Below are 44,132 nucleotides of genomic sequence, written 5' to 3' on the forward strand. Positions count from 1 at the left end.
CCGGCGAGCAGGGTGCCGGCCTTCGTCATGCTCGGCGACGCGGTGCGCGACGCCCCGGACCCGAGGCTGAGGTGAGTCGCCGTGCTGCTCGAAGTGTGTGAAGTGCGCGTGGGGTGCGGGCCCGGGGTGGGGTGCGGGAGGTGTGTGCCGGCGGCCGCCCGCCCGTGGTCCTCCGGCGCCCCGGCGAGCAGGGTGCCGGCCTTCGTCATGCTCGGCGACGCGGTGCGCGACGCCCCGGACCCGAGGCTGAGGTGAGTCGCCGTGCTGCTCGAAGTGCGTGACCTGCATGTGGAGTTCCGGACCCGGGACGGGGTCGCCAAGGCCGTCAACGGTGTCAGCTACGGCGTGGACGCGGGTGAGACGCTCGCCGTGCTCGGCGAGTCCGGTTCCGGCAAGTCGGTCACCGCGCAGGCCGTCATGGGCATCCTCGACATGCCGCCCGGGCGGATCACCGAGGGCGAGATCCTCTTTCAGGGCAAGGACGTGCTGAAGCTGAAGGAGGAGGAGCGGCGGAGGATCCGGGGCGCCGGAATGGCGATGATCTTCCAGGACGCGCTGTCGGCGCTCAACCCCGTTCTGTCCGTGGGCGACCAGCTCGGCGAGATGTTCGTCGTGCACCGGGGGATGTCGAAGAAGGACGCGCGGGCCAAGGCCGTCGAACTGATGGACCGGGTGCGCATCCCGGCCGCCGAGGAGCGGATCAGGGACTACCCGCACCAGTTCTCCGGCGGTATGCGCCAGCGCATCATGATCGCGATGGCCCTCGCGCTGGAGCCGGCCCTCATCATCGCCGACGAGCCCACCACCGCCCTCGACGTCACCGTCCAGGCCCAGGTCATGGACCTGCTGGCGGAGTTGCAGCGCGAGTACCACATGGGCCTGATCCTGATCACGCACGACCTGGGCGTCGTCGCGGACGTGGCCGACCGGATCGCCGTGATGTACGCGGGGAAGATCGTCGAGTCGGCCCCCGTCCACGACATCTACAAGGCGCCCGCCCACCCCTACACCCGAGGCCTGCTGGACTCCATCCCGCGCCTGGACCAGAAGGGGCAGGAGCTGTACGCCATCAAGGGCCTGCCGCCGAACCTCATGAACATCCCGCCAGGCTGTGCCTTCCACCCCCGTTGCCCGATGGCCCAGGACGTCTGCCGCACCGACGTACCCCCGCTCTACGAGGTCTCCGAGGAGCGCGGCAGCGCCTGCCACTTCTGGAGGGAGTGCCTGCATGGCTGAGCCGATCCTGGAGGTCAGCGGCCTCGTCAAGCACTACCCGCTGACGCGGGGGATCCTGTTCAAGAAGCAGGTCGGCGCGGTGAAGGCGGTCGACGGCGTCGACTTCGCCCTCGTCAAGGGCGAGACCCTCGGCATCGTCGGGGAGTCGGGCTGCGGCAAGTCGACGGTGGCGAAGATGCTGTGCAGCCTGGAGCGGCCGACGGCGGGCTCGATCAGGTTCAAGGGCGAGGACATCACCCGGCTGTCCGGCCGGGCCCTGAAGGCGGTGCGCCGCAACATCCAGATGGTCTTCCAGGACCCGTACACCTCCCTCAACCCCCGGATGACGGTCGGGGACATCATCGGGGAGCCGTACGAGATCCACCCGGAAGCCGCCCCCAAGGGCGACCGGCGCCGCAGGGTGCAGGAGCTGCTGGACGTGGTCGGCCTCAACCCCGAGTACATCAACCGCTACCCGCACCAGTTCTCCGGCGGCCAGCGCCAACGCATCGGCATCGCGAGGGGGTTGGCCCTGCGCCCCGAGGTGATCGTCGCCGACGAGCCGGTCTCCGCCCTGGACGTCTCGGTCCAGGCCCAGGTGATCAACCTGCTGGACCGCCTCCAGTCGGAGTTCGACCTCTCCTACGTCTTCATCGCGCACGACCTGTCGATCGTCCGGCACATCTCGGACCGGGTCGGGGTCATGTACCTGGGCCGCATCGTGGAGATCGGCAGGGACGCCGAGATCTACGACCACCCCACCCACCCCTACACCCAGGCGCTTCTCTCCGCCGTCCCGGTTCCCGACCCCGAGGCCCGCGACCACCGTGAGCGGATCATCCTCGTCGGCGACGTCCCGTCCCCGACGAAGATCCCCTCGGGCTGCCGCTTCCGCACCCGCTGCTGGAAGGCCAGGGAACGCTGCACCCTGGAGGTCCCGCTCCTGGCGGTCCCCGAGGACTTCCGCCGCACACCCGGTCCCGCCGCCCACGACTCGGCCTGTCACTTCGCGGAGACGCTGTCGATCAGGCGCTCCGCGCCGGGGCAAGTGGTCCCGCCGGAGAAGCCCGGAGGGAACGGCAACGGGCCGGGGTGACATGGCGCATCCCCGGCCCGCTTACGGCACCCGCACGGCCGTACGCTGTTCAGACTCGCGCGTTCGTATATCGGTGCCGCTTCCGTGAAGTTGCCTGCGTGTAAACGCAGTTCATGCGTGTTTGCACGGTTGTGCCAGCGAACGCCTGAGGAAGTCCACCTGGAGCAGGAGCAGGTTTTCCGCGACCTGTTCCTGGGGGGTCATGTGCGTGACGCCGGACAGGGGGAGCACCTCGTGGGGGCGGCCCGCGGCGAGCAGGGCCGAGGAGAGCCGCAGGGTGTGCGCGGCCACCACGTTGTCGTCGGCCAGGCCGTGGATGATCATCAGGGGGCGGTGCGGCTCGGCGGCGGAGGAGAGGCCCTCGTCGGTGACCAGGGAGTTGCGCGTGTACGTCGCCGGGTCCTCGATAGGGTTGCCGAGGTAGCGCTCGGTGTAGTGGGTGTCGTAGAGGCGCCAGTCCGTGACCGGGGCGCCCGCGATGCCCGCGTGGATGACGTCGGGGCGGCGCAGGACTGCGAGGGCGGCCAGGTAGCCGCCGTAGGACCAGCCGCGGACGGCCACCCGGGAGAGGTCGAGGGGGTAGCGCCCGGCCAGGTCCTGGAGGGCCTCGATCTGGTCGTCCAGGGTGAGCGTGAAGTCGCGGTGGACCGCCTTCTCCCAGGCCGGCGAGCGGCCCGGCGTGCCCCGGCCGTCGGCGACGATCACCGCGAAGCCCTGGTCGGCGAACCACTGCGAGGTCAGATGCGCGTTGTGCGCGGCCACCACACGCGGGCCGTGCGGGCCACCGTAGGGGTCCAGGAGCACGGGCAGGGGCGTGTCACCGGGGTAGTCCGTAGGCATAAGCACGGCGCACGGAATTCTGCGTGCGCCCCCTTCGGTGAGGGTCACCCGCGGCGACAAACCGGGAACTTCGGCGCAGGACCGGACAGTCGCCGTTCGTTTTCCGTCACGCAGCACCTGGGCAAGGGTGCCCGGGCTGTCGAGCGTCGCGGAGGCCAGGACCGTCACGCCTCCGCCGCGCACCGCCGAGTGCACCCCGGGCTCCTGCGACACGCGCTCCACGCCGAGTTCGTTCACCCGGTAGACATGAACCTCGCCAGTCTCCGGGGACTCCGCCTCCTCGCCCGCCGACGCCGAAACCAGCACGTCGTCGGCCGTCACGTCGAGTACCGCACGGATGTGCAACTGCGGTCCGGTCAAAGGCCGTTCGCCCACCGTCAGCACCCGGGCGCCCCCCTCGTCCGCGATTCGGACAAGCTGCCCGGACGGGCTCCAGCAGGGCACTCCGGCGAAAAGTTCCAGCCATGTTGGATCTTCATCTGCGTGCACCATCCGGGTTGAACCCGAGTCCGGATCCACCGCCAGGAACACCTGGCTGCGCTGGTCCCGGGCCTGCACCAGGAGCAGCGGCGCACCCGCCTCTGACCAGTGCACACGGGCCAGATACGGATAACGCGCACGATCCCAGACGACCTCCGTGCGACTGCCGTCGAGGTCGATCACGAACAGACGTACGTTCGCGTTCTCCGTCCCGGCCGCAGGGTACGCGACGTGTTGTGGCTCACGCTCCGGGTGGGCCGGGTCGGCGATCCACCACCGCCGCACCGGCGTGTCGTCCACGCGTGCCACCAGCAGCCGGTCCGACTCCGGCGCCCACCAGAATCCGCGTGAACGTCCCATTTCCTCGGCCGCGATGAACTCGGCGAGTCCGTAGGTGACCTGATCGGCCTCCGGTTCGGCCAGTGCCCGGTCGTCCGCGCCCTCGGCTCCCGTCACCCGCAGCGCGCCCTGCGCCACGTACGCGATGTGCCGCCCGTCCGGCGCCGGACGCGGGTCGATCACCGGTGCGGGGACCCTGAGTTCACGCGCCGTACCGGCCCGCAGCTCGGCCATGAAAAGCCGCCCTGACAAGGCGAAAGTCGCCAACTCCACGGCCGCGTCGGTGACATAGCCGACGATGCCGGCCCCGCCCTCCCGACTGCGCTCCCGGCGCGCCCGCTCCTCGGGCGAGAGCTGTTCCGAGGCGCCCTCCAGGAGGGCGTGCGGATCGGCCGCCAGGCGCTCGGTGCCGTCCGTCGGATCGAGGATCCACAGGGAGTTGGCCCGGTCGGTGCCGGAGCGCGAACGCAGGAACGCGACACGCGAACCGTCGGGTGCCACGGTGAACGCACGCGGCGCGCCGAGCGTGAACCGCTGCGTGCGGGCGTGCCGACGGGGGAAGGAGTCAGCCTCGGTCGTCATACCCCGACCATATTGGCCATGCGCCCCCTTGTGCGGCCGTGCGCCGAGCGATGCGCGAGCACGGATAGTTATGATCACTACCGCTGAGTGGGTATGAACCTGCCGGCGTGTGCATGAAGTTGCTCTACTGATCTACGACCGAGTGACAACCCCCATAGTCCGAACCCCCCGCGTCCCTGGGATCTTTGGAGGTGAGCCGCCGTGGCACTCTCGATTTCGGCGGTGGTGCTGCTGGCGATCATCGTCTTCCTGCTGATCAAGAAGTCAGGACTGAAGGGTGGCCATGCGGTCGTCTGCATACTGCTCGGCTTCTACCTCGCCTCCTCGACCATCGCGCCCACGATCAGTGAGCTGACGACGAACGTCGCCAGCATGATCGGCAGCATCAAGTTCTGAGGCGGCCTCGCGTCCGGTTGGACAGTTCCACTGCCTTCCAGTCGTGGACCAGTTGATCGCGGGTGACCCGAGCCGTACGGGCCCGCACCCACTGATCGCCCGGTTGGGCGAGGACGGTATGGGTCCGGTCCACCTGGGGGCGTTCCGAGGCCGGGCGCACCGTACGTCCTGAAGGACCGCAGCTGCGTCGGCGGCTACCTCGCCCTGGCCCTGTCCGGCGTCGGTGTCGTCGGTCTCTTCGGCGCCCTGGCCACTACCTGGGGAGCGTCCAGGGCTACCCCCCTGATCAGGGTCGGCGGGGCGTTCATGTCCCTGGCCGCCGCGATCGTCATGGGGGCCCAGGTCTCTGCCCGCCTGCTGCACCGTGCCGCACCCCGCGTCCTGATCGCCTCGCGACCGACGCCGTGGCCCCGCAGCACTCCGGCGGGGCGTCGGCCGCCGTCACCGCGACCCGGCACCTGGGCGAGGCGATCGGCTCGGCGGTGGTCGCCGGTGTCCTCTTCGCTCGCCTCGGCGGGTCCGAATGGACCGGCGCGGCGATGCTGCGCGGCTGCACCGCCGCCTTCTGGTGGGCGGCCGGCTGCACCCTCCTCGCCGGCCTGCTGGTCACGGCGGGGCGCCCCGAGAGCGAGTGGCCGATGCCGAACTGGAAGGAGGTGGCCGAGGGAAGCGCCGCCGCCTCGTAGGGTGGTCCCATGACGGAACTGCCCTCCCCGACGCTCTTCGAGCAGGGGGGATCCCCATCCCGCTTCGCCCGGCGTCTGCTGCTGGTGCACGCACACCCGGACGACGAGTCGATCAACAACGGCGCGACCATGGCCAGGTATGCGGCCGAGGGTGCCCACGTGACCCTGGTCACCTGCACCCTGGGGGAGCGCGGCGAGGTCATGCCGCCCGAGCTGCGGCATCTCACCGGCGCCGCGCTGGGCGCACACCGGCGCGGCGAGCTGAGCGCCGCCCTGGGTGAGCTGGGCGTCGCGGACCTGCGGCTGCTCGGCGGCGCGGGCCGCTACGGCGACTCCGGCATGATGGGCATTCCCGACAACGAGGACCCCGCCTGCTTCTGGCAGGCCGACCTGGACGAGGCCGCCCGGTCGCTCGTCGAGGTGATCCTGGAGGTCCGCCCGCAGGTCCTCGTCGCGTACGACGACAACGGCGGGTACGGCCACCCGGACCACATCCAGGCCCACCGCGTGGCCATGCGGGCCGTCGAACTGGCGGCCGAACAGGGGCACCGGATCGAGAAGGTCTACTGGAACCGCGTCCCGCGCTCCGTCGCCGAGGCCGCCTTCGCCCGCCTCCAGGACGAGCTGCCGAGCCTCCCGTTCGCGAAGAGCGCCTCGCTGGCCGACGTACCCGGTGTGGTCGACGACGAGCGGATCACCACCGCGATCGACGGCAGCGCCCACGCCGCCGCCAAGGCCGCCGCGATGCGTGCCCACGCCACCCAGATCGATGTGGCCGAGCCGTACTTCGCGCTCTCCAACGAACTCGCCCAGCCGCTGTTCACCACCGAGTACTACGAGTTGGTGCATGGCCGGGCGCAGCCCGGGGAGACCGACCTGTTCGCCGGCATCGCCACCGGGGAGGCGTCATGAGCGGCGGCGGACGGGGCTCGATGCTGGCCCAGCCGATGCAGCGGCCCTCGGCCGGACGGATGGCCGCCTACCTCGGGCTGTTCCTGCTCGGCGCGATCGTCGGGCTCGCCGGAGCCCTGGTCCAGGCCGCCTGGTTCCCGGGCGGGCTGCTGCTCGCCCTCGCGGGCGCGGGCGGGCTGTTCTTCGGCGGGGCGTACGCGCTCGGCGGCCGGGCCGGGGCGGTCGCGCCGGTGGCCGGCTGGATCGTCGCCGTCGTCCTGCTCACCTACACCCGCAGCGAGGGCGACTTCCTGTTCGGCGCGGGAATTGGCTCCTACCTCTTCCTGCTCGGCGGCATGGCCCTCGCTGTGATCTGCGCCACCCTTGCCCCCGGACGGCAACCCGTCGACGGTCCTGCCCGACTTGGCAAGTGACGTACCACTTCGCCGTGCGGCGCACGTGCGAGTCCGGTGTGGGTTTCCTCAGCGGTCATGGGATGCGCGCCAGACGTGGCCAGTATGGTGGTGCGCGCCGCCGAGCTGCCCGCTGAGGTCGTAACGGGCGGCGGAGCCAACCGGGAGAACCTGCCTTGAGTCGTGAAACTGACACTCCGTCCTCCGGGCCCAACGGGTCCGGCGGAGCCGCATACCCCTCGGGGACGCCGCCGTACGGAACCCCCATGGCTTCCGACGCCGGCGCGGACGCGGGCCGTTCGGCCACCCAGCCCGAGGAACGCAAGACCGAGACCACGCTGACGACGCGGATCCGGATCAACATCCCCGGGTCCCGGCCCATCCCGCCGGTCGTCGTGCGCAAGCCCGTCGGCGACGGCGATGCCGGCGCGGACGACTCCGGCGCCGACACGCGGCCGGCTCCCGCCGCCGCGATGTCCGCCGGCACCGTCGCACCCCCCGTCGAGCCCGCCCCGCAGGCCGAGGAGAAGCCCAGCGACTGGTTTGCGCCCCGCAAGTCCGGCGCGCCCAAGGGCGGTCCGGGTGCCGGCGGCACGAACGGCGCCGGGACGCCCGGCGGTTCCGCCGCCGCGCCGAGCAAGCCGAGCGCCCAGCCGAGCGGTCCGAGCGCCTCGGGTGCCGGCGGCACTCGCACCGGCGGCGGCCGCCCCGGTGGTGTGGTCGGCTCCATGAGCGCGCCCGGCGGCCCTCGCCCCGGCGGTACGAACGGCTCGGGCCTGCCCAGCGCCACCGGCGGCCCCGTGGCCCCGGGGCACGGCGGCGGCACCGGCTCCTTCGACGTGACCGAGGTGCTGGCCGCGGGCTCGCGCGGCGGCTCCCGCCCCGGTGCGACCGGCGGCGGCGAACCGAGCCGCGACGACCTGCCGTACTTCGCGGAGAGCGGCGGCACGAGCGGAATCGGCGGCGGCACCCCCGGCGCGAGCGCGTCCGGCGGCCCCGGCGGTCCCAGTGGCTTCAACGGGCCGAACGGTCAGGGCGGCCGCGGCCCGCAGGGCCCCGCGGGCCCCACCGGCGGACCGGTCACCGGCGACGGACCGTTCGTCCCGCCGGCCGCTCCGCGGAGCTCGCTCAGTGATCTGGACCGGGACCTCGGCGAGTCCTTCGACTCTCCGGGCGGCTACGACACCGGCAGCCACCAGCTGCCCGGCGGCTACGACACCGGCAGCCACCAGCTGCCCGGCGGTTACGACACCGGCAGCCACCACCTCCCCGGCGGCGCGAACGGCCAGACCGGCCCGGGCGGTCCGGCCGCCACCGGCGCCTTCCCCGGCCCCGCCACGGCACCCGGCGGCGGCCTCAGCGACGACACCGCGATCCTCACCCCGCAGAAGCCGGCCCCCGAACCGGGCACGCCCGGCTACCGCGCCCCGGACAACGTCTCCGGACACACCGTCACCAGCGGCATCCCGGTCGTCCCGTCCGCCGGGAACGCCCCGTTCGGCGCCGGCGCGCACTCCGACGGCCCGGTGCCGCACACGGCGCCCAAGCTGCCCGACCCGGCCCCGCAGCCCAAGGCCCAGGCCAAGCCGAAGAAGAAGGGCCGCAGCAAGGTCGTGCTGCTCGGCGTCGGCGTGTTCGTCCTCGCGGGCGGTGCCTACGGCGCCGGCCTGCTGATGAACCACACCGACGTGCCCAAGGGCACCACCGTGCTCGGCGTCGACATCGGCGGCGGCACCCGCGACGACGCCGTAAAGAAGCTCGACGACGCCTTCGGCAGCCGGGTCGACAAGCCGCTGAAGCTCTCCGTGGGCGGCCGGACGGTGTCCCTGACGCCGGAGAACGCGGGCCTGCAGTTCGACTTCCAGAGCACCGTCAGCGAGGCCGCGAAGAGCGACTACAACCCGGTCTCCGTGATCGGCTCCCTCTTCGGTCAGAAGCGGGAGGTCGAGCCGGTCATGCCGGTCGACGACGAGAAGCTCCAGGCCGCGCTCGAGCAGGCCGGCGGCGGCTCGGGCTCCGGCGCGGTCGCCGACGGCACCATCACGTTCAAGGCCGGCAAGGCCGTGGCCGTCTACGGCAAGGCGGGCAAGGCCATCGACGCGGCCCGGTCGACCCAGGCGGTCGAACAGGCCTACCGCAAGCTGGTGGAGACGGGCACGGCGACCCCGGTGACCGTGCCGACGACCACCAAGCAGCCGACGGTCTCGAACGCCGAGGTCGACCGCGAGATGAAGGCCTTCGCCGAACCGGCGATGTCGGCCCGGGTCACGGTCCAGACGGACGCGGCGCACTCGGTCCCGATGAGCCCGCAGAACTCGCTGTGGAAGTTCCTCAGGGTGGAGGCCACTCCCGACGGCAAGCTGACCGACAAGCCCGACCTGGCAGCCCTGAAGCAGCTGTACGGCCAGGCCTTCGACGGCGTGCTCATCACCCGGGCCAACGGCAAGAAGACGGCCGTCACCCCGCAGGACGTCTACGTCGCCCTGCGCCAGGCGCTGATGAGCAAGACCAACCGGGTCGCGGTCATTCCCACGAACCCGAACTAGCGCGACCGACAGGGGGCGTCCGCCGGGCGCCCCCTGCGCGCGTGTCACCCGAATCGCATGACATCTGTCATCCGGCACTCGGGACCGCGGACACTGCCGCGTCCAGGGCCCCCACGGCCAGCATGGTGGGCATGACAACGACAGCGGCACCGGCCACCACCACCCCGGTGGTCGGGTTCGACCAGGTGACCAAGACGTACGGGAGCGTACGGGCCGTCGACGGGCTCTCGCTCCGGCTGTACCCGGGCGAGACCGTCGCCCTCCTCGGCCCGAACGGGGCCGGCAAGTCCACCACCCTGGACCTGCTCCTCGGCCTCAAGCAGGCCGACGGCGGCACGGTGAGCGTGTTCGGGACCAGCCCGCGCGAGGCGATCGTCGCCGGGCGGGTCGGGGCCATGCTGCAGAGCGGCGGGCTGATGGACGAGGTCACCGTCGCCGAGCTGGTGAAGCTGGCCTGCTCGCTGCACCCGAAGCCGTACAAGTCCGCAGACGTCCTCGCCCGCGCGAGCCTCACGCAGATCGCCGACCGCAAGGTCAACAAGCTCTCCGGCGGCCAGGCCCAGCGCGTCCGCTTCGCCCTCGCCACCGCGGGCGACAGCGATCTGATCGTCCTGGACGAGCCGACCACCGGTATGGACGTCTCCGCCCGCCAGGCCTTCTGGGCCACCATGCGGGAACAGGCCGACCAGGGCCGTACGGTCCTCTTCGCCACCCACTACCTCGAAGAGGCCGACGCCATCGCCGACCGCGTGCTCGTGCTGCACCGCGGCCGCCTCCTCGCCGACGGCACCGCCGCCGAGATCAAGGCCAAGGCGGGCGCCCGCCGGGTCTCCTTCGACCTGGAGGGGAACATCGACGAGGCGGCCCTGCGCGGCCTGCCCTTCCTCACCTCCGTCACTGTGTCCAACAGCGGCTCCGCCGCGGGCTCCGGTCAGACCGTCCGCATCCAGTCCTCCGACGCCGACGCGACCGTCCACGCCCTGTACGGCCTCGGCGTCTACCCCCGCAACCTCGAAGTCGCCGGCCTCGGCCTGGAGCAGGCGTTCGTCGCCATCACGGAGGCCGAGGAGGCCAAGCAGTCATGAGCAGCCTGATCAAGCTCGAACTCGCCCGCGCCCTGCGCAACCGCAAGTTCCTGTTCTTCTCGGTGATCTACCCCTCGGCCCTGTTCCTGCTCATCGCGGGCAACGCCGACTCCAAGACGAAGATCGACGGCTCGGGCCTCACCCTGCCGACCTACATGATGGTCTCCATGGCCTCCTTCGGCGCGCTGACCGCCGTCCTGATGGGCAACAGCGAGCGCATCGCCAAGGAGCGCGAGAGCGGCTGGGTACGGCAGCTCCGGCTGACCACCCTCCCGGGGCGCGGCTACGTCCTCGCCAAGACCGCCAGCGCGGCCGTCGTCAGCCTTCCGTCGATCGTCATCGTCTTCGTCGTCGCCGCGGCCGTGAAGGACGTACGACTCGACGCCTGGCAGTGGCTCGCTCTCACCGGCGCCATCTGGGCCGGCAGCCTCGTCTTCGCCGCGCTCGGCGTCGCCATCGGCTACCTCGCCAGCGGGGACGCGGTCCGCCCGATCACGATGATCACCTACTTCGGCATGTCGATGCTGGGCGGCCTGTGGATGCCGACCACCACCTTCCCGCAGTGGCTCCAGGACATCGCCAAGTGGCTCCCCACGCACGCGTACGCTGCTCTGGGGCGCGCGATCGAACAGAGCCAGGCCCCGGAAGCCCAGGACATCGCCATCCTCGTCGTCTCCTTCGTCCTCTTCGCGGGCGGCGCGGCCTGGCTGTACCGGAAGGACACGCTGAAGGCGTGAGCACGATGACGGAAGACCGGACGGCGGGGGACACGAAGCACGCACCCGTGGGCTGGCCGCCCCGCAACCGGCGCGAGCTGCTGGTCAAGGTGTTGTGGATCGGCGTCTGGCTGGTCTTCCTCAGCTCGCCGGTCGACGACCTGATCAACGGCGGACACACCACTGGCGCCAGGGTGGCCGGCTCGTTCGGCCTCGCGGCCTTCGTCGGGGTCTATCTGACGCTGGTCTTCCGCAACATCGGCCGGCCGTTTTCCCCGCGCCTCGTCCTCACCCTGGGCGCGATCCTCGGCGTTCTCGCCCCCGTGCTGGCCTACACCCTCGGTAGCGCCTGGCTCGGACTCTTCGTCTACCTCTCGGTGGCCTGCGGGGCGACCCTGCCGGTGCGGGCGGCCTACTGGGCGATCCCGGCGTCGGGCGCCGTGATGTACCTCATCGGCCTGCACTTCGACGAGAAGGAGGCCCGCGGCCTGCTCCTCCTGGTGATCCTCATCGGATTCGCGATGACCGGTGTCAGCCAACTGGTGCGGACCACCATCGAGTTGCGCAAGGCCCGGGCCACCGTCGCCCAGCTCGCCGCCAACGAGGAGCGACTGCGCCTCGCCCGCGACCTGCACGACCTGCTGGGCCACTCGCTCTCGCTGATCACGCTGAAGAGCGAGCTGGCCGGCCGGATGCTGCCCGACCACCCGGACAAGGCCGCCCAGCAGGTCGCCGACATCGAACAGGTCAGCCGCCAGGCCCTGGTCGACGTCCGCGAGGCCGTCACCGGCTACCGCCGCCCCCGCCTCGCCGCCGAACTCGCCGGTACCCAGGTCGCGCTGACCGCCGCCGGGGTGGTGGCCGAGGTGCCCGGGGAACCCGACCTCGACGGCATCCCGGAGGAGGCCGAGTCCGCCCTCGCCTGGGCGCTGCGCGAGGCGATCACCAACGTGGTCCGGCACAGCGGCGCCGACCGGTGCGTCGTACAGGTCCTGCGCCGCCAGACCCTGGACGGCCCGGTCCTCGAACTCTGCGTCGAGGACAACGGATCCGGCGGTTCCGGCACCGGCCCGGGCAACGGTCTGACCGGTCTGACCGAGCGTCTGGAGAAGGTCGGCGGCGCGCTGGAGGCGGGCCGGGTCAAGCAAGGGTTCCGGCTGGTCGCCCGGGTGCCTGCGGCCGCCTCGGCGGACGTAGGATCCGGGGCATGACGAGCACGATCAAGGTCCTCCTGGCCGAGGACCAGTCGATGGTCCGCGAGGCGCTGGCCGCACTTCTCGGCCTGGAGGACGACATCGAGGTCGTCGCCCAGGTCGCGCGCGGGGACGAGGTGGTGGCGGCCGTCGGCGCGCACGGCGTCGACGTGGCGCTGCTCGACATCGAGATGCCCGGCTGCACCGGCATCGAGGCGGCGGCCCGGGTGCACCGCGAGTACCCCGCGGTCAAGCTCGTCGTCCTCACCACCTTCGGCCGCCCCGGCTATCTGCGCAGCGCCATGGAGGCGGGCGCCGACGCGTTCCTCGTCAAGGACGCGCCGGCCGCCCAACTCGCCGACGCGGTCCGCAAGGTGCTGTCGGGGGAGCGGGTCATCGATCCGACCCTGGCCGCGGCCGCGCTGGCCGAGGGCGCCAACCCCCTCACCGACCGGGAGCGCGAGGTGCTCCGCGCCGCGGCCGACGGCTCCACCAACGCGGAGCTGGCCCAGGCCCTCCACCTCTCCCAGGGCACGGTCCGCAACTACCTCTCCACGGCCATCCAGAAGCTCGCGGTACGGAACCGGGCGGAGGCGGTGCGGATCGCCCGGGAGAAGGGCTGGCTCTGAGGGCTCAGTTGAGCATCGACCGGGCCGTGTGGGCCTGCTGCCGCACCTTCCGGGCAGCCGACTCGTCGACGACCTCGATCAGGTGGGCGTACGTGTCCAGCTCCTCGGCCCCCGCCGCGAACTCACCGCGCTGCACCAGCAGCTGACCCCGCTCGTAGCGCAACCGAGCCGGATGCGCGGGCAGCAGCAGGCTCAACTCCACGGCCCGCAGCGCGACGTCCGACCGCTCGGGCCGGGCCGAGGCCCACGCCCGGATGTTGTTCAGGATCCGCTGCACGACCTCCAGAGGCGTCGCGGGCACCAGCATCGACGGCTGCAGCGGCGCCCCCGTGGCCCCCACCACGAGCAGCTCGGCATCCGCCCCGGTCAGCACCTTCCCGCCGTCGAACGGATCGGCCAGCACCTGCTCCTCCGCCGCCCCGAACCCGACCACGAAGTGCCCCGGCAGCGCGACCCCGTACACCGGGGCGCCCGCCCGCCTCGCCACCTCCATCCACACCACCGACAGCAGGATCGGCAGCCCGCGCCGCCGCCGCAGCACCTCGTGCAGCAGCGAGCACTCCAGCCGCTGGTAGTCGGACGGGGTCCCGTGGAACTCGTAGCGCTCACCCAGCAGCCGGCACAGCGCCTGCGCCCAGGCAGGCGGTCCGCCCGGCCGGTACGGCAGCAGCCCGGCCAGCCGGTCCAGCTCCAGCTGGGCCGCGTCCATCCCGGCCTCGTCCAGCGTCCCGTCCGCCTCGGCACCGATCAGCAGACACAGCGCCGACAGATCCGGCCGCTCCGACCGCGCCTCCTCCCCGAACCGCCGCCGCACCTCGGCGGACCGCTCCGGCGGGGGCGGATACGGAGGCGGAAGGAAACGGTGCCGCATGCCTGGCTCATGCCCGTCCACAGCGATCCCTACGACCGTTCGACGCGAGTGTTCTTCGGACCGGGGTGAGGGCGCTCGTCCGCGCTCTCTTCCGGTGCCCGGTAGTGGTGGTACGCGTGGTGCGGGGCGAAGCCGAGGTCGGCGTACAGGGCGCGGGCCGCCTCGTTGTCGTCCTCCACCTGGAGCCAGGCCGCCGAGGCGCCCTCGTCCAGGGCGCGGCGGGCCAGCGCGGCCATCACCTCGGTGGCCAGCCCCTGCCGTCGCCGGGCGGGATCGACCTCGACGGCGGCGAAACCGGCCCAGCGTCCGTCCACCACACACCGCCCGATCGCCGCAGGCGGCTCCCCGGCCGCACCGGGCACGGTCGCGAACCACACCGACGGTCCGCTGTTCAGCACCCGCAGGGCCACCTCGCTCGCCCCCTTGCGCTGGTACCGCGCGAGCCACGCCTCGTCCGCCTCCCGGGACAGCTCCACCCCGGTGCCCTCGGCCCGGTCCGCGACCGGAGCCAGCGCCCCGATCCACAGCTCGGCGGTCACCTCCCGCACCCAGCCGCGCCGCTCGAGCTCCGCGCACAGCAGCTCCTGCGCGCCCTCGGCGCCGGTGGCGGTCTGCACGTAGGCGGGCAGGCCCCGCTCGCCGTACCAGCGTCGTACGGCCTCCAGCGCCGCGTCGAGCGGACGTCCCGGGTCACCGAGCGGCAGCACACTGTTGGCCCGCCGCGTGAAGCCCGCCCGTCGCCCGGCCACCACCCCCCACGGACGCCCTGCGGGCGGCACCTCCTGGACTGCGGCCCGCAGCTCCCACTCGCCGAGCGACTCGCTCTCCACCGGCCGCCACGCGCGCGCGGTGATCCGCGCCAGCTCCGGGTAGCTCGCGGCCGGACCCCGGCGGCGGGCCGGCGCGGCCGGGACCACCTTGCCCGCGACCAGCACGGACTCAGGGATCCGGACACTCCGTCCGTCCCGCCGTGTGATCATGAGCACTCCGTTGTCCCATGATGTGAGAACACCCACCGTGTCGGTGAACTTCTCCTCCGTCGCTCCAGGTTCGCTCAAGCGCCGTACGGAGACCCGTTTGCCCACGTCAGCAGTGGTGATACGGACCTCGAGGCGCCCTTTCGCCGAGATTTCCACTGGTCAGTTCACCCCTCCTGTATGGATCATGCCCCGGAACGGAGATACTAGGGGCGGGCATCGACGACGCCGCGCTCCCGCGCGCCAGGCGGCGGAGCCTATGGAGGCCCGCCAGCGCCCTATCGAGGAGGAACGACAGCGTGACCTACGTCATCGCGCAGCCTTGTGTCGACGTGAAGGACAAGGCGTGCATCGAGGAGTGCCCGGTCGACTGCATCTACGAGGGCTCACGGTCCTTGTACATCCACCCGGACGAATGCGTCGACTGTGGTGCCTGTGAGCCGGTCTGCCCGGTTGAGGCGATCTTCTACGAGGACGACACTCCGGAGGAGTGGAAGGACTACTACAAGGCGAACGTCGAGTTCTTCGACGAGCTGGGCTCTCCCGGTGGTGCCAGCAAGCTGGGTCTGATCGAGCGCGACCATCCCTTCATCGCCGCGCTGCCGCCGCAGGCCTAGTGACCGTTTGAGCGGCCAAGCGGCCCACCACCCTCCCCCGAGCTCTCGGCTTCGCCCGAGCAGGGGGGAACCCATCGCCTCGGCCCGCACGGCCCGATCGCCCAGATCGCGCCGTACGGGACCGAGGCGTTTGCCGTACCGACGAAAGCGAGCAAGATCCCGTGTCCGCAGTCTCCGACCGTCTTCCGACGTTCCCCTGGGACAAGCTTGAGCCGTACAAGAAGACGGCCGCCGCGCACCCGGACGGCATCGTCGACCTGTCCGTCGGCACCCCGGTCGACCCGGTCCCCGAACTGATCCAGAAGGCCCTGGTCGACGCGGCCGACTCGCCCGGCTACCCGACGGTCTGGGGCACCCCCGCGCTGCGTGACGCGATCACCGGCTGGCTGGAGCGCCGCCTGGGCGCCCGTGGGGTCACCCACCGCCACGTCCTGCCGATCGTCGGCTCCAAGGAACTGGTCGCCTGGCTGCCGACCCAGCTGGGCCTCGGCCCCGGCGACAAGGTGGCCTACCCGCGCCTGGCGTACCCGACGTACGAGGTCGGCGCCCGCCTGGCCCGCGCCGCGTACGAGGTCTACGACGACCCGCGCGAACTGGACCCGGCGAACCTGAAGCTCCTCTGGCTGAACTCGCCCTCCAACCCCACCGGCAAGGTCCTCTCCAAGGACGAGCTGACCGGCATGGTCGCCTGGGCCCGCGAGCACGGCGTCCTGCTCGTCTCCGACGAGTGCTACCTGGAGCTGGGCTGGGAGGCCGACCCGGTCTCGGTCCTGCACCCCGACGTGAACGGCGGCTCCTACGACGGCATCCTCGCCGTCCACTCCCTCTCCAAGCGGTCCAACCTGGCCGGCTACCGCGCCGCCTTCGTGGCCGGCGACCCGGCGGTCCTGGGGCCCCTCCTGGAGATCCGCAAGCACGGCGGCATGATGACCTCGGCGCCGACACAGGCGGCGGTGGTGGCGGCCCTGGGCGACGACGAGCACGTCCACGTGCAGCGCGAGCGCTACGCGGCCCGCCGCGCCCTCCTGCGCGAAGCCCTCCTGAACCACGGCTTCCGCATCGAACACAGCGAGGCCAGCCTCTACCTCTGGGCGACCCGGGACGAGTCCTGCTGGACCACGGTGTCCCACCTGGCCGACCTCGGCATCCTGGTGGCCCCCGGCGACTTCTACGGCGAGGCGGGCGAGAACTTCGTACGCGTGGCCTTCACGGCGACGGACGAGAGGGTCCGCGCAGCGGTAGCCCGCCTGACGACGTAACCGTCCCTGAAGCCGCTGCCGCAGCTCCCGCCACCGCTGCCGCAGCTCCCGCCACCGCTGGCGCAGCCCCCGCCACGGCAGTGGCTGCCGCCGAAACCGCTCTCCCGGCCGCCGCCCGCCCGGCTGCCGTGGGCAGTCGTTCCGCAGGGCGGAACGGGTGGGCACGGCCTGCAGTGCCGGGCACGGCTCGAGCGCTGCCCGGCCCCTGCCGACGCAGGCAAAAGGCGACGGGGCCCAGGGAAGTCCCTGGGCCCCGTCGCCGTGACCGGGCCTCAGCCGCCCAGCGGCAGACCCTTCGTCGGCAGGGACGACGTCGGCAGGGACGACGTGGGCAGCCCACCCTTGGTGAGAGACTCCGTCGGCAGCCCACCCTTCGTCACGCCGGACGCGGTGTCCCCGAGGGCACCCCCCGCGGTCGCGGTCGCGTCCCCCGCGGCCTTCTGCACCGCAGGCGTCGTCTTCTTCACGGCACCACCGCCGGTCCTGCCCGCGGCCGGCACCGCCTGCTTGACCGCCTTGCTGCCCGCGTTACCCGCCAGATCGGTGACGTTCTGCGCCGCACCGTCGACGGTGTTGCCGACGTGCGCCCCGTCCAGGGCGGTCACGCCGCCGAGGTTCGCGGGCGCCGCCGGCAGGTTCGTGGCCGCGCCGGCAGAGCCGGCCGCACCGACCCCGGCGGCCGCTCCCGCTGCGACGAGCAGCGCGGCACGGGCGATCCGGCGGGTCAGGGGGAGGGACATGATGCTCCATTCGACGGGTGGAGAACGGTGACTGTGTCCGTACTCGGACGCCGTGACTACCGACTCGAAGCCGACGAAGGTTGCGGAGGCCAAAGGTAAAGAATGGATAACGCATCGCATTATCGTTTGTGGATAAAAACGGGCAAAGAGCGCCACCGTGCGATCCCGCAGAATCCTTACAGCCCTTGGTTTCCAAGGGGTCCCGAATCCACGCCGAAATCCGCGGGAAAACACGCCCACCCCGAAGCCGTACAACCCGGCCGAGTGAGCCCCCGTACTACTGTCCGGTGATGATCCGGACCGCCCCCGCGGACTTCTCCGCCCCCGCGGCCCCCTGCGTGCCGGCCGTGCGCCACTGACCGCCGTTGCTCCCGGCGGTCCACTCCCGCCCCGCGTACGCCACCCGCTGGATGTGCAGCGACGAGGAGTTGGCCACGGCCCACTGCGCCAGCTGCCAGCCCCGCTCCCGCTCGTCGCGCTCGTCGCCGTCCGTCCTGCGGCCCTCGGACACCGGTACGGTCACGGTCCGCCCGTGCGCCGTCGCGGTCACGCTCGGGGAGGGCGACGGCGACGGAACCTCCGTACCGCCCACCTCCGCCCCGGTCTCCTGCAGCGCGTCCCGCCCGAAGTCCCGCACCAGCGCGGCCCGTACCGCGTCGGGCCCGGTCGCCTCGGCAGTACGCTCCGGGCGCCCGTCGCAGGTCAGCGTGGCCGCCGCGTGCCCGGTCAGCGCGGCCGCCAGCAGCGTGGCGTCCGGCTCGTGCTTGGCGTACGCCTCCGGATAGCCGCTGCGCTGCACCCGCTGCGCGGCCACCGTCAGCGGCAGGTCGGTGTAGTCGGGCACCCGGGCCAGGTGCGCGTAGAAGATGCCCGCCGCGTACGCCGGGTCCATGACCTGCTGCTCGGTGCCCCAGCCCTGCGAGGGCCGCTGCTGGAACAGGCCCAGGGAATCCCGGTCACCGTGCTGGATGTTGCGCAGCCCCGACTCCTGGATGGCGGTCGCCAGCGCGATGGTCACCGCCCGCTCGGGCATGCCCCGCCCGGTGCCGACCGCCGCGATCGTCGCCGCGTTCACCGCCTGCTCGGGCGTGAACTCGTACGCCGCCCCGTCACCCGTGCCGGAGACCACCCTGCAGCCTCTCGCGCCCGGGCCTCCGGTGACGTACTGCACCACGAGATAGGCGGCGACGCCGGACAGGACCAACAGGGCCGCACCGATTCGAACGAGGCGGCCGCGGCGCTTGGGGCGAGTGGGGGACGGCTCTGGCACGCGTACAAGGTACTGGAGGCCTCCCCGCCCCTCACGCCGGGTCCACCGGGCGCAGCGCAGTCCCGAGCCCGGCGTGCGTGCGCGCTAGGGTCGGGACCATGGCCGACACCTCGCTTGACCTCACGCTGGACGCCGCCGCGCTCACCGCACAACTCGTGGACTTCCCCTCCGAGAGCGGCGCCGAGAAGCCCCTCGCGGACGCGATCGAGACCGCCCTGCGTGCCCTGCCGCACCTCACCGTCGACCGGTACGGCAACAACGTGATCGCCCGGACGAACCTGGGCCGGGCGGAACGGGTCATCCTGGCCGGCCACATCGACACCGTGCCCATCGCGGACAACGTGCCGTCCCGGCTGGACGAGGACGGCGTGCTCTGGGGCTGCGGCACCTGCGACATGAAGTCCGGCGTGGCGGTGCAGCTGCGCATCGCGGCCACGGTCCCCGCCCCCAACCGTGACCTGACCTTCGTGTTCTACGACAACGAGGAGGTCGCCGCCGAGCGCAACGGCCTCAAGCACGTCGCCGAGGCCCACCCGGACTGGCTGCAGGGCGACTTCGCCGTCCTCCTGGAGCCCTCCGACGGCCAGGTCGAGGGCGGCTGCCAGGGCACGCTGCGGGTCCTGCTGAAGACCACCGGCGAGCGGGCCCACTCGGCGCGCAGCTGGATGGGCTCCAACGCCATCCACGCGGCGGCCCCCATCCTGGCCAGGCTGGCCTCCTACGAGCCCCGTTACCCGGTCATCGACGGCCTGGAGTACCGCGAGGGCCTGAACGCGGTCCGCGTCACCGGCGGAGTCGCGGGCAACGTCATCCCGGACGAGTGCGTGGTGAGCGTCAACTTCCGTTACGCCCCCGACCGCACCGAGGAGGAGGCGATCGCGCACGTCCGCGAGGTGTTCGCGGACTGCGGCGTGTCCGAGTTCGTCGTCGACGACCACAGCCCCGGCGCGCTGCCCGGCCTCTCCCACCCGGCCGCGGCCGCCTTCATCGAGGCGGTGGGCGGCACCGCGCAGCCCAAGTACGGCTGGACGGACGTCTCCCGTTTCTCCGCGCTCGGCGTTCCGGCCGTCAACTACGGTCCCGGCAACCCGCACTTGGCGCACAAGCGCGACGAGCGGGTCGAGGTGGCCAAGATCCTGGCGGGCGAGGAGCGGCTGCGCACCTGGCTCACGGCGTAAAGGTTCCGGTACGCCGCTTCAAGGCGGACACGCATACGTCCCCCCTCCGTAACCCGCGTAGATCTAGTCTGAGGTCGAACTACCGGCAAGCGGAGGGAGCGCACATGGCTACCGGAAACCCCGAGGGGAAGAAGCAGCCGCCGGACGAGCAACGGCTCGGCCCGGTCCTCCGACGGCGCAGTCAGGTCACGGCCAGTACGACCGACCAGCGGCTGCTGGACGCGGGCGGGCCCTCCGACTGGGTCCACACCGACCCGTGGCGGGTCCTGCGGATCCAGTCGGAGTTCATCGAGGGCTTCGGCACGCTGGCCGAACTTCCCCCTGCCATCAGCGTGTTCGGCTCCGCGCGGACACCGGTGGACTCGTCCGAGTACGACGCCGGTGTGCGGCTGGGCCGAGGGTTGGTCGAGGCCGGCTGGGCCGTGATCACGGGCGGTGGCCCCGGGGCGATGGAGGCGGCCAACAAGGGGGCGCTGGAGGCGGGTGGCATCTCGGTGGGCCTCGGTATCGAGCTGCCCTTCGAGCAGGGGCTCAACCCCTACGTCGACATCGGCCTCAACTTCCGCTACTTCTTCGTCCGCAAGATGATGTTCGTCAAGTACGCGCAGGGTTTCGTCGTCCTCCCGGGCGGCCTCGGCACCCTGGACGAACTCTTCGAGGCTCTCACCCTCGTCCAGACCCAGAAGGTCACCCGCTTCCCGATCGTCCTCTTCGGCAGCGAGTACTGGGGCGGCCTGGTGGACTGGCTGCACAACACCCTGGTGGCCCGGGGCAAGGCCTCCGAGAAGGACCTGCTCCTGTTCCACGTGACCGACGAGGTCGAGGAGGCAGTAGCCCTGGTCTCGAAGGAAGCAGCCCGCTGAACCCCACCCCCGGGGGCTCCGCCCCCGGGGTCAGGCCAGGCCTCGTCGGGCGACCGCGGGGGGCCGGTGCCCGGCGATCGACGCCACCATGTCGAGTACCTGGCGGGTCTCGGCCACCTCGTGGACCCGGTACACCTGTGCCCCGAGCCACGCCGACACCGCCGTGGTCGCCAGCGTCCCGATCAACCGCTCCTTCACCGGGCGGTCCAGCGTCTCGCCCACGAAGTCCTTGTTGGACAGAGACACCAGCACCGGCCACCCCGTGGCGACCATCTCGTCCAGCCGCCGCGTCGCCTCGAGACTGTGCCGCGTGTTCTTCCCGAAGTCGTGCCCCGGATCGATCAGCACCGACTCCCGGGGCACCCCCAGCGAAACGGCCCGCTCGGCCAGCCCCACGGTCACCTTCAGGATGTCGTCCATGACGTCGTCGTACGTGACCCGATGCGGCCGGGTCCGCGGCTGGACCCCTCCCGCGTGCGTGCACACCAGCCCCACGCCGTACCGCGCGGCAACCTCCGCGAGCCCCGGATCGACCCCGCCCCAGGCGTCGTTCAGCAGGTCCGCCCCCGCCTCGCACACCGCCTCGCCGACCTCGGCCCGCCAGGTGTCCACACTGATGATCACGTCCGGGAAGCGACGCCGTACCTCCGCGACGAACCCGACCGTGCGCCGCGCCTCCTCCTCGGCTGTGACCTCCTCGCCCGGCCCGGCCTTCACCCCGCCGATGTCGATGATCGCGGCCCCCTCGGCCACCGCCTGCTCCACCCGAGCGAGCGCCGGCTCGTCGCGGAACGTGGCCCCCTGGTCGTAGAAGGAGTCCGGCGTCCGGTTCACGATCGCCATGATCACCGGCTCGTGGGGCCCGAATTCCCGCCTGCCCAGCCTGAGCATCCGCTGTGACCTCTCCTAGTACGTCCCGCAGTACGGCCGCCTGCGACCCTAACTGTCAGACTCGCATGGCACGATCGGAGCCTGACAGATTCAGCTTCCGGCACAGCGTCGGGCGCAAGGAGCGTGGGGACCTCAGCGATGGTTATGTTCTTGTTCCTGGTCGTCGCCCTCGCCGTCGTGGTGGCCGCGGTGACACTCGCCGTGGTGAGCGGCGGTGAGAGCGCACCGCTGCCGGAGGCGGCCCCGGAGCGGCTGCAGGACCCGCTGCCCCCGGACCGCCCGGTCGGCAGCGCGGACATCGAGAGCGTGCGTTTCCCGCTCGTCCCGCGCGGCTACCGCATGGCGGACGTCGACGACGTCCTCGCCCGCGTCGCCGCCGAACTCGCGGAGCGGGACGCCCGCATCGCCGACCTGGAGTCCGCGCTGGCCGGCGCCAGAGCGGCCGCCGCGCACGCCCGCCTTGAGCGGCCGGGCCAGGAGGAGCAGCGATGAGCGACGGGGCCGCCCTCGCCGGGCCCGACGGCGCGCTGCGCTGCCCGTGGGCCCTGTCCACCGAGGACTACGTGTCGTACCACGACGAGGAGTGGGGCCGCCCGGTCCACGGCGACGACGCCCTCTTCGAGCGGATCAGCCTGGAGGCCTTCCAGTCGGGCCTGTCCTGGATCACGATCCTGCGCCGCCGCCCGGGCTTCCGTACGGCCTTCGCGGGCTTCCGGATCGAGAAGGTCGCCGCGTTCACGGACGAGGACCGCGAGCGGCTGCTGGCCGATCCGGGCATCATCCGCAACCGCGCCAAGATCGACGCGACGGTCGCCAACGCGCGCGTGCTCGCCGACTGGGCGGAGGGCGAGCTGGACGAGTTCATCTGGTCGCACGCCCCCGACCCGGCCGCCCGCCCGGCCCCGAAGACCCTCGTCGACGTCCCCGCGGTCACCCCGGAGTCCACGGCTCTGTCGAAGGCGCTGAAGAAACGCGGCCTCAGATTCGTCGGCCCCACGACGGCGTACGCCCTGATGCAGGCGTGCGGGCTGGTGAACGACCACCTGGAAGCGTGCGTGAGCCGCACCGACCAACCCGCCCGCTAGCTGCTGGGTGACCTCAGCGGCCCAGGTACTTCGGCTTCTCCTTGTTCACGAAGGCCTGCACGGCGATCGTGTGGTCCTCGGACCGGCCCGCCCGCGTCTGCAGCTCGTCCTCCTTCTCCAGGGTCTCGGCGAGGGAGTGCGTCATGCCGTAGGCGACCGCCTCCTTGATCGCCGCGTAGGCCACGGTCGGGCCCTCGGCCAGGGCCCGGGCGACCTTCTCGCCCTCGGCCCGCAGCTCGGCGGCCGGCACCAGGCGGTTGGCGATGCCCAGCTCCAGTGCGTCCTGGGCGCTGATGCTGCGCGGGAAGAGCAGCAGGTCGGCGGCGCGGCCCGGGCCGACCACCCGCGGCAGCGTCCAGGAGATGCCGGAGTCCGCGGTCAGTGCGACACCCGCGAAGGAGGTGTTGAACGCCGCCGTCTCGGCCACCACCCGGTAGTCCGCGGCGAGCGCGAAGCCGAAGCCCGCCCCGGCCGCGACACCGTTCACCGCGGCGACGACCGGCTTGGGCGCCCCGGCCAGCGCCTTCACGATCGGGTTGTAGTGCTCCTTGACCGTGCTCATCGTCTGCCCGGACCCCGTCTCACGGTCCGCCGCCAGCAGCCCGATGTGCTCCTTCAGGTCCTGGCCCACGCAGAACGCCCGGTCGCCGGCCGCGGTCAGCAGGATCGCCCGTACGGCGGTGTCCCCTGCCGCGGATTCCGCCGCCTCCCTGAGGGCGACCTTCGTCGCGATGTTCAGCGCGTTCATCGCCTCGGGGCGGTTCAGCGTGATCGTCGCGAGTCCGTCGCTCACCTCGTAGAGCACGGTGTCGGCCATGGCGCATCCCCTCCGGTCGTCGCTGGTGACGTACCGCTCAGTACGTCCCTGTCCGAAGGACAGCATGGCGGAGATCGCCGTCCAAGAGCCGGACCGGACGTGTGACCTGCGTCAAAGAAAACCGGAGTGGATTCGTTCGGAGGGCGTCCGCGGGGTGGCGCAGTATCGCAGCCACATCCCCGAATTGAGTGGTTTTGCTCGCGCGCGTTGCCCAAGCGATGCCGACTGATGTTGGTCATCGGGTCCTGAGATGCGGGATAATGGCTTGGAAGCAATGTGTTCGATGCCGGTGTCGCGTGTCCGCTCAGGACCGCGCGTGCCCTCCCGGGGCCGTCGGCAGACGGTGAGCTGGTTTCAGGAAGGGGAACGAGCATGGCGGCCATGAAGCCGCGGACGGGCGATGGCCCGCTCGAGGTGACCAAGGAGGGGCGGGGCATCGTCATGCGCGTTCCGCTCGAAGGCGGCGGTCGACTCGTCGTCGAGCTGACCCCTGACGAGGCCGAGGCGCTCGGCGACGCCCTCAAGAAGGTCGTCGTCTGACGCGCCCGCGATCCAGTCCTACCGGCTGCCCCGGCATCGCATGCGGTGCCGGGGCAGCCGCGTTCCCGGACCTCCGCGTCCCGCCCGTCACCGCTTGACGGCGCACAGCAGGCCGTCGCCCACCGGCAGCAGTGACGTCACCAGCTCCTGGCTCTCCCGCACCGTGCGCAGCAGCTCGCGCAGCCGCAGCACCTCCGTGGGCTGCGGTCCCGAGTCGACCGTACGGCCGTTGGCGAATATGCCCTCGAAGACGACCAGGCCGCCCGGCCGCAGCAGGCGCAACGATTCAGCGAGGTAGTCCGAGTACTCCAGCCGGTCACCGTCGCAGAACACGAGGTCGTAGCCGGCGTCCGCGAGCCGGGGCAGCACGTCCAGAGCCCGGCCGGGGATGAAGCGGGCCCGGTTGCTGGCGAAGCCGCAGGCGCGGAAGGCCTGCCGGGCGAACTGCTGGTGCTCCGGCTCCGGGTCGACCGTGGTGAGTACCCCGTCGGGGCGCATGCCGTGCAGCAGATGGATCCCGGACACTCCGCAGCCGGTGCCTATCTCCGCGACCGCCTTCGCGTCCACGGAGGCGGCGAGCATGCCCAGCGCGGCGCCCGTGCCGGGCGACACCGAGCGCAGCCCTGCCTCCCGGGCCCGGTCCCGGGCCCAGCGCAGCGCTTCGTCCTCGGCGACAAAGGCGTCGGCGAACGCCCAGCTCGTCTGCCGGTTGCCGGTAATGACCCTCTCCTGTCCCCGTGGTTGCCTCGGCGTGACTGTATCCGTTGGTGCCGGGAACCCGCAGATGGGACTGGGCGTTTAAAGGGTTGAGCCGGTGGCCCGGGACGCGACGGGGGGTAAGAGGTGGATCAGGACGCCGAGCACATGCTGACGCAGCCGTATGAGCCGTATCAGCGCGTATCAAATTCTCGTAAAACCGCTTATCCGGAGCTAACGGGCGAGGTGGCTATGGTAGGGGCTCCACTGGACACCACCAGAGCCGACAGGGGAGGTGCGGCTGCGCCCGGGGACCGGGGAGGAGTGCTGCGGCGCTTTCTCGGGTCTGGGGGCAGGCCGAAATCCGTGACCGACACCGCTGCTGAACCCAGCCACACCGCCGGCTTCGCCGCGGGTGAGACCCAGACCGCGACCTTCTCCACCGACGCGGACGGGCAGGCATGGACTCCGCCCACGTGGGAGGAGATCGTCAGCACGCACAGCGGCCGGGTCTACCGACTCGCCTACCGCCTCACGGGCAACCAGCACGACGCCGAGGACCTCACCCAGGAGGTCTTCGTCCGCGTCTTCCGCTCCCTGTCGACGTACTCGCCGGGCACCTTCGAGGGCTGGCTGCACCGCATCACGACCAACCTCTTCCTGGACATGGTCCGGCGCAAGCAGCGCATCCGCTTCGACGCCCTCGGCGAGGACGCGGCCGAGCGGCTGCCCAGCCGCGAGCCCACCCCGCAGCAGGTCTTCAACGACGCCCACTTCGACGCGGACGTCCAGCAGGCCCTGGACACCCTCGCGCCCGAGTTCCGCGCCGCGGTCGTCCTGTGCGACATCGAGGGACTGTCCTACGAGGAGATCGCCGCGACCCTCGGCGTGAAGCTCGGCACGGTCCGCTCCCGTATCCACCGCGGCCGCTCCCAGCTGCGCAAGGCCCTCGCCCACCGTTCACCCGAGGCGCGGAAGGCCGAGCGGCGCTCCTTCGTGGCCCGTGTCCCCGCTCTGGGGGGAGGGGGCGCGACCGCGTGAGTGGATCTCGACCGAAACCTGCTCCTGCGCACTTCGCCGAGCAGCACCTGGGAGACCGACTCTCCGCCCTGGTGGACGGAGAGCTCGGTCATGAGTCGCGTGAGCGCGTCCTCGCCCACCTGGCCACCTGCGCCCGGTGCAAGGCGGAGGCGGACGCCCAGCGACGCCTGAAGAGCGTCTTCGCGCAGGCGGCCCCGCCGCCGCCCTCCGAGAGCTTCCTGGCCCGCCTCCAGGGCCTTCCCGGGGGCGGTGACACAGACGGCGGCGGCACGTCGGCGCCCGAGGGCGGCCTGTTCGGGTCCGGCCCCGAGGCAGGCGTCTTCGGCATGGGACGCGGCGAGCGCTTCGAGTTCGGCTACGTCCCCGCCTCGCCCGCCCATTCCGCCGTCCCCGAGGACCGCGGCTTCCGTGTCCATCCCGTCGGCCGCCCGGACGCCGACCGCTCCGCCTCGCGCGGGCTGCGGTTCGCGTTCGCCGCCGCCGGCGCGGTGTCGCTGGCCGCGCTCGCTCTCGGCGGCGTGACCACCGCCATCCCCGGTGACGTGGCCGCGGACGCCCGCAGTGGCTCCGGCAGCGGCAACGTGGCGCCGACGCGTTCGGCGGGCACGGGCGCGGCGACACCCGACTCCCAGCGCCGTCGCGCGGTGGGACCGCTGCTCGCCCAGGGCAGCAGCCTGCTCGGCCAGACCTCGGTGGCACCGACCTCCATGTCCGCGCCGCTGGTGCCCGGAGTGCCCGCCCCGGCCACGGGACAGGTCCAGGACGCCGTGCACGACCTGACCGCCCCGGTGATGGCGGGTGCGGCCGCGGTCTCCCCGCTGATACGCCCGCTGAGCGAGACCACCCCGTTCTCGCTGACCTCCGGGTCCGCGCCGCCCCAGGTGACCGGCCCCGGCCTGCTGTCCGCCCCCACCCCCGTCCCCGACACCACCTCCGCTCCCTCCGCCTCCCCCTCGCATCAGGCGCCCTGACCTGCCTCTTCGCCGCGGCCGCCGAACCTGGTTGAATCCTGTGAAGCCGTGCCCGCGGTGCTGACCCGGGCACGGAGTCGACGTTCCGCGGCCACCGCCGAAGCGCGCGGCCGCGGCCAGCCGTGGGGAGAGCATGAACGAGGGGAACCCGACGTCCGTCCCGCCCGGGGAGCAGGGGGAACACGGGGAACAGACGTCGGCGGGGGAACCACCGGCGAGGCTCGCTGACGGCGACTTCGAGCTGGCGAAGCCTGCGGTGGTTGCACCGGGCGGCACGGGGACGGGCGGGGCCGCGAGCGGCGCGGCCGAGCCCGTTGCCGATGGCCCTGTTGCGGCTGAGCAGGTGGCTGCGGATTCGGCGGCGGCCGTGGCAGAGCCGGCCGGGGGAGTGGTGCCGGCCACGGCAGAGTCGGCCGAGGCGGGCTCCGTCGTCGTACCGCCTGCCGAGCGTCCCAAGCCCCTGCACGACCCCGACCCCTACAGCACCCCGCCCTACGGCGAGCCGGGCCCCTGGGCACCCGCACCACCGGTCCAGCACCCGGCGGCGACAGCGGCCCAGGGCATGCCGACTCCGGCGGCTGCACAGCCACAGGCGGCTGCGCCAGCTCCGGCCGCTTCGCAGGGGCCGGCGCTTCCGCAGGCACCGACGGCTGCACCACCTGCGGCCGCACCGCAGGCAACTGCCGCTTCGCCGGCGCAGGCCGCTCTGCAGGCTCCGGCCGCTCCGCAGGTCTCCGCCGCTCCGCAGGCGCAGGCTGTCCCGCAGGCACCCGCTCCTGCCCAGGCCCAGGCTGTCCCGCAGGCACCCGCTCCTGCCCGGGCGCAGGCCGTCCCGCAGGCTCCGGCCGCTCCGCAGGTCTCCGCCGCTCCGCAGGCGCAGGCTGTCCCGCAGGCACCCGCTCCTGCCCAGGCCCAGGCTGTCCCGCAGGCACCCGCCCCTGCCCAGGCGCACGCGGCCCTTCAGGCACCGCAGCCGTCACAAATACCGGCGCAGGCAGCTCCGCCCGCGCCGGGGCACATGGCTCCGGTCTCGCCCGCCCCCGCGGACCCGGGTGCGCCCCAGTCGGTGGATGCCTCGGTATCCGCGCCGGGCGCGCCGTCGGAGCGTGCGCCGGGGGAGCTGCCCGACCCCGGCGCCGTGGCCGCAGCCTCGCCGGAGGCCGGTGCTTCCGTTCCGCCGGAGCCGGCCGACGCCGGCCCCTGGCAGCGCTACGACCCCTGGGCCGTGTCCGCCGACGGGCAGCAGCCCCTCGTGCACGGACCGCTGCAGCAGACCGGTGCGGCAGTGCTCACCAAGGAGCAGCGGCGCAGGCGGGGCAGGCGGATCCTCCTCGGCTGGACGGTGTTGGTCGCCGTCGTCTCCAGCGGCATCGGCGGGATCGCCGGCGCCTATGTCGAGCGCGAGGGCGTGGGAGACATCCAGCTGCCGCAGGCCGGAAAGGTGCCGGCCGGACGGGCGCCGGACAGCGTCGCCGGGATCGCCGCCCGGGCGCTGCCCAGCGTCGTCACCCTGCACGTACGCGGGGCCGACGAGGCGGGCACCGGTACGGGCTTCGTGCTCGACGCCCGCGGCCACATCCTCACCAACAACCACGTCGTCCAGCCCGCCGCGTCCGGCGGCGAGATATCGGTGACGTTCAGCAGCGGCGCCACCGCCAAGGGGAAGGTCGTGGGCCGCGACAGCGGATACGACCTGGCCGTCGTCCAGGTCAGCGGTGTCCACGGGCTCACCCCCATGCCCCTCGGCAACTCCGACAACGTCCAGGTCGGCGACCCGGTCGTCGCCATCGGCGCCCCCTTCGACCTGGCCAACACCGTCACCTCCGGCATCATCAGCGCCAAGGAACGGCCCATCACGGCCGGCGGGGAGAAGGGCGACGGCAGCGACGTGTCGTACGTCGACGCGCTGCAGACCGACGCCCCCATCAACCCGGGCAACTCCGGCGGCCCCCTCCTCGACTCCCGGGCCCGGGTCATCGGCATCAACTCCGCCATCCGCTCCGCCGACGACGGCACCGACTCCGGGACCGGACAGGCCGGCTCGATCGGCCTCGGCTTCGCCATCCCCGTCAACCAGGCCCGGCGGGTCGCCGAGGAACTGATCAACGACGGCCACGCCACCCACCCCGTCATCGGTGTCACCCTCGACATGGGCTACACCGGCGACGGCGCCCGTATCGACACCAAGGCCCGCGACGGCGGCCCCGCCGTCGCCAAGGGCGGTCCCGGCGACCGGGCCGGCCTGCGCGCGGGCGACGTCATCACCGAGGTCGACGGACAGCGCGTCCACTCGGGCAAGGAACTGATCGTCAAGATCCGCGCCCACCGACCGGGCGACGGGCTGCGTCTGACGGTCGAACACGGCGGCACAAGGGATGTCTCACTCGTGCTGGGCGCTTCGGACCAGAACTGACAGAAGTCTCACCTCGGGACGGTACCGGTCCGACAGCTACGCCGGGTACCGTTGAGCGACCGAGAACATCGCAATGGGAGTGTCAGGTGTTCAATGACATAGGACCACTCGAGCTGCTGACGATCATCGTGCTCGCTGTGCTCGTCTTCGGTCCCGACAAGCTCCCCAAGGTCATCCAGGACGTGACGCGCACGATCCGGAAGATCCGTGAGTTCTCGGAGGGCGCGAAGCAGGACATCCGCAATGAACTCGGCCCGGAGTTCAAGGATTTCGAGTTCGAGGACCTCAACCCCAAGACGTTCATCCGCAAGCAGCTGGACAACGACGAACTGGGGCTGAAGGAGATCCGTAACGGCTTCGACCTGAAGAAGGAGATGGTCGAGGTCACGGACGCCGTCCACAGCCGCGAGAGCGAGGCATCGTCCTCGTCGTCCTCCGCCGGCGGGCGCATCGACATGACCAAGAAGCCCGAGGACACCGGCAAGGACGACCGTCCGCCGTTCGACGCGGACGCCACCTGACCGGACCCGACACGCGCACCGAGCGGCGGACGTGACGCGTTTCATAGCGCGCACCCGCCGCTCACGGCGCGAACAGGCCTTCTGTGCGACCCACGCGCCGGGCGCTTTCCCTGCTGCTCTCAGCGGTGTGGATATGCTGCCGAGTTGTTGTGCGGACCGGACAGTACGCCCGAAGGGGGGCGGGCCACCCCGGTCCGACGAGAGCGAGGAGGCGTCCGGGAGATGGAGACGACGAGTCGGGTGGGCGCGCAGGCGTCGGCCGCGGAGGGCGGACAGCAGCTCCCCTTCGCCCGGCGTACGGTCGACGGCTACCTGCAGGCGCCCTTCCCGTGGTACGGCCTCGACGAGGCGTTCACGGGGCCCCGCTGGCTGATGCAGGTCGGCACGGCGGCCGACGGTGCCGTCGAACACGGGTCGATCGGGCACGGTGACGAGCCCTCCGTCCGCAACGAGCACGTTGCCGCGTCCGCGGACGAGCCCCGGGAGAAGTTCGCGGTCGTGGTGACCGTGGCGGCGAACCCGTCCCGGCGGAGCGCCGACGGCACGGGCCTGCTGGAGGCGACCTCGGTCTCCTCGGCGGCGTGGCTGGCGGGGGTGGGGCTGCTGTCGTTCACGTGGCCCGGCCAGATGGACCACAGCCTGCGGGACGACTGGCTGGAGCAGCAGACGGAGACCGCGTGGGCCCTGGCCGATGACCTCGACGGACCCGAGTGGTCCACCCTGTCCCTTCCGGTGGACGGGGTGCCCATGCCCTTCCACTACCAGGAGTCCGAGTTCGGCTGGGTCCTCGCGGGCTCCACGCACGAGGGCGTGCACGTGGGCGCGTACGGCAGAGGAATGAGCGCCTACGGCCTCGGCTTCGCCATGATCAAGGACATCTCGACGTACGCCTAGCGCGAGCACGGAGCAAGGCTCCACGACGAAGGGGGCGCCGTCCGTTGCGGACGGCGCCCCCTTCGTCGTGGAGGCCCAGGAACTGTCCTGAGCTGCCCTAGAACTTGTTCTTGGGGGTGATCCCCAGCGACAGCCCCGACAGCCCCCGCTGGCGGCCGCCCAGCTTGCCCGCGATCGCTCGCAGGGCCGAGCCCGCCGGGGACTCCGGGTCCGTCAGGACGACCGGCTTGCCCTCGTCGCCGCCCTCGCGGAGGCGGACGTCGATGGGGATGTTGCCGAGGACGGGGACCGTCGCGCCCGTGGTGCGGGTCAGGCCGTCCGCCACCAGCTGGCCGCCGCCCGTGCCGAAGACGTCGACCATCTCGCCGCAGTGCGGGCAGGGCAGGCCGGACATGTTCTCGACCACGCCGACGATCTTCTGGTGGGTCTGGACGGCGATGGCGCCGGCTCGCTCGGCCACCTCGGCCGCGGCCTGCTGAGGCGTCGTGACGACCAGGATCTCGGCGTTCGGGACGAGCTGGGCGACGGAGATCGCGATGTCACCGGTGCCGGGCGGGAGGTCCAGGAGCAGGACGTCGAGGTCGCCCCAGTAGACGTCCGCGAGGAACTGCTGCAGCGCGCGGTGGAGCATCGGGCCGCGCCAGACGACGGGGGCGTTGCCCGGGGTGAACATGCCGATGGAGATGACCTTCACGCCGTTCGCGGACGGCGGCATGATCATGTTCTCGACCTGGGTCGGACGGCCGTCCACGCCCAGCATGCGCGGCACCGAGTGGCCGTAGATGTCGGCGTCGACCACGCCCACCTTGAGGCCGTCGGCGGCCATCGCCGCCGCCAGGTTGACCGTCACCGAGGACTTGCCGACGCCGCCCTTGCCGGAGGCGACCGCGTAGACCCGGGTGAGGTTGCCCGGCTTGGCGAACGGGACCTCGCGCTCGGCCTGGCCGCCGCGCAGGGCCGCCGCCAGCTCCTTGCGCTGCTCGTCGCTCATCACGTCCAGCGTGACGTCGACCCGGGTGACGCCCTCGACCCGGGAGACCGCCTCCGTCACCCGCTGGGTGATCGTGTCGCGCATCGGGCAGCCGGAGACGGTCAGGTAGACGGTCACCGCAACCGCTCCGTCCGCGCCGATCTCCACCGATTTGACCATCCCCAGTTCGGTGATGGGTCGGTTGATCTCGGGGTCGTTCACCGTCGCCAGTGCCTCGCGCACCGCGTCTTCCGTAGCCATAAGGACGATGGTACGGCGCGCCGAGGGGCCTCCGGGTAGCCCCTCAGCGGTCTTCTGCGTCACGTCCCGGCGACCGTTCTGCCCGTTCCGCCGGGAATACGACATGGCCGTCGTGACGTCGTCGCTCCTCCAGCTCCTTGATCAGGTCCTGCAGCTCGGAGCGGATCCAGTCGCGGGTGGCCACCTCGCCCAGACCCATGCGGAGCGCCGCGACCTCCCGGGTCAGGTACTCGGTGTCGGCGATGGAACGCTCGTTCTGCTTGCGGTCCTGTTCGAGGTTGACCCGGTCGCGGTCGTCCTGCCTGTTCTGCGCGAGCAGGATCAGCGGGGCCGCGTAGGAGGCCTGCAGGGACAGCATCAGGGTCAGGAAGATGAACGGGTAGTTGTCGAAGCGCAGGACGGCCGGCGCGAAGATGTTCCACACCACCCACAGGATGATGACGACCGTCATCCAGACGATGAAGCGTCCCGTGCCCAGGAAGCGGGCGATCTTCTCCGACAGCCGTCCGAAGGCCTCCGGGTCCCACTCGGGCAGGATCCGGCGCCGGGGCGGGCGCGGCTGGTCCAGGCGGGGTGTGCGGGGCCGGGTGGCGGCCGTGGCGCCCACCGGGGTGCGCTCGCGGTTGCTCTCACGCTCAGGAGCCATGCGCGCTCGCCCCCTCGCTCGCCGCCCCGTTCGCCCCGTTCTCCTCGTTCAGATGAAACTCCGTCTCCCGCCAGTCCTCGGGCAGCATGTGGTCGAGTACGTCGTCCACGGTCACCGCCCCGAGCAGCGCACCGGACTCGTCCACCACGGGCGCGGCGACCATGTCGTACGTCGCGAAGAACCCGGCGATGACCGGCAGCGTGGCGTCGGGGTCCAGGGGCTGCAGATCGTCGTCGACGAGCGAGCTGACCAGGGTGTACGGGGGGTCGCGCAGCAGCCGCTGGAAGTGCACGGTGCCCAGGTACTTGCCGGTCGGGGTCTCGTCGGGCGGCCGGCAGACGTAGACCTGGGCGGCCAGGGCGGGGGAGAGGTCGGGATTGCGGACCCGGGCGAGCGCGTCGGCGACGGTGGCGTCCGGGCGCAGCACGATCGGCTCGGTGGTCATCAGACCGCCCGCGGTGTGCTCCTCGTACGACATCAGGCGCCGCATCTCGGCCGCGTCGGCGGGCTGCATCAGGCTCAGCAGCCGCTCCTTGTCCTCCTCCGGGAGCTCGGAGAGCAGGTCGGCCGCGTCGTCGGGGTCCATGGCCTCCAGGACGTCGGCCGCGCGCTCCTCCTTCAGCTTGCCGAGGATCTCGATCTGATCGTCCTCCGGCAGCTCCTCCAGGACATCGGCGAGGCGGTCGTCGTCCAGGGCGGCGGCGACCTCGCCACGCCGCTTGGCGGAGAGGTGGTGCAGGACGTTGGCGAGGTCGGCGGGGCGCAGCTGCTCGAAGGTGGCGAGCAGGCTCTCCGCGCCCTGCCCGTGCTCCTCCAGGGAGAAGCCGGTCACGGCCGACCACTCCACGGTCAGCGTCTCGCCCTTGGCCCGCCGGAAGGCGCCGCCCTTCTTCCCCTTCCGGACGAAGACGCGGTCGACCTCCCAGTCCCGGCGGGCGGGCAGCTGCTGCACGGACACGTCGAGGACGGTGACCTCCTCGCCGGTCTCCACCAGCGTCACCCGCCGGTCCAGCAGCTCCCCGAAGACCAGCCGCTCGGTGGGCCGCTGCTCGAAGCGGCGGACGTTGAGCACGCCGGTGGTGATGACCTGCCCGGACTCGATGCCGGTGACCCGGGTCATGGGCAGGAAGATACGGCGCCGGGTGGACAGTTCGACGACCAGCCCGAGGACGCGCGGGGGCCGTCGCCCGACGCGCAGCATGACGACCAGTTCGCGTACGCGACCGACCTGGTCGCCGGTCGGATCGAAGACGGGGACCCCGGCGAGGTGCGAGACGAAGATCCGGGGGGCGCCGGCTGCCATGGCTGTGCTTCCTTTGCTCGCATTGCGTGGGAATTGCTGTTCTCTGCCCGCTCGCGTGCGCTTCAGGCTAGCCCGTACCGATCGGATACGCCCTGGTGGGCGGTCCGGACGGACTGGCTCCGCCGGGCGGGTGGGGCCCCGGTACGCTGCGGTACGCCGCTCAGGACTCGTCAGAAAGGCAGCGTCACCTGTGACTGCGATTCCCCAGGGCCGTACCCGCCGGGCCACGCTGGTGAGCGCGGCATGCGCACTGGCCGCGACGGGAGCGATGGTGCTGACGGGGTGCAGCAGCGAGGACCCGGATGCGGGGACCAACGGGGTCGGCAAGCTGTCCCCGGAGCAGATCCAGACGAAGACCCGGGCCGCGGCGGACGCGGCGCCCGCGGTGCGGCTGTCCGGGACCGTCGTCACCAGCGGCCGTACGTACAAGCTGGACATGCGGCTGAAGGACGACGGCGGCACCGGTTCGGTCACGTCCCAGGGGTCGACGTTCGGCCTGCTGCGGGTCGGCGAGCAGCTGTATCTGAAGGCCGACGCGGACTTCTGGAGCCACGGCGGGGACACCGGGGCGGCCGGCAAGCTCAACGGCAAGTACGTCAAGGTGCCGCAGGGTGATCCCGCGTACAAGAAGTTCAGCGGCTTCACGGACAAGGCCGTCCTCCTCGGCGGTCTGCTGACCCTGCACGGCAAGCTGGCGACGGACGGCCACCACGACCAGTCCGGCACCCCCACCATCCGCATCACCGGCGACGCCGGCTCCGGCGGCACCCTCGACGTCTCCCTCCAGGGCAAGCCGTATCCCCTCCGCCTGGTCCGCGCCGGCAGCGCAGGAACGCTCAGCTTCTCGGACTGGGGCAAGGACTTCACCGTGACCGAGCCCGCGAAGTCGGAGACGGTGGACTACGGCAAGCAGCTACCGACGTCGTAGATCACCCGACTCCGCCGCAACGGCGATCAGCCACGACGTACGTTTGCGCCGGGGCCGAAGCCTGCCCGGCCCCGGCGCTACTTCTTCCGGCGCTTGGCCAGCAGCCGAGGCAGACCCGCCGGGATCGGCTGACGCGTGGTCGCCGGAGTCGGCAACGGTCGTTCCGCCAGGCTGCCATCAGGCAACGGCACCGAAGCCCCCGCCGGCACCAGGCGGAGCACCCGGCACTCGCGCGCCCAGCGCCCCGGCATCTCCTCGCCGTCGGGGGCGTTGAGCCGCTTCCCCTTCAGCTCGGCCACCGCCGCCTCCCACTCCGGTGAGCCGGAGGCCAGCTCGGACACGGTCGCCGGCCAGCTCACCAGCCGGCCCCCCTTGTCCTTGCTGCGCACGGTCACCTCGGCGGAGCCGCCGTCGGTGAGACCGGGCAGCGGCTGCTCTCCGGGCCCGTCGCCGACCAGGCACACCGCACCCTCGTGCCACACGTGCCAGAGCGCACGCGCGGCCGGGGCGTCGGCACCCCTGACCCAGATGAGGCCGGACTTCTTGCCGGCCTCCTCGATGAGGGCCAGGTCGAGCAGCTCGCTTGTCATGCGCCCAGCCTATCCGGGCCCGCTCACAGCCAGCCGTTGCGCTTCAGCGTGCGGTGGATGCCCAGACACAGCACGACCGTGATCCCCATGATCACCGGGTAGCCGTACTTCCAGTGCAGCTCGGGCATGTACTTGAAGTTCATGCCGTACACCCCGCACACCATCGTCGGCACGGCGATGATCGCGGCCCAGGCGGTGATCTTGCGCATGTCCTCGTTCTGCGCGACGGACGCCTGCGCGAGGTTGGCCTGGAGGATGGAGTTGAGCAGCTCGTCGAAGCCCACGACCTGCTCCTGGACCCGGGCGAGGTGGTCGGCGACGTCCCGGAAGTACTTCTGGATGTCCGGGTCGACCAGCCGCATCGGCCGCTCGCTCAGCAGCTGCATCGGCCGCAGCAGCGGAGCCACCGCCCGCTTGAACTCCAGCACCTCACGCTTGAGTTGGTAGATCCGCGCCGAGTCCACACCACGCGAGACCCCGCCCCGGCGGCCCGGCGAGAAGACCTCGGTCTCCACCTCGTCGATGTCGTCCTGCACCGCGTCGGCGACCGCGATGTACCCGTCCACGACATGGTCGGCGATGGCGTGCAGCACGGCCGAGGGGCCCTTCGCGAGCAGCTCGGGGTCGTCCTGCAGCCGGTGGCGCAGCGCCCGCAGGGAACCCTGGCCGCCGTGCCGGACGGTGATGAAGAAGTCCCGGCCGGTGAAGCACATGACCTCGCCGGTCTCGACGACCTCGCTGGTGGCGGTCAGTCGGTCGTGCTCGACGTAGTGGATGGTCTTGAAGACGGTGAAGAGCGAGTCGTCGTACCGCTCCAGCTTGGGCCGCTGGTGGGCCTGGACCGCGTCCTCGACGGCCAGCGGGTGCAGCCCGAACTCGCGGGCGATACCGGCGAATTCCGCCTCGGTCGGCTCGTGCAGACCGATCCACACGAACCCGCCGTCGCGGCGCACCTGCCGCATCGCCTCCTGCGGGGTCAGCGGCCCAGCGCTCTGCACCCGGGCGCCGTCACGGTAGACCGCGCAGTCGACGACGGCCGAGGGCGTGGCCGGGTCACGCGTGGTGTCGTACGAGGCGCTCGTGCTCGTCGTCTTGCGCAGCGAGACACGGGACGACGGACGGACCACGGCACGCAGGTCGCGGATCATCGACATGGGCAGGCTCCTTCGCGGGCGGGCAGCGAAAGCGCACGGCAACGGGTGGAACTACCCGGAATGGGGACGTCCTGACTGCGGATGTTTGGCACGTCCACAAAGCGGGGAGCACCGCACCGTCGCGGTGGCGACTTCGCTACTGATGCAGAACTGATTCAGGTCAGACAGATCAGGCAAAGCGAAACGAAGTGCTCTTCCGAACGAAGACGCGAACGGGAAGGCGGCAGCCAGCCAGGAACTACATCAGCAGCCGGAAGAGCGAGTGGTACTACCAGGTCGACTTCGATCCATGACAGCCCCACCTCCTCCGGCCGGTCCCTCGTAAGGGAGTCTCATCGGCGTCGGGACTTGATAGCGACGCTTCTGCGTGCTGCCCCGAACCACCGGCTCAGCGTAGCAGCAGCCCATAGTGTCAAGGCGCCGCTTTGCCCGCTGCTGACGAGTTCTATGCTCACCGCATGGTTGATGTTCTTCCTCTCGTCGAGGCCCGGTTGACCACCGCGCTGGGCGCACCGGACGCGCGCGCCGCGGTCACCTTCCTCGGTACGGACCGCATCGAGGTGCTCCGTTTCCAGGAGGGGGACGTGGTCCGCTACGCCACGCTCGGCATGTCCGTGCACCCGATGACGGATCCCACGGCGATGCTCGCCGACCCCGTCAAGGGCCCCCGCGCCGAGCTGGTCCTGTCGGTCCGCGCGGGCCTCGCGGAGACCGACAAGGTGCTCCGTGCGCTCGCCGTACTCGCCGCGTCCCCGCAGGTGGAGGGCCTGGTGGTGACCCCCGGCGCCTCCCTGGACGTCGGGGATCCGCTGTGGCCCGGCGCCCCCTTCACCTCGGTCCTGGTCGGGGAACCCGGGGGGCTCGTCGAGGATCTGGAGCTGGACGATCCGATGGATCCCGTACGGTTCCTGCCGCTGCTGCCGATGACGCCGAACGAGGCCGCCTGGAAGCGGGTGCACGGCGCCCAGGCCCTCCAGGAGCGCTGGCTCGCGAACGGCACGGACCTGAGGGACCCCGCCCGCAAGTCTGTCCCGCTCGACTGACCCCTGAGTGAGCGATCTCACCAACACAAGGCTGGAATCGGTCAGTTGGCAAAGACGGTGACGTCGTCCTCGGTGGCGTGCGCCGCCTCCGGCTTCTCGGCCTCCTCGGTGAGGGCCTTCCGCCGTACGGCGACCACCACCGCGCCCAGCACCGCGGTGACCGCCGCGACCACGAACGGGACGTGGATGTCGCTCCACTCCTCGATCTTCGGCGCGAAGTACGGCGCCGCGGCGGCCGCGAACCACCGGACGAAGTTGTAGCCCGCGCTCGCCACCGGGCGCGGCGCGTCCGACACGCCGAGGGCCAACTCGGTGTACACGGTGTTGTTCACGCCGATGAAGGCGCCGGACAGGATCGTGCAGACCACGGCCGCGGTGTGGTTGCCGTAGCCGAGCACGAGCACGTCCGCCGCGAGCAGCACCAGCGAGCCGCCGAGCACCTTCAGCGAACCGAACCGCCGCTGCATCCGCGGGGCCACGATCACCGAGAAGACGGCGAGCAGCACGCCCCAGGCGAAGAACACCGCGCCGGAGCGGTAGGGGGTCATGTTCAGCACGAACGGCGTGAAGGCCAGCACGGTGAAGAACGTGTAGTTGTAGAAGAACGCCGAGGTCGCCGCCGAGGCGAGGCCGCCGTGTCCGAGCGCCCTGATCGGGTCCAGGACCGAGGTCTTGCGGTCCGGCTTCGGCTGCTCCTTCAGGAACGCCGTGATGCACAGGAAGCCGATCGCCATCAGTGTGGCCGTGCCGAAGAACGGGTAGCGCCAGCTGACGTTGCCGAGGACCGCGCCGAGCAGCGGACCGCAGGCCATTCCGAGGCCGAGCGCGGACTCGTACAGCAGGATCGCCGCCGCGCTGCCCCCGGCCGCGGCGCCCACGATCACCGCGAGGGCGGTGGACACGAACAGGGCGTTGCCCAGACCCCAGCCGGCCCGGAACCCGACGAGTTGCGCGACCGAGCCCGACGTGCCGGCGAGCCCCGCGAAGACGACCACAAACGCGAGGCCGAGCAGCAGGGTCCTGCGGCCGCCGATGCGGCTGGAGACGAAGCCGGTCAGCAGCATCGCCACCGCGGTGATCAGGAAGTACGAGGTGAAGAGCAGCGACACCTGACTGGCGGTGGCGTCCAGGCCCTGTGCGATGGACGGCAGGATCGGGTCGACGAGGCCGATACCCATGAAGGCGACCACGGAGGCGCCGGCCGTGGCCCAGACCGCCCTGGGCTGCCGGAGGATGCCGCCGGCTCCCGCGTCGAAGGGGTCCATGTGCTTCTCCCGTCCGGACGAGCAGATAGTTGGTTTATGCACATAGTAAGTTAGCGGGGCTAATTAATGCAAGGTGCATCTAGTTTCGCCTGGTGGGGTGGGTACACGCGTTCCACCCGGACGGGTGATCGTCCTTGACGTGGGCCGGTCCGGGTAGGACCGTGGAGCCCTATGAGGGGCGAACCCAGTTGCCCGAAGTGTGGTGGCCGGGTCAGGGCTCCCGGTCTCTTCGCCGATTCCTGGCAGTGTGATGCGCACGGGACGGTGCATCCGCTGCAGCCCGTGATCCCGCCCAGCGTCGAGGCGCTCAATGTCGTGGTGCATCGCACGCAGGTCCCGGTGTGGATGCCATGGCCGCTGCCGGTCGGGTGGCTGTTCACCGGTGTCGCCTACGCGGGCGACGACCGCAGCGGCGGCCGTGCCAGCGCCGTGGCCTGCTCCGGTCCGGGCCCGCTCGGCGGCATGGGTGAGCTGATCCTGGTCGCCGAGGAGCTCGGCGTCGGTCTCGGCGCGCGGTACGCGGGCATTGACGGCCCCGACCCGGGGGCGTACATGAACGTCGAGAAACCGCCCCAGGCCAAGGTCTTGGCCGCCGGCCGCCCGACCCCGCTCTGGCACGTCTATCGCACGCCCGACGACCGTGCCGTCTTCGCCGGTGAGGCGCTCGGGATGTGGCTGTGGGCGGTGATGTGGCCCGAGCAGGCCGGCCTGCTCATGTACGACGAGCTGGTGCTGACGGATCTGCGGGAAGCTGGGGCGGAGCTGGATCTGGTGCCGTGCGGGGCGCTTTCGCCGCGCTTGCTTCAGCCGTAGCGTCCGCTGGGGTGGGGGCTGGTAGTCGGCGGCTGCGGGTGTGTTGTGGCTGGCCGCACAGTTCCTCGCGGTCGTTCGGCGACTGTGCCGCCCTTGCGCAGTTCTCCGCTCCCCTTGGTGGCTGCGCCACCTTGTAGGGGGTGCTCGCTGGGTGCGGGTGTGACAGGGCATCCCTTCGCGACCGCTATCCTTAGGTGTCCCCTTCCGTCCCGTCACCGCCTGGAGTTCGTGTCGTGCGTATCGATCTGCACTGCCACTCCACGGCTTCCGACGGCACGGACACCCCGGCCGAGCTGGTACGCAATGCCGCTGCCGCCGGACTGGACGTCGTCGCGCTGACCGACCATGACACCACTCGTGGGTACGCCGAGGCGATCGCCGCGGTGCCCGAGGGGCTCACTCTGGTGACCGGCGCCGAGCTGTCCTGTCGTATCGACGGCATCTCCATGCACATGCTGGCCTACCTCTTCGACCCCGAGGAGCCCGCCCTGCTCGCCGAGCGGGAGCTGGTCCGGGACGACCGGGTGCCGCGGGCGCAGGGCATGGTCGCCAAGCTGAACGCGCTGGGCGTGCCGGTCACCTGGGAGCAGGTCGAGCGGATCGCCGCCGGCGGTTCCGTGGGGCGTCCGCATGTCGCGACCGCGCTCGTCGAGCTGGGCGTCGTGCCCACGGTGAGCGACGCGTTCACCGAGGAGTGGCTGGCCGACGGTGGCCGGGCCTTCGTGGAGAAACATGAGACCGACCCATTCGAGGCGATCCGGCTGATCAAGGGCGCGGGCGGCGTGGCCGTCTTCGCGCACCCGGCCGCCGCCAAGCGTGGCCGCACGGTGCCGGAGTCCGCGATCGCCGAGATGGCCGCGGCCGGCCTGGACGGCATCGAGGTCGACCACATGGACCACGACCTCGACGCCCGGGAGCGCCTGCGGGACCTCGCGAAGGAGCTGGGGCTGCTGATCACGGGGTCCTCGGACTACCACGGCAGCCGCAAGACCGTGTCGCTGGGCGACTACACGACGGACCCCGAGGTGTACGGGGAGATCATCCGGCGGGCCACCGGCGCTTTCCCGGTGCCGGGCACCGGCGGGGCCTGAGACCCCTCAGGGGTCGACCCCGCTCCGTCTCACGCCCGTTTCGCTCTCTCCTGCAAGGCCTGTACTTCCGCCATGTTCGACGTCGCCGTCTTCGGCTCCCTGTTCCTGACCCTTTTTGTCATCATGGATCCCCCCGGGATCACCCCGATCTTCCTCGCGCTGACCGCGGGGCGCCCCGCCAAGGTGCAGAAGCGGATGGCCTTCCAAGCCGTCTGCGTGGCCTTCGGGGTCATCGCCACGTTCGGCGTCCTGGGCCACCAGATCCTGAACTACCTGCACGTCTCCGTCCCCGCGCTGATGATCGCGGGCGGTCTGCTGCTTCTGCTGATCGCGCTCGACCTGCTCACCGGCAAGACCGACGAGCCGAAGCAGACCAAGGACGTGAACGTCGCCCTCGTGCCACTGGGCATGCCGCTGCTCGCGGGGCCCGGTGCCATCGTGTCCGTGATCCTGGCCGTGCAGAAGGCCGACAGTGCGGCCACGCAGGTCTCGGTGTGGTCCGCGATCCTCGCGATCCATGTCGTGCTGTGGCTGGTGATGCGTTACTCGCTGCTGATCATCCGGGTCATCAAGGACGGCGGCGTGGTCCTCGTGACGCGGCTCGCGGGCATGATGCTTTCCGCGATCGCGGTGCAGCAGATCATCAACGGTGTCACTCAGGTGATCCGGGGGAGCTGAGACGTGGGCTCGGCTCCCCCGGAAAGCTTGAGTGGCGGTCCGTGTTACGAGGCCGGGGTCTCGGCCGGGCGGATCCACAGGCGCTGTCCGACGGCGGCGGCCTGCTGAACGATCCGGTTGACGGAGGCGGCGTCCACGACGGTGCTGTCCACGGTGGTGCCGTTGACCTCGTCGAGTCGCATGATTTCGAAGCGCATGGCTTCTCCCTTCGTCTGGTCATCCTCCTGAGGAGAACTACTGGTGTGTCCTGTTGTCGTAGTAGTCAACGGGATGCGTGTTACAAACATTCCCTACGCTAAAGAAATTTTTCGAACAGCTAATTACCGACCGGTAGGTGCGGTCCGTGGGACCGACCGGGACCGGTTGTGTTCGTAGCGTGACCGCCGGGACAATGGAAGCGATGAACGACGACCTGGTGGCCCTCGCCGCCCGCATCGACCACACCAACGAGCTGCTGCAGCGCATGCTCGCCGAGGTGGCGAAGACGCCCTCGACCCACGCGATCTTCGTCGACGCGGGATACCTCTACGCGGCCGCCGGCCGGTTGGTCGCCGGGACGGAGGACCGACGGGCCTTCGACCTGGACGCCGAGGGCCTCATCGAGGCGCTCATCGACAAGGCCCGCACGATCTTCGCGGACAGCCGGCTGCTGCGCGTCTACTGGTACGACGGCGCCCGGCGCCGCATCCACACCGCCGAGCAGCAGTCCATCGCCGAACTGCCCGACCTCAAGGTCCGCCTCGGCAACCTCAACGCCAACAACCAGCAGAAGGGCGTCGACTCCCTCATCCGCTCCGACCTGGAGTCGCTCGCCCGCCACCGCGCGATCAGCGACGCGGCCCTGCTCGGCGGCGACGAGGACCTGGTCTCGGCGGTGGAGGCGGCCCAGGGCTACGGCGCCCGCGTCCACCTGTGGGGCATCGAGGCGCCCGAAGGCCGCAACCAGGCCGAGCCGCTGCTCTGGGAGGTCGACAGCCAGCGCACCCTCGACCTGGAGTTCTTCAAGCCGTACGTCTCCCGCCGCACGGCCGCCGCCTACGAGGCCCCCGCAGGTACCCGGCCCACCCGCGAGGACGTCCGTTTCGTCGGCGCCCAGATCGCCGCGAAGTGGCTGTCCGCGCGCGGCCGCGAAGCCCTCGTCGAGCTGCTCCCCGGCCACCCCTACCTGCCCGGCTCCGTCGACCAGGACCTGCTGGTCGAGGCCGAAGGGCTGCTCCAGTACTCCCTGCGCGGCCAGGCGGACCTGCGCCGCGCCCTCAGGGACGGCTTCTGGGAGCACCTGCAGACGCAGTACTAGCCCCGCCTCGGGTGTCCGTCACCGGCCTCAGCCCAGGTGCTCGTCCCAGAAGTCGGCGATCGCCCGGGCCGTGGCGAGCGGGCGGTCGGTGTTGGGCGAGTGCTCGGCCCCGTCGATGACGGACCGTCGCGCCCGAAGCCGCACCGCCATCTCGTCCAGCAGCGCCGGCGGCCAGGTGTCGTCCTGCGAGCCCGACAGCACGTGGAACGGCAGGGGCACGGCGGCCAGTTCGGCGATACGGTCCGGCTCGGTGCACAACTGGCGTCCGGTGGCGAGGAGTTGGGCGGGCTTGTTGCCCAGCCAGCGGCGCCGCAGATCGTCCCGGCCGACCAGGCCGCCGTCGAGCCCGCCCGTGTCGGTCTCCTCGGGCGCCTCCATCGCCTGCATCGCGTCCCACACCTGCGCCATCGTCATCACGCCGAGTGCGTCCCGCAGCAGCTTCACGCGCTGCTGCTGGGAGACCGAGATCTGTGCCGGGCCCGAAGCCATCAGCGTGAGGGAGAGGAACGGCGCGTGGTCGAGGAGCACGGCCGCACGCGAGATCTGCCCGCCGAGCGAGTGCCCCAGCAGATGCACCGGCGTTCCGACGGCCGCCGCCTGCGCCAGCACGTCCCGCGCCAACTCCTCCTGCGTGTAGGCGGATTCGTCGCGCTCGGGCCCGTCCGACTCGTACTGCCCGCGGCCGTCCACGGCCACGGTCCGGTACCCGCGCTCGGCCAGCGGCACATGCAGCGGATTGAAGTCCTCCTTGCTCCCGGTGAACCCCGGCAGCAGCAGCGCGACACCCTTCGGCTCGACCCCGTCGGCCACGGGCGCGTCGACGACGGCGAACTCACCGCGTGCGGTCCGCAGGGAGTACGCACGGGCACCGGGGGGCGGGACGAAGGTGGCAGGCCTGCTCATGGGGAGAGGCTATCGGGCGGCGCGCGGGCGGGGTGGAGGGAGGGGGAGGCAGGGGGAGACAGGGGGAGACAGGCAGAGGGAGGGAGGAGGGAGAGATGGGTGCAAACGGCCGACGGCCCGGTCCCACAGAGGTGGGCCGGGCCGTCGGGTGAGGCGGTTGTGCTTGTTCTACCGGTGGGCCGGTCAGGCCTCGGTGGCCTCCACGGCCGCCGTCGCCTTCCGCGTCCGGCGCGGCTTCGGCGCCGCCTCCGTGGCCTCGACCACGGGCTCCGCGGCCTTGCGGGTGCGGCGGCGCGGCTTGGTCTCCGGCTCCGCGGTGGCCTGCGCCGGAATCTCCGGAACAGCCGCGGTGGCAACGGCCTTACGGGTCCGCCGAGCCTTGGGCGCGGCGGCGACCTCCACTCCGTCCACCGTGGGTTCGGCGGCGGCAGCGGCGGTC

46 protein-coding genes and 1 pseudogene are annotated in these 44,132 nt (G+C 71.6%); 29 read left to right on the plus strand and 18 right to left on the minus strand.

The annotated features are described in order from the left end of the window. Positions 1–209, minus strand: a 209-nt coding sequence (locus tag ACIF83_RS13650; RefSeq protein WP_399727181.1) for a hypothetical protein, incomplete at its 3' end; no start/stop codon positions are given. A 52-nt stretch (positions 210–261) separates the two neighbouring features. Here ACIF83_RS13650 and ACIF83_RS13655 point away from each other — a divergent pair. Both ACIF83_RS13655 and ACIF83_RS13660 read left to right on the plus strand, forming a co-directional pair. Then, positions 262–1,236 (plus strand): ABC transporter ATP-binding protein, encoded by a 975-nt coding sequence (locus ACIF83_RS13655; protein ID WP_393468681.1) that lies wholly within the window; start codon positions 262–264, stop codon positions 1,234–1,236. Then, on the plus strand, positions 1,229–2,311 hold the full coding sequence (locus ACIF83_RS13660) for an ABC transporter ATP-binding protein (RefSeq protein WP_393468684.1): 1,083 nt from the start codon (positions 1,229–1,231) through the stop codon (positions 2,309–2,311). The genes ACIF83_RS13655 and ACIF83_RS13660 overlap by 8 nt, the downstream gene beginning before the upstream one ends. A gap of 111 nt (positions 2,312–2,422) precedes the next feature. On the opposite strand, the gene ACIF83_RS13665 is transcribed toward ACIF83_RS13660, so the two are convergent. Beyond that, positions 2,423–4,552 (minus strand): alpha/beta fold hydrolase, encoded by a 2,130-nt coding sequence (locus tag ACIF83_RS13665; protein WP_399726517.1) that lies wholly within the window; start codon positions 4,550–4,552, stop codon positions 2,423–2,425. 201 nt (positions 4,553–4,753) lie between these two features. On the opposite strand from ACIF83_RS13665, the gene ACIF83_RS13670 reads away from it, so the two are divergent. From ACIF83_RS13670 to ACIF83_RS13710, 9 genes are all read left to right on the plus strand, one after another. Then, on the plus strand, positions 4,754–4,948 hold the full coding sequence (locus ACIF83_RS13670; protein WP_067128709.1) for a hypothetical protein: 195 nt from the start codon (positions 4,754–4,756) through the stop codon (positions 4,946–4,948). 404 nt (positions 4,949–5,352) lie between these two features. Then, positions 5,353–5,634 (plus strand): hypothetical protein, encoded by a 282-nt coding sequence (locus tag ACIF83_RS13675; protein ID WP_399726520.1) that lies wholly within the window; start codon positions 5,353–5,355, stop codon positions 5,632–5,634. Positions 5,635–5,643: 9 nt separating this feature from the next. Next, positions 5,644–6,546 carry an N-acetyl-1-D-myo-inositol-2-amino-2-deoxy-alpha-D-glucopyranoside deacetylase gene (gene mshB / locus ACIF83_RS13680; protein WP_399726523.1) on the plus strand — a complete coding sequence of 301 codons (903 nt, stop codon included), beginning with the start codon at positions 5,644–5,646 and terminating at the stop codon, positions 6,544–6,546. Further along, positions 6,543–6,959, plus strand: coding sequence for a DUF6113 family protein (locus tag ACIF83_RS13685; protein ID WP_398137655.1), 417 nt, complete (start codon positions 6,543–6,545; stop codon positions 6,957–6,959). The genes mshB and ACIF83_RS13685 overlap by 4 nt, the downstream gene beginning before the upstream one ends. A 155-nt stretch (positions 6,960–7,114) precedes the next feature. Further along, positions 7,115–9,484, plus strand: coding sequence for a hypothetical protein (locus tag ACIF83_RS13690; protein ID WP_399726526.1), 2,370 nt, complete (start codon positions 7,115–7,117; stop codon positions 9,482–9,484). A gap of 131 nt (positions 9,485–9,615) precedes the next feature. Beyond that, the gene (locus tag ACIF83_RS13695) at positions 9,616–10,569 is read left to right on the plus strand and encodes an ABC transporter ATP-binding protein (RefSeq protein WP_399726529.1); all 954 of its coding nucleotides are present in this window, start codon (positions 9,616–9,618) and stop codon (positions 10,567–10,569) included. Continuing rightward, positions 10,566–11,306, plus strand: coding sequence for an ABC transporter permease (locus ACIF83_RS13700; protein ID WP_393468703.1), 741 nt, complete (start codon positions 10,566–10,568; stop codon positions 11,304–11,306). The genes ACIF83_RS13695 and ACIF83_RS13700 overlap by 4 nt, the downstream gene beginning before the upstream one ends. Then, positions 11,303–12,496, plus strand: a complete 1,194-nt coding sequence (locus tag ACIF83_RS13705; protein WP_393468706.1) for a sensor histidine kinase — start codon at positions 11,303–11,305, stop codon at positions 12,494–12,496. Before ACIF83_RS13700 ends, ACIF83_RS13705 begins: the two co-directional genes overlap by 4 nt. Beyond that, positions 12,493–13,107 (plus strand): response regulator, encoded by a 615-nt coding sequence (locus ACIF83_RS13710; protein WP_393468709.1) that lies wholly within the window; start codon positions 12,493–12,495, stop codon positions 13,105–13,107. Before ACIF83_RS13705 ends, ACIF83_RS13710 begins: the two co-directional genes overlap by 4 nt. Before the next feature lie 4 nt (positions 13,108–13,111). Here ACIF83_RS13710 and ACIF83_RS13715 read toward each other — a convergent pair whose 3' ends face one another. Together ACIF83_RS13715 and ACIF83_RS13720 are read right to left on the minus strand one after the other, a co-directional pair. Then, positions 13,112–13,978 (minus strand): tetratricopeptide repeat protein, encoded by an 867-nt coding sequence (locus tag ACIF83_RS13715; RefSeq protein WP_393468712.1) that lies wholly within the window; start codon positions 13,976–13,978, stop codon positions 13,112–13,114. Between the two features lie 29 nt (positions 13,979–14,007). Then, positions 14,008–15,114 (minus strand): GNAT family N-acetyltransferase, encoded by a 1,107-nt coding sequence (locus tag ACIF83_RS13720; RefSeq protein WP_393468715.1) that lies wholly within the window; start codon positions 15,112–15,114, stop codon positions 14,008–14,010. Positions 15,115–15,254: 140 nt separating this feature from the next. On the opposite strand from ACIF83_RS13720, the gene fdxA reads away from it, so the two are divergent. Next, positions 15,255–15,572 (plus strand): ferredoxin, encoded by a 318-nt coding sequence (gene fdxA / locus ACIF83_RS13725; RefSeq protein ID WP_010047804.1) that lies wholly within the window; start codon positions 15,255–15,257, stop codon positions 15,570–15,572. Between the two features lie 161 nt (positions 15,573–15,733). Continuing rightward, on the plus strand, positions 15,734–16,831 hold the full coding sequence (locus ACIF83_RS13730) for a bifunctional succinyldiaminopimelate transaminase/glutamate-prephenate aminotransferase (RefSeq protein ID WP_398137652.1): 1,098 nt from the start codon (positions 15,734–15,736) through the stop codon (positions 16,829–16,831). A gap of 272 nt (positions 16,832–17,103) precedes the next feature. Here the strand turns inward: ACIF83_RS13730 and ACIF83_RS13735 are convergent, their stop codons facing one another. Both ACIF83_RS13735 and ACIF83_RS13740 read right to left on the minus strand, forming a co-directional pair. Continuing rightward, positions 17,104–17,571: an ATP-binding protein gene (locus ACIF83_RS13735; RefSeq protein ID WP_399726535.1), complete on the minus strand. Its 468-nt coding sequence runs from the start codon at positions 17,569–17,571 to the stop codon at positions 17,104–17,106. Between the two features lie 277 nt (positions 17,572–17,848). After that, the gene (locus tag ACIF83_RS13740) at positions 17,849–18,841 is read right to left on the minus strand and encodes a heavy metal transporter (protein ID WP_399726538.1); all 993 of its coding nucleotides are present in this window, start codon (positions 18,839–18,841) and stop codon (positions 17,849–17,851) included. Positions 18,842–18,939: 98 nt separating this feature from the next. On the opposite strand from ACIF83_RS13740, the gene dapE reads away from it, so the two are divergent. Further along, positions 18,940–20,019 (plus strand): succinyl-diaminopimelate desuccinylase, encoded by a 1,080-nt coding sequence (dapE, locus tag ACIF83_RS13745; RefSeq protein WP_399726541.1) that lies wholly within the window; start codon positions 18,940–18,942, stop codon positions 20,017–20,019. Positions 20,020–20,123: 104 nt separating this feature from the next. Next, positions 20,124–20,882 (plus strand): TIGR00730 family Rossman fold protein, encoded by a 759-nt coding sequence (locus tag ACIF83_RS13750; protein ID WP_398137648.1) that lies wholly within the window; start codon positions 20,124–20,126, stop codon positions 20,880–20,882. Positions 20,883–20,912: 30 nt separating this feature from the next. On the opposite strand, the gene folP is transcribed toward ACIF83_RS13750, so the two are convergent. After that, positions 20,913–21,773, minus strand: coding sequence for a dihydropteroate synthase (folP, locus tag ACIF83_RS13755; protein WP_398137647.1), 861 nt, complete (start codon positions 21,771–21,773; stop codon positions 20,913–20,915). 138 nt (positions 21,774–21,911) lie between these two features. On the opposite strand from folP, the gene ACIF83_RS13760 reads away from it, so the two are divergent. Further along, positions 21,912–22,265: a DivIVA domain-containing protein gene (locus tag ACIF83_RS13760; protein ID WP_393468736.1), complete on the plus strand. Its 354-nt coding sequence runs from the start codon at positions 21,912–21,914 to the stop codon at positions 22,263–22,265. After that, the gene (locus ACIF83_RS13765) at positions 22,262–22,858 is read left to right on the plus strand and encodes a DNA-3-methyladenine glycosylase I (RefSeq protein ID WP_398137646.1); all 597 of its coding nucleotides are present in this window, start codon (positions 22,262–22,264) and stop codon (positions 22,856–22,858) included. The genes ACIF83_RS13760 and ACIF83_RS13765 overlap by 4 nt, the downstream gene beginning before the upstream one ends. Positions 22,859–22,871: 13 nt before the next feature. On the opposite strand, the gene ACIF83_RS13770 is transcribed toward ACIF83_RS13765, so the two are convergent. Continuing rightward, positions 22,872–23,675 carry an enoyl-CoA hydratase/isomerase family protein gene (locus tag ACIF83_RS13770; protein ID WP_393468741.1) on the minus strand — a complete coding sequence of 268 codons (804 nt, stop codon included), beginning with the start codon at positions 23,673–23,675 and terminating at the stop codon, positions 22,872–22,874. A gap of 372 nt (positions 23,676–24,047) precedes the next feature. Here ACIF83_RS13770 and ACIF83_RS13775 point away from each other — a divergent pair, with 372 nt between their 5' ends. Then, positions 24,048–24,215: a DUF3117 domain-containing protein gene (locus ACIF83_RS13775; RefSeq protein ID WP_018544333.1), complete on the plus strand. Its 168-nt coding sequence runs from the start codon at positions 24,048–24,050 to the stop codon at positions 24,213–24,215. A gap of 87 nt (positions 24,216–24,302) precedes the next feature. On the opposite strand, the gene ACIF83_RS13780 is transcribed toward ACIF83_RS13775, so the two are convergent. Then, the gene (locus tag ACIF83_RS13780) at positions 24,303–25,001 is read right to left on the minus strand and encodes an O-methyltransferase (RefSeq protein WP_386578307.1); all 699 of its coding nucleotides are present in this window, start codon (positions 24,999–25,001) and stop codon (positions 24,303–24,305) included. 276 nt (positions 25,002–25,277) lie between these two features. Between ACIF83_RS13780 and sigE the strand changes: the two genes are divergently transcribed. The 5 genes from sigE to ACIF83_RS13805 all read left to right on the plus strand — a co-directional run bounded on the left by sigE (position 25,278) and on the right by ACIF83_RS13805 (position 30,751). Beyond that, positions 25,278–25,952, plus strand: coding sequence for an RNA polymerase sigma factor SigE (sigE, locus tag ACIF83_RS13785; RefSeq protein WP_393468744.1), 675 nt, complete (start codon positions 25,278–25,280; stop codon positions 25,950–25,952). Next, positions 25,949–26,923 (plus strand): anti-sigma factor family protein, encoded by a 975-nt coding sequence (locus ACIF83_RS13790; protein ID WP_393468747.1) that lies wholly within the window; start codon positions 25,949–25,951, stop codon positions 26,921–26,923. The genes sigE and ACIF83_RS13790 overlap by 4 nt, the downstream gene beginning before the upstream one ends. A gap of 391 nt (positions 26,924–27,314) precedes the next feature. Beyond that, complete coding sequence (locus ACIF83_RS13795; protein WP_399726548.1) at positions 27,315–29,336, plus strand: S1C family serine protease; 2,022 nt, start codon at positions 27,315–27,317, stop codon at positions 29,334–29,336. A gap of 86 nt (positions 29,337–29,422) precedes the next feature. Beyond that, the gene (locus ACIF83_RS13800; RefSeq protein WP_399726551.1) at positions 29,423–29,857 is read left to right on the plus strand and encodes a sec-independent translocase; all 435 of its coding nucleotides are present in this window, start codon (positions 29,423–29,425) and stop codon (positions 29,855–29,857) included. A gap of 222 nt (positions 29,858–30,079) precedes the next feature. Then, positions 30,080–30,751: a hypothetical protein gene (locus tag ACIF83_RS13805; RefSeq protein WP_393468756.1), complete on the plus strand. Its 672-nt coding sequence runs from the start codon at positions 30,080–30,082 to the stop codon at positions 30,749–30,751. A gap of 97 nt (positions 30,752–30,848) precedes the next feature. Here ACIF83_RS13805 and ACIF83_RS13810 read toward each other — a convergent pair whose 3' ends face one another. Genes ACIF83_RS13810 through ACIF83_RS13820 form a run of 3 tightly spaced genes read right to left on the minus strand, consistent with a single transcriptional unit; the run spans position 30,849 to position 33,931 of the window. Further along, positions 30,849–31,982 (minus strand): Mrp/NBP35 family ATP-binding protein, encoded by a 1,134-nt coding sequence (locus ACIF83_RS13810; protein ID WP_393468765.1) that lies wholly within the window; start codon positions 31,980–31,982, stop codon positions 30,849–30,851. 43 nt (positions 31,983–32,025) lie between these two features. Then, entirely contained in the window at positions 32,026–32,628 is a 603-nt protein-coding gene (locus ACIF83_RS13815) for a DUF1003 domain-containing protein (protein ID WP_399726554.1), read from the minus strand. Next, complete coding sequence (locus ACIF83_RS13820) at positions 32,618–33,931, minus strand: magnesium transporter MgtE N-terminal domain-containing protein (protein ID WP_399726557.1); 1,314 nt, start codon at positions 33,929–33,931, stop codon at positions 32,618–32,620. The genes ACIF83_RS13815 and ACIF83_RS13820 overlap by 11 nt, the downstream gene beginning before the upstream one ends. Positions 33,932–34,121: 190 nt before the next feature. Between ACIF83_RS13820 and ACIF83_RS13825 the strand changes: the two genes are divergently transcribed. Continuing rightward, positions 34,122–34,859, plus strand: a complete 738-nt coding sequence (locus ACIF83_RS13825; RefSeq protein WP_399726560.1) for a hypothetical protein — start codon at positions 34,122–34,124, stop codon at positions 34,857–34,859. A gap of 77 nt (positions 34,860–34,936) precedes the next feature. On the opposite strand, the gene ACIF83_RS13830 is transcribed toward ACIF83_RS13825, so the two are convergent. Together ACIF83_RS13830 and ACIF83_RS13835 are read right to left on the minus strand one after the other, a co-directional pair. After that, the gene (locus ACIF83_RS13830; RefSeq protein WP_399726563.1) at positions 34,937–35,449 is read right to left on the minus strand and encodes a hypothetical protein; all 513 of its coding nucleotides are present in this window, start codon (positions 35,447–35,449) and stop codon (positions 34,937–34,939) included. Positions 35,450–35,472: 23 nt separating this feature from the next. Next, positions 35,473–36,603 (minus strand): magnesium and cobalt transport protein CorA, encoded by a 1,131-nt coding sequence (locus ACIF83_RS13835; protein ID WP_393468778.1) that lies wholly within the window; start codon positions 36,601–36,603, stop codon positions 35,473–35,475. 458 nt (positions 36,604–37,061) lie between these two features. Between ACIF83_RS13835 and ACIF83_RS13840 the strand changes: the two genes are divergently transcribed. Further along, entirely contained in the window at positions 37,062–37,646 is a 585-nt protein-coding gene (locus ACIF83_RS13840) for a suppressor of fused domain protein (RefSeq protein WP_398137638.1), read from the plus strand. Positions 37,647–37,687: 41 nt separating this feature from the next. On the opposite strand, the gene ACIF83_RS13845 is transcribed toward ACIF83_RS13840, so the two are convergent. After that, positions 37,688–38,911, minus strand: coding sequence for an MFS transporter (locus ACIF83_RS13845; protein ID WP_399726567.1), 1,224 nt, complete (start codon positions 38,909–38,911; stop codon positions 37,688–37,690). 171 nt (positions 38,912–39,082) lie between these two features. Here ACIF83_RS13845 and ACIF83_RS13850 point away from each other — a divergent pair, with 171 nt between their 5' ends. From ACIF83_RS13850 to ACIF83_RS13860, 3 genes are all read left to right on the plus strand, one after another. Beyond that, positions 39,083–39,724 (plus strand): DUF6758 family protein, encoded by a 642-nt coding sequence (locus tag ACIF83_RS13850; protein ID WP_393468787.1) that lies wholly within the window; start codon positions 39,083–39,085, stop codon positions 39,722–39,724. A gap of 233 nt (positions 39,725–39,957) precedes the next feature. After that, on the plus strand, positions 39,958–40,815 hold the full coding sequence (locus ACIF83_RS13855) for a PHP domain-containing protein (protein ID WP_393468790.1): 858 nt from the start codon (positions 39,958–39,960) through the stop codon (positions 40,813–40,815). Between the two features lie 72 nt (positions 40,816–40,887). Beyond that, positions 40,888–41,493: a MarC family protein gene (locus ACIF83_RS13860; protein ID WP_398137636.1), complete on the plus strand. Its 606-nt coding sequence runs from the start codon at positions 40,888–40,890 to the stop codon at positions 41,491–41,493. A 44-nt stretch (positions 41,494–41,537) separates the two neighbouring features. Here ACIF83_RS13860 and ACIF83_RS13865 read toward each other — a convergent pair whose 3' ends face one another. Continuing rightward, a complete protein-coding gene (locus ACIF83_RS13865) occupies positions 41,538–41,690 on the minus strand; it encodes a hypothetical protein (RefSeq protein ID WP_094215082.1) in 153 nt (50 codons plus the stop codon). 203 nt (positions 41,691–41,893) lie between these two features. Between ACIF83_RS13865 and ACIF83_RS13870 the strand changes: the two genes are divergently transcribed. Next, positions 41,894–42,790, plus strand: coding sequence for an NYN domain-containing protein (locus ACIF83_RS13870; protein ID WP_399726572.1), 897 nt, complete (start codon positions 41,894–41,896; stop codon positions 42,788–42,790). A 27-nt stretch (positions 42,791–42,817) separates the two neighbouring features. Here the strand turns inward: ACIF83_RS13870 and ACIF83_RS13875 are convergent, their stop codons facing one another. Together ACIF83_RS13875 and ACIF83_RS13880 are read right to left on the minus strand one after the other, a co-directional pair. After that, positions 42,818–43,693, minus strand: a complete 876-nt coding sequence (locus ACIF83_RS13875) for an alpha/beta fold hydrolase (RefSeq protein WP_399726575.1) — start codon at positions 43,691–43,693, stop codon at positions 42,818–42,820. 183 nt (positions 43,694–43,876) lie between these two features. After that, positions 43,877–44,132, minus strand: a pseudogene (locus ACIF83_RS13880) (ATP-dependent helicase); the annotation flags it as partial.

Origin of the sequence: Streptomyces sp. NPDC085866, assembly GCF_044541035.1 — a bacterium.
GTDB lineage: Bacteria > Actinomycetota > Actinomycetes > Streptomycetales > Streptomycetaceae > Streptomyces.

Bases quoted from the DNA above. Each gene is read 5' to 3' on its own strand.
- ACIF83_RS13660 (WP_393468684.1), top strand. From the start codon at position 1,229: ATGGCTGAGCCGATCCTGGAGGTCAGCGGCCTCGTCAAGCACTACCCG.
- ACIF83_RS13665 (WP_399726517.1), bottom strand. From the start codon at position 4,552: ATGACGACCGAGGCTGACTCCTTCCCCCGTCGGCACGCCCGCACGCAG.
- mshB (WP_399726523.1), top strand. From the start codon at position 5,644: ATGACGGAACTGCCCTCCCCGACGCTCTTCGAGCAGGGGGGATCCCCA.
- ACIF83_RS13685 (WP_398137655.1), top strand. From the start codon at position 6,543: ATGAGCGGCGGCGGACGGGGCTCGATGCTGGCCCAGCCGATGCAGCGG.
- ACIF83_RS13695 (WP_399726529.1), top strand. From the start codon at position 9,616: ATGACAACGACAGCGGCACCGGCCACCACCACCCCGGTGGTCGGGTTC.
- ACIF83_RS13700 (WP_393468703.1), top strand. From the start codon at position 10,566: ATGAGCAGCCTGATCAAGCTCGAACTCGCCCGCGCCCTGCGCAACCGC.
- ACIF83_RS13710 (WP_393468709.1), top strand. From the start codon at position 12,493: ATGACGAGCACGATCAAGGTCCTCCTGGCCGAGGACCAGTCGATGGTC.
- ACIF83_RS13715 (WP_393468712.1), bottom strand. From the start codon at position 13,978: ATGCGGCACCGTTTCCTTCCGCCTCCGTATCCGCCCCCGCCGGAGCGG.
- ACIF83_RS13735 (WP_399726535.1), bottom strand. From the start codon at position 17,571: ATGTCCCTCCCCCTGACCCGCCGGATCGCCCGTGCCGCGCTGCTCGTC.
- dapE (WP_399726541.1), top strand. From the start codon at position 18,940: ATGGCCGACACCTCGCTTGACCTCACGCTGGACGCCGCCGCGCTCACC.
- ACIF83_RS13750 (WP_398137648.1), top strand. From the start codon at position 20,124: ATGGCTACCGGAAACCCCGAGGGGAAGAAGCAGCCGCCGGACGAGCAA.
- folP (WP_398137647.1), bottom strand. From the start codon at position 21,773: ATGCTCAGGCTGGGCAGGCGGGAATTCGGGCCCCACGAGCCGGTGATC.
- ACIF83_RS13760 (WP_393468736.1), top strand. From the start codon at position 21,912: ATGGTTATGTTCTTGTTCCTGGTCGTCGCCCTCGCCGTCGTGGTGGCC.
- ACIF83_RS13765 (WP_398137646.1), top strand. From the start codon at position 22,262: ATGAGCGACGGGGCCGCCCTCGCCGGGCCCGACGGCGCGCTGCGCTGC.
- ACIF83_RS13770 (WP_393468741.1), bottom strand. From the start codon at position 23,675: ATGGCCGACACCGTGCTCTACGAGGTGAGCGACGGACTCGCGACGATC.
- ACIF83_RS13775 (WP_018544333.1), top strand. From the start codon at position 24,048: ATGGCGGCCATGAAGCCGCGGACGGGCGATGGCCCGCTCGAGGTGACC.
- ACIF83_RS13805 (WP_393468756.1), top strand. From the start codon at position 30,080: ATGGAGACGACGAGTCGGGTGGGCGCGCAGGCGTCGGCCGCGGAGGGC.
- ACIF83_RS13810 (WP_393468765.1), bottom strand. From the start codon at position 31,982: ATGGCTACGGAAGACGCGGTGCGCGAGGCACTGGCGACGGTGAACGAC.
- ACIF83_RS13815 (WP_399726554.1), bottom strand. From the start codon at position 32,628: ATGGCTCCTGAGCGTGAGAGCAACCGCGAGCGCACCCCGGTGGGCGCC.
- ACIF83_RS13820 (WP_399726557.1), bottom strand. From the start codon at position 33,931: ATGGCAGCCGGCGCCCCCCGGATCTTCGTCTCGCACCTCGCCGGGGTC.
- ACIF83_RS13830 (WP_399726563.1), bottom strand. From the start codon at position 35,449: ATGACAAGCGAGCTGCTCGACCTGGCCCTCATCGAGGAGGCCGGCAAG.
- ACIF83_RS13835 (WP_393468778.1), bottom strand. From the start codon at position 36,603: ATGTCGATGATCCGCGACCTGCGTGCCGTGGTCCGTCCGTCGTCCCGT.
- ACIF83_RS13840 (WP_398137638.1), top strand. From the start codon at position 37,062: ATGGTTGATGTTCTTCCTCTCGTCGAGGCCCGGTTGACCACCGCGCTG.
- ACIF83_RS13845 (WP_399726567.1), bottom strand. From the start codon at position 38,911: ATGGACCCCTTCGACGCGGGAGCCGGCGGCATCCTCCGGCAGCCCAGG.
- ACIF83_RS13850 (WP_393468787.1), top strand. From the start codon at position 39,083: ATGAGGGGCGAACCCAGTTGCCCGAAGTGTGGTGGCCGGGTCAGGGCT.
- ACIF83_RS13860 (WP_398137636.1), top strand. From the start codon at position 40,888: ATGTTCGACGTCGCCGTCTTCGGCTCCCTGTTCCTGACCCTTTTTGTC.
- ACIF83_RS13865 (WP_094215082.1), bottom strand. From the start codon at position 41,690: ATGCGCTTCGAAATCATGCGACTCGACGAGGTCAACGGCACCACCGTG.
- ACIF83_RS13870 (WP_399726572.1), top strand. From the start codon at position 41,894: ATGAACGACGACCTGGTGGCCCTCGCCGCCCGCATCGACCACACCAAC.
- ACIF83_RS13875 (WP_399726575.1), bottom strand. From the start codon at position 43,693: ATGAGCAGGCCTGCCACCTTCGTCCCGCCCCCCGGTGCCCGTGCGTAC.